The sequence below is a fragment of the Terriglobia bacterium genome (assembly GCA_020072815.1).
In the GTDB taxonomy this organism is placed as follows: domain Bacteria; phylum Acidobacteriota; class Terriglobia; order Terriglobales; family Acidobacteriaceae; genus Angelobacter.
Genome location: JAIQGE010000017.1, coordinates 57,672 through 115,342 on the forward strand (window position 1 = coordinate 57,672; position 57,671 = coordinate 115,342).

49 protein-coding genes (2 of these 49 cut by a window edge) are annotated in these 57,671 nt (G+C 60.1%); 28 read left to right on the plus strand and 21 right to left on the minus strand.

The genetic code is table 11. The features are described from left to right. Positions 1-1,103 carry the end of an ABC transporter permease gene (locus LAO20_18855; protein MBZ5533494.1) on the plus strand. Its footprint begins 1,327 nt before the window's first position, so 1,103 of the gene's 2,430 nt are visible here — the last part of the coding sequence; the start codon falls outside the window, past its left edge; it ends in the stop codon at positions 1,101-1,103. A 117-nt stretch (positions 1,104-1,220) separates the two neighbouring features. Here the strand turns inward: LAO20_18855 and menC are convergent, their stop codons facing one another. Genes menC through mazG form a run of 3 tightly spaced genes read right to left on the minus strand, consistent with a single transcriptional unit; the run spans position 1,221 to position 4,082 of the window. After that, the gene (gene menC, locus LAO20_18860; protein MBZ5533495.1) at positions 1,221-2,336 is read right to left on the minus strand and encodes an o-succinylbenzoate synthase; all 1,116 of its coding nucleotides are present in this window, start codon (positions 2,334-2,336) and stop codon (positions 1,221-1,223) included. A gap of 37 nt (positions 2,337-2,373) precedes the next feature. Next, a complete protein-coding gene (locus tag LAO20_18865; GenBank protein ID MBZ5533496.1) occupies positions 2,374-3,165 on the minus strand; it encodes a GNAT family N-acetyltransferase in 792 nt (263 codons plus the stop codon). After that, entirely contained in the window at positions 3,162-4,082 is a 921-nt protein-coding gene (gene mazG / locus LAO20_18870; protein ID MBZ5533497.1) for a nucleoside triphosphate pyrophosphohydrolase, read from the minus strand. Before mazG ends, LAO20_18865 begins: the two co-directional genes overlap by 4 nt. Here mazG and LAO20_18875 point away from each other — a divergent pair. The 5 genes from LAO20_18875 to LAO20_18895 all read left to right on the plus strand — a co-directional run bounded on the left by LAO20_18875 (position 4,081) and on the right by LAO20_18895 (position 10,241). After that, positions 4,081-5,898: a diguanylate cyclase gene (locus tag LAO20_18875; protein ID MBZ5533498.1), complete on the plus strand. Its 1,818-nt coding sequence runs from the start codon at positions 4,081-4,083 to the stop codon at positions 5,896-5,898. The genes mazG and LAO20_18875 overlap by 2 nt on opposite strands. A 130-nt stretch (positions 5,899-6,028) precedes the next feature. After that, a complete protein-coding gene (locus tag LAO20_18880) occupies positions 6,029-7,693 on the plus strand; it encodes a glycerol-3-phosphate dehydrogenase/oxidase (protein ID MBZ5533499.1) in 1,665 nt (554 codons plus the stop codon). Between the two features lie 119 nt (positions 7,694-7,812). Continuing rightward, positions 7,813-8,880, plus strand: a complete 1,068-nt coding sequence (locus LAO20_18885; protein MBZ5533500.1) for a hypothetical protein — start codon at positions 7,813-7,815, stop codon at positions 8,878-8,880. Positions 8,881-8,967: 87 nt separating this feature from the next. Continuing rightward, the gene (locus LAO20_18890; protein MBZ5533501.1) at positions 8,968-9,639 is read left to right on the plus strand and encodes a dienelactone hydrolase family protein; all 672 of its coding nucleotides are present in this window, start codon (positions 8,968-8,970) and stop codon (positions 9,637-9,639) included. Then, positions 9,639-10,241, plus strand: a complete 603-nt coding sequence (locus LAO20_18895; GenBank protein MBZ5533502.1) for a GNAT family N-acetyltransferase — start codon at positions 9,639-9,641, stop codon at positions 10,239-10,241. The genes LAO20_18890 and LAO20_18895 overlap by 1 nt, the downstream gene beginning before the upstream one ends. 99 nt (positions 10,242-10,340) lie before the next feature. On the opposite strand, the gene LAO20_18900 is transcribed toward LAO20_18895, so the two are convergent. Continuing rightward, positions 10,341-11,513, minus strand: a complete 1,173-nt coding sequence (locus tag LAO20_18900; GenBank protein ID MBZ5533503.1) for a thrombospondin type 3 repeat-containing protein — start codon at positions 11,511-11,513, stop codon at positions 10,341-10,343. 851 nt (positions 11,514-12,364) lie between these two features. On the opposite strand from LAO20_18900, the gene LAO20_18905 reads away from it, so the two are divergent. The 3 genes from LAO20_18905 to LAO20_18915 all read left to right on the plus strand — a co-directional run bounded on the left by LAO20_18905 (position 12,365) and on the right by LAO20_18915 (position 14,918). Next, on the plus strand, positions 12,365-13,018 hold the full coding sequence (locus LAO20_18905) for a hypothetical protein (protein MBZ5533504.1): 654 nt from the start codon (positions 12,365-12,367) through the stop codon (positions 13,016-13,018). A 347-nt stretch (positions 13,019-13,365) separates the two neighbouring features. Next, complete coding sequence (locus LAO20_18910; protein MBZ5533505.1) at positions 13,366-14,232, plus strand: VWA domain-containing protein; 867 nt, start codon at positions 13,366-13,368, stop codon at positions 14,230-14,232. Continuing rightward, positions 14,229-14,918 carry a class D sortase gene (locus LAO20_18915; GenBank protein ID MBZ5533506.1) on the plus strand — a complete coding sequence of 230 codons (690 nt, stop codon included), beginning with the start codon at positions 14,229-14,231 and terminating at the stop codon, positions 14,916-14,918. The genes LAO20_18910 and LAO20_18915 overlap by 4 nt, the downstream gene beginning before the upstream one ends. Positions 14,919-15,259: 341 nt before the next feature. Here LAO20_18915 and LAO20_18920 read toward each other — a convergent pair whose 3' ends face one another. Beyond that, positions 15,260-19,096: a 5'-nucleotidase C-terminal domain-containing protein gene (locus LAO20_18920; GenBank protein MBZ5533507.1), complete on the minus strand. Its 3,837-nt coding sequence runs from the start codon at positions 19,094-19,096 to the stop codon at positions 15,260-15,262. A 259-nt stretch (positions 19,097-19,355) separates the two neighbouring features. Continuing rightward, positions 19,356-20,615, minus strand: a complete 1,260-nt coding sequence (gene mnmA / locus LAO20_18925) for a tRNA 2-thiouridine(34) synthase MnmA (protein ID MBZ5533508.1) — start codon at positions 20,613-20,615, stop codon at positions 19,356-19,358. A gap of 286 nt (positions 20,616-20,901) precedes the next feature. Between mnmA and LAO20_18930 the strand changes: the two genes are divergently transcribed. Then, the gene (locus LAO20_18930) at positions 20,902-23,763 is read left to right on the plus strand and encodes a PAS domain-containing protein (GenBank protein MBZ5533509.1); all 2,862 of its coding nucleotides are present in this window, start codon (positions 20,902-20,904) and stop codon (positions 23,761-23,763) included. A 62-nt stretch (positions 23,764-23,825) separates the two neighbouring features. On the opposite strand, the gene LAO20_18935 is transcribed toward LAO20_18930, so the two are convergent. The 8 genes from LAO20_18935 to LAO20_18970 all read right to left on the minus strand — a co-directional run bounded on the left by LAO20_18935 (position 23,826) and on the right by LAO20_18970 (position 32,904). Next, entirely contained in the window at positions 23,826-24,446 is a 621-nt protein-coding gene (locus LAO20_18935; GenBank protein MBZ5533510.1) for an NADH-quinone oxidoreductase subunit B family protein, read from the minus strand. A 167-nt stretch (positions 24,447-24,613) separates the two neighbouring features. Further along, a complete protein-coding gene (locus tag LAO20_18940) occupies positions 24,614-26,083 on the minus strand; it encodes an NADH-quinone oxidoreductase subunit C (protein MBZ5533511.1) in 1,470 nt (489 codons plus the stop codon). Further along, the gene (locus LAO20_18945) at positions 26,080-27,534 is read right to left on the minus strand and encodes a hydrogenase 4 subunit F (GenBank protein ID MBZ5533512.1); all 1,455 of its coding nucleotides are present in this window, start codon (positions 27,532-27,534) and stop codon (positions 26,080-26,082) included. The genes LAO20_18940 and LAO20_18945 overlap by 4 nt, the downstream gene beginning before the upstream one ends. A gap of 3 nt (positions 27,535-27,537) precedes the next feature. Beyond that, on the minus strand, positions 27,538-28,200 hold the full coding sequence (locus LAO20_18950; GenBank protein ID MBZ5533513.1) for a hypothetical protein: 663 nt from the start codon (positions 28,198-28,200) through the stop codon (positions 27,538-27,540). After that, positions 28,197-29,138, minus strand: coding sequence for an NADH-quinone oxidoreductase subunit H (locus tag LAO20_18955; protein MBZ5533514.1), 942 nt, complete (start codon positions 29,136-29,138; stop codon positions 28,197-28,199). The genes LAO20_18950 and LAO20_18955 overlap by 4 nt, the downstream gene beginning before the upstream one ends. Further along, positions 29,139-31,127 (minus strand): hydrogenase 4 subunit B, encoded by a 1,989-nt coding sequence (locus LAO20_18960; protein MBZ5533515.1) that lies wholly within the window; start codon positions 31,125-31,127, stop codon positions 29,139-29,141. It abuts the gene before it with no gap. Between the two features lie 34 nt (positions 31,128-31,161). Next, entirely contained in the window at positions 31,162-31,530 is a 369-nt protein-coding gene (locus LAO20_18965) for a metalloregulator ArsR/SmtB family transcription factor (protein MBZ5533516.1), read from the minus strand. 210 nt (positions 31,531-31,740) lie between these two features. Then, on the minus strand, positions 31,741-32,904 hold the full coding sequence (locus LAO20_18970) for a cysteine desulfurase (protein ID MBZ5533517.1): 1,164 nt from the start codon (positions 32,902-32,904) through the stop codon (positions 31,741-31,743). A 380-nt stretch (positions 32,905-33,284) separates the two neighbouring features. On the opposite strand from LAO20_18970, the gene LAO20_18975 reads away from it, so the two are divergent. Genes LAO20_18975 through LAO20_18985 form a run of 3 tightly spaced genes read left to right on the plus strand, consistent with a single transcriptional unit; the run spans position 33,285 to position 35,663 of the window. After that, positions 33,285-34,004 (plus strand): sigma-70 family RNA polymerase sigma factor, encoded by a 720-nt coding sequence (locus LAO20_18975; GenBank protein ID MBZ5533518.1) that lies wholly within the window; start codon positions 33,285-33,287, stop codon positions 34,002-34,004. A gap of 1 nt (position 34,005) precedes the next feature. Beyond that, the gene (locus LAO20_18980; GenBank protein ID MBZ5533519.1) at positions 34,006-34,761 is read left to right on the plus strand and encodes a zf-HC2 domain-containing protein; all 756 of its coding nucleotides are present in this window, start codon (positions 34,006-34,008) and stop codon (positions 34,759-34,761) included. Between the two features lie 20 nt (positions 34,762-34,781). After that, a complete protein-coding gene (locus LAO20_18985; protein MBZ5533520.1) occupies positions 34,782-35,663 on the plus strand; it encodes a DUF4349 domain-containing protein in 882 nt (293 codons plus the stop codon). A 624-nt stretch (positions 35,664-36,287) separates the two neighbouring features. Here the strand turns inward: LAO20_18985 and LAO20_18990 are convergent. The 4 genes from LAO20_18990 to LAO20_19005 all read right to left on the minus strand — a co-directional run bounded on the left by LAO20_18990 (position 36,288) and on the right by LAO20_19005 (position 40,758). Beyond that, the gene (locus tag LAO20_18990) at positions 36,288-37,418 is read right to left on the minus strand and encodes a citrate synthase (GenBank protein MBZ5533521.1); all 1,131 of its coding nucleotides are present in this window, start codon (positions 37,416-37,418) and stop codon (positions 36,288-36,290) included. Between the two features lie 233 nt (positions 37,419-37,651). Further along, the gene (locus tag LAO20_18995) at positions 37,652-38,278 is read right to left on the minus strand and encodes a DUF1287 domain-containing protein (protein MBZ5533522.1); all 627 of its coding nucleotides are present in this window, start codon (positions 38,276-38,278) and stop codon (positions 37,652-37,654) included. Positions 38,279-38,724: 446 nt separating this feature from the next. After that, on the minus strand, positions 38,725-39,558 hold the full coding sequence (locus LAO20_19000) for an ABC transporter permease (GenBank protein ID MBZ5533523.1): 834 nt from the start codon (positions 39,556-39,558) through the stop codon (positions 38,725-38,727). 270 nt (positions 39,559-39,828) lie between these two features. Continuing rightward, the gene (locus tag LAO20_19005; GenBank protein ID MBZ5533524.1) at positions 39,829-40,758 is read right to left on the minus strand and encodes an ABC transporter ATP-binding protein; all 930 of its coding nucleotides are present in this window, start codon (positions 40,756-40,758) and stop codon (positions 39,829-39,831) included. Between the two features lie 298 nt (positions 40,759-41,056). Between LAO20_19005 and LAO20_19010 the strand changes: the two genes are divergently transcribed. The 13 genes from LAO20_19010 (at position 41,057) to LAO20_19070 (ending at position 53,952) form a co-directional block, all read left to right on the plus strand. After that, complete coding sequence (locus LAO20_19010) at positions 41,057-42,388, plus strand: amidohydrolase family protein (GenBank protein MBZ5533525.1); 1,332 nt, start codon at positions 41,057-41,059, stop codon at positions 42,386-42,388. Between the two features lie 431 nt (positions 42,389-42,819). Continuing rightward, on the plus strand, positions 42,820-43,131 hold the full coding sequence (locus LAO20_19015) for a zinc-ribbon domain containing protein (GenBank protein MBZ5533526.1): 312 nt from the start codon (positions 42,820-42,822) through the stop codon (positions 43,129-43,131). A 152-nt stretch (positions 43,132-43,283) separates the two neighbouring features. Then, complete coding sequence (mtaB, locus tag LAO20_19020; GenBank protein ID MBZ5533527.1) at positions 43,284-44,657, plus strand: tRNA (N(6)-L-threonylcarbamoyladenosine(37)-C(2))-methylthiotransferase MtaB; 1,374 nt, start codon at positions 43,284-43,286, stop codon at positions 44,655-44,657. Positions 44,658-44,747: 90 nt separating this feature from the next. Continuing rightward, positions 44,748-45,419, plus strand: coding sequence for an ankyrin repeat domain-containing protein (locus LAO20_19025; protein ID MBZ5533528.1), 672 nt, complete (start codon positions 44,748-44,750; stop codon positions 45,417-45,419). A gap of 282 nt (positions 45,420-45,701) precedes the next feature. Beyond that, positions 45,702-46,328 (plus strand): translation initiation factor IF-3, encoded by a 627-nt coding sequence (gene infC / locus LAO20_19030; GenBank protein ID MBZ5533529.1) that lies wholly within the window; start codon positions 45,702-45,704, stop codon positions 46,326-46,328. Positions 46,329-46,494: 166 nt separating this feature from the next. Then, the gene (gene rpmI, locus LAO20_19035) at positions 46,495-46,689 is read left to right on the plus strand and encodes a 50S ribosomal protein L35 (GenBank protein MBZ5533530.1); all 195 of its coding nucleotides are present in this window, start codon (positions 46,495-46,497) and stop codon (positions 46,687-46,689) included. 171 nt (positions 46,690-46,860) lie between these two features. Further along, positions 46,861-47,226: a 50S ribosomal protein L20 gene (gene rplT, locus LAO20_19040; protein MBZ5533531.1), complete on the plus strand. Its 366-nt coding sequence runs from the start codon at positions 46,861-46,863 to the stop codon at positions 47,224-47,226. Between the two features lie 167 nt (positions 47,227-47,393). Then, positions 47,394-48,503: a phenylalanine--tRNA ligase subunit alpha gene (gene pheS / locus LAO20_19045; GenBank protein ID MBZ5533532.1), complete on the plus strand. Its 1,110-nt coding sequence runs from the start codon at positions 47,394-47,396 to the stop codon at positions 48,501-48,503. A 172-nt stretch (positions 48,504-48,675) separates the two neighbouring features. Continuing rightward, entirely contained in the window at positions 48,676-50,838 is a 2,163-nt protein-coding gene (locus tag LAO20_19050; GenBank protein ID MBZ5533533.1) for a phenylalanine--tRNA ligase subunit beta, read from the plus strand. A 3-nt stretch (positions 50,839-50,841) separates the two neighbouring features. Beyond that, complete coding sequence (locus tag LAO20_19055) at positions 50,842-51,447, plus strand: GNAT family N-acetyltransferase (protein ID MBZ5533534.1); 606 nt, start codon at positions 50,842-50,844, stop codon at positions 51,445-51,447. Between the two features lie 33 nt (positions 51,448-51,480). Further along, positions 51,481-51,897 (plus strand): hypothetical protein, encoded by a 417-nt coding sequence (locus tag LAO20_19060; protein MBZ5533535.1) that lies wholly within the window; start codon positions 51,481-51,483, stop codon positions 51,895-51,897. 60 nt (positions 51,898-51,957) lie between these two features. Next, positions 51,958-52,611, plus strand: coding sequence for a metal-dependent hydrolase (locus tag LAO20_19065; protein MBZ5533536.1), 654 nt, complete (start codon positions 51,958-51,960; stop codon positions 52,609-52,611). Between the two features lie 258 nt (positions 52,612-52,869). Beyond that, positions 52,870-53,952: an aminotransferase class I/II-fold pyridoxal phosphate-dependent enzyme gene (locus LAO20_19070; protein MBZ5533537.1), complete on the plus strand. Its 1,083-nt coding sequence runs from the start codon at positions 52,870-52,872 to the stop codon at positions 53,950-53,952. A gap of 217 nt (positions 53,953-54,169) precedes the next feature. Here LAO20_19070 and LAO20_19075 read toward each other — a convergent pair whose 3' ends face one another. Next, positions 54,170-54,757 (minus strand): hypothetical protein, encoded by a 588-nt coding sequence (locus LAO20_19075; GenBank protein MBZ5533538.1) that lies wholly within the window; start codon positions 54,755-54,757, stop codon positions 54,170-54,172. Beyond that, a complete protein-coding gene (locus tag LAO20_19080) occupies positions 54,754-55,149 on the minus strand; it encodes a PadR family transcriptional regulator (GenBank protein MBZ5533539.1) in 396 nt (131 codons plus the stop codon). The genes LAO20_19075 and LAO20_19080 overlap by 4 nt, the downstream gene beginning before the upstream one ends. A gap of 219 nt (positions 55,150-55,368) precedes the next feature. Between LAO20_19080 and LAO20_19085 the strand changes: the two genes are divergently transcribed. Continuing rightward, complete coding sequence (locus LAO20_19085) at positions 55,369-55,665, plus strand: hypothetical protein (GenBank protein MBZ5533540.1); 297 nt, start codon at positions 55,369-55,371, stop codon at positions 55,663-55,665. 241 nt (positions 55,666-55,906) lie between these two features. Here LAO20_19085 and LAO20_19090 read toward each other — a convergent pair whose 3' ends face one another. Then, a complete protein-coding gene (locus tag LAO20_19090; GenBank protein MBZ5533541.1) occupies positions 55,907-56,398 on the minus strand; it encodes a cupin domain-containing protein in 492 nt (163 codons plus the stop codon). Positions 56,399-56,550: 152 nt separating this feature from the next. Here LAO20_19090 and LAO20_19095 point away from each other — a divergent pair, with 152 nt between their 5' ends. Continuing rightward, positions 56,551-57,671: the 5' portion of a winged helix-turn-helix domain-containing protein gene (locus LAO20_19095; GenBank protein MBZ5533542.1), read on the plus strand. It continues 691 nt past the right edge of the window; 1,121 of the gene's 1,812 nt are visible here — the first part of the coding sequence; it begins with the start codon at positions 56,551-56,553; the stop codon falls past the right edge of the window.

Below are 57,671 nucleotides of genomic sequence, written 5' to 3' on the forward strand. Positions count from 1 at the left end.
TGCTGGTGCGCAGCTTTTCCCGGCTGCTGCGCGTGGATCCGGGATTTGATCCGCAAAACGTGCTGACCATGAACGTTTCTCTTCCCACGGTGAAATACGCGGACACGCAAAAGCAGATCGCGTTCTTTGACGATTTGCTGCGCCGTGTGTCGGCGCTGCCCGGCGTGCGCTCCGCCGCAATCTCCGCCGCGCTCCCGCTCAACCCCATTCGCATCACGCCCATTCTTGCTGAAGGACAGCCGGAAGTGCCTCTGGGCGAGCGGCCCTTCACCATCATTGAAGCCGTCAGTCCATCGTGGTTCCGGACCATGAGCGTGCCGCTGCGCACCGGACGCCAGTTCACTGACGTTGACAACGCCGAGGCGCCCAAGGTCCTCGTCGTCAATGACGCGCTGGCGCGCCGCTACTGGCCGCATGAGAATCCAATCGGCAAACACATCGCCCTGGGCCGGCTGGCTCCCTCGGAAGTGGTGGGCGTGGTGGCTGACGTGAAGAACCGCGGCCTGGCGCAAGAAGCCCAGCCGCAGATTTACCTGCCGTTCCCGCAGCTCCCCTGGCGCAACATGAATCTGCTGGTGCGCTCCGCGGTTGCTCCCCGCAGCCTGGTCTCCGCAGTGCGCGGGCAAATTGCCGCCGTGGACGCCGATCAGCCGGTCGCCAACATTCTCACCGTGGACGACCTGATGGATGGCTCGCGCGCGCGGCCTCGCTCCATCATGCTGCTGCTGGGACTTTTTTCCGCAGTCGCGCTGGTGCTGGCGATCGTCGGCATCTATGGCGTGCTGGCGTACTCGGTGGCGCAACGCCGGCAGGAACTCGGCATTCGCCTGGCGCTGGGCGCGGAGAAGTCTGACATCTTCCGGCTGGTTGTGGGTCAAGGACTCTTGCTGACGCTCATCGGCATCAGCATTGGCCTGGTCACGGCGCTCATTCTTTCCTGGGCGATGTCCGGGTTGCTGTCGGAACATCTATATAACGTCAGCGCCCGCGACCTGGCAACGTTCTCGCTGGCGCCCCTGGCGTTCCTGGCGATCGCCGTTCTGGCCAGCTACCTCCCCGCACGCCGAGCGACCAAAGTGGATCCGACCGAGGCGCTGCGGTAAGAAAGCACCTAGCTACTAGCACCTAGCAATTAGCCAAACCACTGAAGACAAAAAGCGTGAAAATTACCAGACTGTCTGGCACTAAGCGTTGCGAAGCTAGCGGCTAGTTGCTAGCTGCTAGGTGCTAGCTGCTAGTTGCTTCTTCCTCACCGTCAGTTTCTCAATCAGATCTGTTCTGATCTTGAAACCGCGCCCTGCGCCTTGCGGCAGCGGGATATATCCCTGGGCGGAGATCTCAACCTCAGGTTCAATGATGTCTTCTTTCCAGTAGCGCTTGGACGCTGAGACGTCGCCCGGCAAGCTGAAATTCGCCAGCGTCGAAAGCGCGATGTTGTGCGAGCGTCCAATGCCCGACTCCAGCATGCCTCCGCACCAGACGGGAAGCCCCGCGGTTTGGGCCGCGTTGTGCACGGCGATGGCTTCGGTGAATCCGCCCACGCGGCCGACTTTCACGTTGATGATCCGGCACGCGCCCAGTTCAGCGGCGGCCTGCGCGTCGCGGCGGCCGTGGATGGCTTCGTCCAGACAGATGGCCGTCTGGAGCTGCTTCTGCAGCTTCGCGTGAAAATAGAAATCGTCATGCCACAGCGGCTGCTCAATCATCAGCAGGTTGAAGCGGTCAAAAGTCTTGAGATGCTCACTCTGGTCCAGCGTATACGCTGAGTTGGCGTCGCAGCTCAGCACGATGTCCGGCCAGCGCGCGCGAATTTTCTCGAAGACTTCCACGTCCCAGCCGGGTTTGCATTTAACTTTGATCCGGCGGTAGCCCGCGCTCAGTTCGGTGGCGATCTTTTCAAGAAGCTGCTCGTGTGAATTCTGTATGCCGATGGATACGCCGCATGCCAGCTCCGTGCGCGTACCGCCCAGCAACTTCCATAGGGGGACTTGCTTCTGCTGCGCTTCCGCGTCCCAAACGGCATTTTCCACCGCACACTTGGCCATGCGATGTCCGCGGATCTTGCCGGTCAGCGCGGGCACGTCAGCGCCGCGTTCAACGTTTTTGCCCAGCAACGCCGGCGCCAGGTAGCGTTCGGTGGCGTACCAGGCCGTGTCCACGGATTCTTCGCTGTAAAACGGGTCCTCGCCGGCCACGCATTCGCCCCAGCCTTCCGCGCCGTCGGTGTGCAGCGTGACCAAAAGGATGCGGCGCTCCGTGGTGCGGCCGAAACTGGTTTCAAAAAAGTGCACCAGCGGCATGTGGATCTCGCGCAGGGTAACGGCTTCAATCTTCATTCCATGCCCTCCTGGGGGCCTAGGCTAACGCATCTTCTTATTCGGATGAAGACGCGTAGGACCAGCGCTCATCCCAGCGTCCCAGCAAAAAAGCGCCGTTGCCTTCGGCATCGCGCTCATAGCCCAGCGCTGCCAGGCCTTCGCGGAAGGCGGCCAGAAATTGTTCACGATTGCGTTTCTGCACATCCGCGGCCTTGGGCCGGTTGTCCTCGGACGACTTCCACGCGTAAATCTGCGCCGGCACGTTGATCTTTTTCTCGACGGCGAATTTTGGCGGCTCGCCCTTCTCCAGAAGGTTCACCACGCGCTTGGACTTCAACCACCATTCGGCGACCAAGCGGTCCGTGGGCAACCCGCCCTGCAGCGGCGACGACGAGTATCCGTAATGGTTCACGCTGTAGCGCCGCGCGATGGCCCCCAGCCGCACCATGTTCAGGTGAGCGTTCTTGATTTCCAGCGGATCAAAGGTCCACTCCAGCAGCTCAAAGCCTTGCGCGATGGCGTCATCGCGCTGGACCAGCTTGAGCTTGCGCCCCAGGCCGTAATTGCGCCAGCTCTCGCGCACCGCCAGCATGTGGGAGTGCAGGTAAGCTTGGCCGGCGCGCGTGCCGGGGATGGAAAACGCAAAGCCCACCAGTTCGCCGCCGTCAAACGCGCCAATGATCTGGCCGCCAATCTTCTGGCTGACCACGAACATGCGCAGGGGAATCAGGTCAACGTCGTCAAAGTTCCAGACTTCTTTTTGCAGGGCAACGCAAGCCTTAAATTCGGCGATAGTGCTGCACTTGCGAATGGTGATGCGATCAGCGGCGGTCGCGGTGGTGGTCACGGGCGGTCCTCAAAAGTTTTGGCTCGTTGCCACAGGCTTTCCATCTCGTCCAGCGTGGCGCTTTCCAGCGTCTTGCCTTGACTGGTTAGTTGTTCCTCCAGCCAGCCGAAGCGCCGCCGGAATTTTCGGTTGGTCTTGCGCAAGGCCGATTCGGAGTCCACGGACAGCCGCCGCGCCAGGTTCACCAGCACAAAAAACAAGTCGCCTAGCTCGTCTTCCAGCCGCGCATGCAACTCGTCCGGGATTTTCTCTTTGCTCCCAGGCCGCAGCGCGCCGGCCGTGGCCTGGGTAATGTGCTCTTGCAACTCGCGCGTCTCTTCCTCCAGTTTATCGAACAGCCCGGCAAGTTCCGGCCAGTCAAAGCCCACGTGGGCCGCTTTGGAACTAATCTTATGCGCCTCCATCAGCGCCGGCATTTTGCGGGAGACGCCGTCCAGCAACGCTTCCCTCTCGTGCGGCTCTCCGTCGCCCTGCACACGCGCTTTTTTTTCTTCCGCTTTGATGGCTTCCCAATTCTTGAGGACCTGCTGCGAGTCTTCTGCCTTCACGTCACCAAAGACGTGCGGGTGTCTGGCGATCAACTTGTTGCTGAGCGCATCGAGAACGTGATCAATATTGAACCGTCCTTCTTCCTGCGCCATTTCCGAGTAGAAGAGCACTTGCAGGAGCAAGTCGCCCAACTCTTGCGGCAGCTCTTGCCAGTCGCGGTTGTCAATGGCTTCAATCACTTCATACGTTTCCTCTAAGGTGTAACGCTTAATGGTGTCGAAGGTCTGCTCGCGGTCCCAGGGACAACCGCCGGGCGCGCGCAAGCGGGCCATGATGGCAACCGCTCTCTCGAATTTTTCTCCGGTGGACACGAAATCAATGCTATCATTGCCCAACTTTCCGGACCCTCTGAAAGACACGACGCCCATGTTTCCTTTTGTGCCCGACAGCAAAGGAGAGGTCTGGCTTTGGCCTTTACTGCGCCAAATCCGTGACGTCCTCAAAGGCGCCTTGGAGGCCCGCAAGCTGCTACCCGCTGCATTCGTGCTGATGCTCGGGTTTCTCGCCCTGACCGCCTGGGATGGCTACTCCAGCACCCGTGAATTGCTCAGCGCGCAGGCCTACGTGCAGCGAACCCATGAAGTCCTGCATGAAATGGACGGCGTGGAAGACGGCCTGCAGGACGCCCGCGAAGCCTGGCTCCACTACGTGCTTACCCCGGAAAAGCAGGACAGGGTCAATTTTGAAAGCGCCGTGTTGCGCACCTGGACACAGTTGGACCGTGTTTCGGGAAAAGATCCTGAACATCAGGCCAGCATCAAGCAGTTGCGCGGCTTCATCACCGACGAACTGCAACAGTTGCGCGCCGACGTCTATTCCAACTACTCCAAACGCATTTATCACTCGCCGGAAGCAGATGCCAAGATGGACCGCGTCCGCGATGCCATCCAAAATTTCAAGGACGAGCAGGAACGCCTGCTGCGCGACCGCAACCAGGCAGCGCAGGTGCGCTCCCGCCAGATCACGCGCAGCGTATTTTCCCGCACCATGGTGTTCAGCGGGCTCATGGCCGTGCTCTTTCTGCTGGTCATGCGGGATTCCAAGAAGCTTCGCGTCGCGGAACAAAAGGCGTTGCTGGCCCAAACCGGCCTGGAGGGTTCGCTCCTGCAGCTCAAGAGCGAATCGGAAAACAGCCGGCTTTTGAATGAGCTCCAGGCAGACTTCCAGATCTGCGTAAGCGCCACGGAAGCCTACAAAGTAGCCGCCAGTTATCTGCAACGACTGATGCCGGAAAGCCTGGGTACGGTTTTTGCGATTGATAGTTCGCAAGATGCGATGGATGCGCAGGCCATCTGGCCGTCGCCGGAAGCCGCTCCTTTACATCAGGTGTTTTCCCGCGAAGACTGCTGCGCCGTCCGCGGCGGGCGCTTGCATGCGCACTTGAATTCGCCCAAGGGCATTGATTGCCGGCACTTCACCGCAGCCGTCCCCGCCACCTACATTTGCTTTCCTCTTTCCGCGCTGGGAGAAACCCTGGGCGTGCTGCATTTAAGCGCTCCCAATCCTGAAATGTTCACGGAAAACCGGCTGGCGCTGATCCAGCAGATTGGCGAATACGCCGCGCTGCGGCTGGCCAACCTAAAGCTGAAAGAGAAGCTGCAGCACCAGTCGCTGCGCGATCCGCTCACCGGGCTGTACAACCGGCGGTTTCTGGAAACCACCCTGGAACAGGAACTGGGCCGGACAGCGCGCGGCGGCGCCGGCATCGGCTTGATCATGGCGGACATTGACGGCTTCAAACTTTTCAACGACAAATTCGGGCACGACGCCGGCGACCTGGTGCTCAAAGAGATTGCCGCGTTGTTGCGCCGGTCGGTCCGCGCGGAAGATATTGTCTGCCGCTACGGCGGAGAGGAATTTCTCGCCGTGGTCCCGGAGAGCACGCTGGAGAGCGTGCAGGAGCGCGCGGAGCAGATGCGCGCGGCCGTCTCTAAACTGCAGCTCGACTATGCCGGCAACCGCCTGGGCAAGATTACCGCATCTTTTGGCGTGTCTTATTCGCAGGATGGCGCGGTGGCCTCCAGCCAGCTTTTGCGCTACGCCGACGACGCCCTGTATGAGGCCAAACGCAGCGGTTGCGATTGCGTCCGCCTCAGTGAAGCCGCCAGCGCCAAGCCGCCCGCTTCTGAGACCGACCAGGACAAAGCGCGCGCCCAGGTGCGTTCCATCACCGGCCGCAGCTGAAGCAAGGACTCTTACCCCTTTCTAATCCGTTTCTTTCTAAGCCACCTCTAACCTTCTAGTTCTAGCCTGGATAGTAGTGTTCCGAAGTAATGTTGTTTCTTCGCCCCAAAGCATCCAACAATAGAGGTAGATGATTCGCTCTTTACCACAGCAAGGCCAGGGCTTTGACGTCCTGGTGATCGGCGGCGGCATCAACGGCGTGGCCATTGCGCGAGAGTGTGCTCGCCATGGCAAACGCACCTTGCTGGTGGAGCAAAGCGACTTCGCCTCCGGAGTCACCAGCCGGTCTACGCGGATTATCCACGGCGGGCTGCGTTATCTGGAACAGGGCGAGATCGCCATGGTGCGCGAGTCCCTGCGTGAACGCGAACGCTTGCTTCGCCAGTCGCCGCACCTGGTCCGCGCGCAGCAATTTCTCCTGGTGTTGCCGGGACATGCGCGCTCGTTGCTCCGCAGTTCGCTGGCGGTACGCACCGGCCTGTGGCTGTACCATCGCTGGGCCGGCGAGCAAAAGTCTGCTCCGCCTGACCTGCGCCTCCTGGAACAGCAACTCGACTCCGGCCGGCAGTGGGCGATTTACTCCTACGAAGACGCGCAGTGCGAATTCCCGGAACGCCTGGTGGCCGAGTGGCTCGTTGAGGCCGTCGAAGCCGGCGCTTTGGTGCGCAACCACACCAAGGTACTGGCGATTATTCACAGTAACGGCCGCGCTACCGGCGTCCGCCTGCGCGACGAAATCTCCCGCCAGGAATACCAGGTCTCCGCCACCTGGATCGTGAACGCTACCGGCCCGTGGGCTGATCTGGTTGCCGGCTCTTCCGGCATCAAGGCCGCGCGCATGGTGGGCGGAGTGCGCGGCTCGCATTTGGTGCTGCCCAAATTCGCGGGCGCGCCAGAAAATCCCGTTTATACCGAAGCGCTCGACGGACGTCCTATCTTCGTGCTGCCCTGGAACCACCAAGTGCTGGTCGGTACCACAGAGGTGGCCGACTCGGCCGCGCCGGACAACGCCCAGCCCAGGGCTGATGAAATCAACTACCTGTTCAACAGCTTTACCAGTATCTTCCCGCACTCCGGGCTCACGCCGGCGGATGTGCGTTATGCGTTTGCCGGAATTCGTCCTCTGCCCTACGCCCCGGGCAAGTCCTACTCGGCGGTCACGCGCAAGCATGTCCTGTTTGACCACAAAGATGACGGCGCCGCCGGGATGATCTCCGTCATCGGCGGCAAGCTGACCACCGCGGCCAGCCTGGCCCGCGACGTTGCCCGCAAGATCGGCATCCCAGTCCCTGAGCCGGTGAACGTCTTTGCCGCGCCGGCACAAGAAGAAGGCGTGGACATGGTGGTGCGGCAATGGTCGCACACCGTGGCCAGCAAAGCCCGCATTCGTGAGGATTGCGCGCAAGGCATTGCCGAATGGCACGGTCGTCACGCTCTGGCCATTGCCCATGCCGCGTCGCTGGACGAGCATCTGCGCGAACCCATCTGCGCACACAGTTGCCACCTGGTGGCTGAAGCCGTGGACGCGGTGGCCCACGAGTCAGCGATTACGCTGGGCGATATTGTTCTGCGTCGCGTTCCCGTGGCCCTGGGCGCATGCTGGTCAGAAGCCTGCAGCCGAGAAGCCGCACGGAAAATCGGCGGCACCTTGGGCTGGGACCAGGCGCGCATTCACCAGGAACTGGATAGCCTGGAGCAAGAACGCGAGAAATTCCTGCACCCAAGACAAGTCCCCAACACGCCTGATGCCGCCACACCTGAAGCGCGGCCGCTGATGAAGACCGAGAGCACGTAAGCCGACTCGTCTCTTACGAACTTCGCCAAGACGCAACTAGACGATCGTGAGTGGCCCGCTTCGCGCTGTAGCGCAACGCTGTGCCTCACTAAGAGCGCAACTGTTAGAATGACTCCGCTATGCCTACCGTAAATGGGCTGTTCTGGAACCGAAAGCAAGCAAAATCGCCGCGCTTGTTGGTTCTGGCCCTGGTCTTGTCCGGCGGATGCCAGTCGTCATTTCTTTACAAATGTCACGACGCGGAGGGCATTGATCGAAAGAAACAGTTGGAGATTTTCGGGGCCAGCATGTTGTTCGTCCAGCTGGCCGTTGAAGGCTACATGGACGCTGCTTACGCCCATTTCAGCGACGCCGCAAAGGCCAACACTTCCAAAGATCAATTTGCTCAAGTTTTGCAGGTATTTAAGCCGGCGCGCCACTTCGAAGGCTATCGCCTCGAAAAGATCATGACCGTAACCGGATGGGGAGATACCTCAAAGACCAATGGCGTCGCCATTTGCTCGAATGATATTGCCCATCCTGAGCTCGGCGTGACTGTGGCAATACAAAAGGTCCCTGAACAAGCGTATACGCTGATCTCAGCCAGGAGCACAACCAGCCACGAAAGCTGGATCATTTCTGTTTGGCTGGTTCCGCACGCTGGGACGTGGGAGGTGAACGCCTTCCACGCAACGATACAAACTGCCGTAGGCAAGAAGGCAGAGGATTTTCTCGCGATGGCCCGGGCGGAAAAAAATCGCGGACACGCCCTTAACGCGGGCTTGTTGTACTCCGGCGCCGCCAGTCTCGCCGGGCGCGGTCCTTTCCTTCACACTGGAATGGAGGATCTCATTCACCAGGAAGCACAACAGGTCACTCCACCTCAGGAGTTCCGCGGTCGCGCTCCTTTCCCCTTCGCCGGGCCATCAGGTCCGTTCTCCATTCTCCGTGTCAATCTCACGCCTCTAGATGGGAAAATCTACTTGGTGATTGCGTACGAGACCGATCCATGGAAGGACTCTCGAGAGATCGAAAAGAAGAACCATGCGCTTATCAGGGCCTTCGCCACCCGATTTCCTGAATATTCCGAAGTCTTTGGAGGGATCATTGCCGAAGCGACTGAGCTTGGGGGAAATAATGGTTGGCGTACGGTCGAAGAGAAAACTGCGATCTTGTCCCACGCAGCGTCGCCAGGCAATCAAGAATGATTGGAGGCAAAAGAGTGGTTCGCGCTTCCGCGCAGGAATCCAGGGTTGTACCATTTGAGTGTTGCTATCGATCATCGGAGGATTCGCATGGGAAACATCATTCAATTCAAGCGTCCTGATGGAAAAACTTGTCCTGGCTACCTGGCCTCGGCCAAGGGAGATGCCGGCGCGCCCGGTTTCGTCGTCATTCAAGAATGGTGGGGGCTGAATCCTCAGATCAAGAAGACCGCTGACCGCCTTGCCGAAGGCGGCTACCACGCGCTGGTTCCGGATCTCTACCGTGGCAAAGTCGCCAGCGCCGCCGACGAAGCGGCCCACATGATGGCGGGCGTCAACTTTCCCGATGCGGCCGAGCAGGACATTCGCGGCGCCGTGCAGTACCTCAAGCAGACGTCGAAGAAAGTTGCCGTGGGCGGATTCTGCATGGGCGGCGCGCTAACGCTGCTGGCCGCCGGGCGCGTCCCGGAGATGGACGCCGGCGCCTGTTTCTACGGCATTCCGCCGGCCAACGTGCTTGATCCCAAGACCATCAAGGTCCCGCTCATCTGCCACTTCGCCAACCAGGACGACTGGTGCACGCCCGCCAAGGTGGACGAACTGGAGGCCGCGCTCAAACAGTCGAAGTCAAAATTCGAGCTGTATCGCTACAACGCGCATCATGCCTTCATGAATGAAGCGCGTCCTGAAGTTTACGACGCGCAGAGCGCCAAGGCCGCGTGGGAGCGGACCATGAAGTTCCTGGAGAAGGCGCTGGCGTAATGGCATGGCCTGAACCCATCACTTTGCGCGGGAGGCATGCCGTCCTCGAACCGCTCACCCACGCCCATCACGACGATCTGGTCGAAGCGGTGCAAGACGGCGAGTTGTGGAAGCTGTGGTACACCGTAATTCCGCCGCCGGACAAGATGAGCGTGGAGATTGACCGCCGGCTCGACCTGCAAGCCAAAGGAACCATGCTTCCCTTTGCCGTTCGCGACATCCGCACGGCCAAAGTCGCCGGCATGACCACTTACATGAATATTGACGCGCCCAACCGGCGCGTGGAGATTGGCTCCACCTGGTACCGCAAGAGCGTGCAGCGCACGGCGTTGAACACAGAATGCAAACTGCTTTTGCTCACGCATGCGTTTGAATCCCTTGAATGCATCTGCGTGGAGCTGCGCACACATTTCTTCAACCATCAAAGCCGCCGGGCCATTGAGCGCTTGGGCGCGAAGCTGGACGGCGTCTTGCGCAACAACCAGATTCTGCCCGGAGGGACCGTCCGCGACTCCTGCGTCTACAGCATCATTGCCGGCGAATGGCCCACGGTGAAGGCGCACCTCACGTGGAAGCTGAACCGGGCAGCAGCTGGGGCGTAGAAGCGCCGAGACAGTTTGCGAAGTGCGCCGCAAGGACGCGAAACGGAATCGCACTTCTTGCCGGTACCGCTAGTTCGCGACTGCCGGCCGTCTTCCCGCTCAAGCGACGCCACCCGGAACAACCTGGACGACAAACCATTCGGCGCCATAGCGCTTGAGGTGGAGTGTCACTCCGCCTGCTTGCAGCTTGCCTTCCCAATCGTGCAGTTCCACGGTGGCTTCGTCGGTAGACTTGCGGGTGATGGTCCAGTTCAAAAAGATTCCGCCCAGCGGGTGGTCCTTCTTCCATGCGGCTTCTCTTTCTTTGGAGAGATACAGTACGCGTCCGCGGTAGCCTGCCACCTGGATGGGCTTGGACTTGGGGCCAACCAGAATGAGATAGCGCGACTGGCTCAGTCCATATTCGGCGAAGAAGGCTTTCTGCAGAATCCTCGCGTCTTCGTCCTCGGGCGCACCCTTGGCCGAATACAGGGGACAGGGGTCGGCGCCATCGGGAATTCCATCACCGTCAGTATCGGGATTGTGGGGATCGGTGCCTAGTCTTTGCTCTTCGATGTCGGTCAGGCCGTCACCGTCGGAATCGCGCTCAACGTCGGCGACGGAGATGTGCCAGGTCTGCTCACCCAGAGCCGGGGCGGATTGCAGAGGCGGGAGGTGGCCTTCCATGATCCCGCGCGGCCCGGGCTCATCCTGTGTGAAGCGAAAGACCAGGTGGCCCGGGACCTGTTCCTGCAACCGAGGCTCGCTGATGCTGCGGTAAATCTTTTGCGGCAGCAGATAGGGTCCGTGCCAGGAGCTTTTGTCCTCAGGGTTGGTACTGGTGATGAGATACAGATCGTTGGCGTCCCCCAAAAAGTACTCATGGATCACCGCGTAGGTTACGCCGTCCGCTCCCTTCACCGAGGCCAGTGGTTTCTGTACTTCATTGTCAGAAAAATGCCACATGGGATGGGTGATGATTCCCAGCTTAAGCGTCTTGGGCACGGGCATGCTGTCCCTGGCCAATTGCTCGATGCGGCGCGCCGCAGCCAGACTCTCCGGCGTGCCCAGTTCGCCCAGGCGGGCGTAGGCGCGTACTCGTAGCTCCTTGGTGCTACGCCCGAGCAGGGCCCGGCCAGGATTTTCCTCCGGGTCAGTCTGCGCAATCTTCTCCAGGGCGACGACGTTCGTCAAAGTTGCGATGTCTGGAGGCTCTGCCCGTCGGCTGTCGCTCGCCAGCGAAAGGCCGAGAAAGAAAGTCGTGAGCAAGGTCAGCGAGGAACACCAGTTCATGAATGCCCCCTGGCGAATCGAGACTGTGCTTACCGTAAAGAACCGGCCCGTCAAAAAGCGCCAGCTAATTAGACGGGCCTGCAAAAGAACGGGCAGCGGCTCGATTCTTACGCCGGTGTGACTAAGGACGATTCATCCCGGCGCTGAGCGGGCGGCGTCACAATCTGTTCTTGCCTGCTTTTTTGGCCTTGGCCCAGCGTGCTTTCGCAGCCAGCGACAGCCTCTTCTTTGCTGCTGCACTCATTTTGCGCCGCTTACTTGGTGCGGAGAATGACGCGTGGCCGGTGCGGCTTCCCCGCAGGGCCTCGATGGCCGCAACCACGCGGTCCCGCTGTTCTGTCAGTCTTTCAACGAAGCTAGTGGTATTCATAGATTTGAATTATAAGCGGTGATGGCCGGTTGCCGATCGTCCCCAGTTAGACCTTGCTCTTTTTCTTTTCGCGATCAATCGCCCACAGCAGTAGAATCGCACCCACCACCGTCATCAGAGGAAACAGCATGTTAAGACCGATGATCGATGCTGGCACAATTTTTGTTCTACCTAACTCGCATCCTGGTGGTGTCCTAATTAGGACACTACTCGCATCCCCGCGTCCTTGCTTTCTCACACTCCGCGGTGACCTGTGTCACAGCCCGCACGCGACGCAATTGTTACGTTAGGGTGTGGCTTGGTGTGGGTCTGATCTACAGGATGGAAGCTTGAAAAACCGACATCGTCGCCCATGCCACTCCGCTCACGCGCGTACCGCTTGCCACATGGGTGCGCCTGAAGGGACCGCGTATCTGCGTCGTATATGACGCTCACGAACCTCCGCAGCGGCAAGGCCGCGAAGATTCAGAAGGAGGAAGCAATGAAATTCACAAAGGCTTTGTTTATCGCATTCAGTATTCTTGCGCTCTGTCTGTTCGTACTGCCCCAGGCAAACGCGGATGAGTGGAACAAGAAGACCATCGTTACCTTCAGCCAGCCGGTCGAGGTACCGGGTGTGGGCGCCCAGATCCTGCCGGCGGGTACATACGTTTTCAAGCTGTTGGACTCGCAATCCAACCGCAACATCGTGCAAATCTTCAACGAAGACGAAACCCAGGTGTTGACGACAATTCTGGCGATCCCCAATTACCGCCTGCACCCGACTGACGAGACCGTCCTTACGTTCCGCGAGAGGGCGACCGGCACGCCGCAAGCAATCCGCGCCTGGTTCTATCCAGGACGGACATGGGGACAGGAATTTGTGTACCCCAAGGCCAGGGCCATTGAACTGGCGAAGAGCACACAGGAACCCGTTCTCGAGACACCTACTGAGCTAGCCAACGCGCCTCTGGAGGCCTTCGAGACGGCCCCGGTTGAGACCGTTCAACCCAGCGGAGAAATCATGGAACCCACCGTTGAGCAGCCTGCGGCCCTGCCGCACACTGCCAGCCCTCTGCCTTTCTTTGGACTGGTTGGGCTGCTGACTCTAAGCGCGGGCTTTGCGGTTTCAATGTTCCGCAAGCGCATTGCTTAAGTAAAGTCACTTCGTTATGCTCGCAAGATTGCGAGAGAGCTGGGTGGTACGCGAGTACCACCTCGCTTTTTCCAACAACCGCGACCGTAACAGCAGACTTCTTCGGCCAACACACAGAAATTCAGAAAAGGCTTCAACGTATGAAAAGGCCTTCTCCATTCAGACCACAACTGCCAGGTGAGACCAGCCTGAGCGTTTTCGATTGCGAAACACGCACCGCCGCTGTACATCACTTCGCTCTGCGATTTCTAGCGGTAGTTTTTCTGCTTACGGCTCTGCCGGGTATCGCCCGGCCTCAGGCATCCTCCACTTCACAAAACCGCCCGGGCCAACAGCCTACGTTCCGATTGGAAACCGATCTGGTGGTCTTGCACGCGACGGTGCAGAACCAGAGAGGCGTTTTGGTCTCCGGGCTGGAGAAAAGCGATTTCCAGGTCTATGAGGACGGCGCTCTGCAGCAGATCAAACATTTCAGCCATGAAGATATCCCGGTCACCGTGGGCTTGGTGATTGACAACAGCGGGAGCATGCGGCCCAAGCGCTCGCACGTGATCGCCGCTGCTCTGGCGTTTGCCCGTTCCAGCAACTCACAGGACCAGATGTTTGTGGTCAACTTCAACGAACGGGTTTCCTTTGGCCTGCCGGCGGCCATTCCGTTTACTGACCAGGTGCCCCAGTTAGAGCTTGCTCTGGCCAAGTTTGCCGCCGATGGCGAGACGGCGCTGTATGACGCCGTGGCAGTCGCGCTGGACCACCTCAACAAGGGCAATCGCGACAAGAAAGTGCTGGTAGTCATCAGCGACGGAGGCGACAACGCCAGCAGGAACAACCTGGCCAAGGTGATCGCCATGGCGCGGCAGCCGGGGACCATCATCTACACCATCGGCCTTTTTGATGAAACCGATGAAGACCGCAATCCCAAAGTGCTCAAGCAACTCGCCCACGAGACTGGCGGCGAGACGTTCTTGCCGACGGCCATCAAGGAAGTGGTACCCATCTGCGAGCGAATCGCCCGTGATATTCGCAACCAATACACCATCACCTACGTCCCGACCAACAAGAACCAGGACGGGGCCTATCGCGCCATTGAGGTCAAGGCCGCTGCGCATGGCCAGGGGGCTTTGCAGGTCCGCACCCGCGCCGGTTATTACGCACGCACTGGGGTGCAGTCGATGCCGCAGCCGGCGCCGCCGGAGAAAGGCGGCCGGCCATGAAACCCGGCGGCAACCCGCGGATGTTGCGCCAGAAAGATCGGCCCCGAAGAACACCAGCGCAGAGATGGCTCGATTGGCTTCAATACTTCTTCTTTGCCGTTGCGCTCCTCACGCTCTGTTACGTCGGGTTCACACTGCTCGACGCGAAACTCTATCAGGCCGACCAGAACCGGCAATTTGAACAAGCGAAGAATTCAGCGCCCGCGATACCTGACAGTGATCTTCTCTCCGAATCTCCTGCTCCCGTTGAGCCGCTGTCCGCGAGTCCTGCCACCACGGCAACCGCCCTCCGCGGACCCCATGCGGTGGGACGCATCGAGATCCAGAGAATCGGCCTGGCCGCCATGATCATGGAAGGCACTGACGAGCGGACTTTGCGGCGGGCCGTCGGGCATTTTCCCGGCACGGCGCTCCCCGGACAGCGCGGGAACGTGGCCATCGCCGGACATCGCGACACTTTCTTCCGCGCCCTGCGCAACATCCGCAAGAACGACGAAATCACCCTGGAGACGGCCACCGGGTCGTACCGCTATCAAGCTGACTCTACTGAAGTGGTCGAACCCCAGAACACTGAAGTGCTGGACAGCTCTGATGACTCGCGGCTGACGCTGGTGACTTGCTATCCGTTCTCGTATGTTGGCCCGGCGCCCAAGAGATTTGTTGTGCATGCGCACCGAGTGAGATGAAGCATCGCCAGACCAAAATGCAAGCCTAATAGCCTTGAGGTTTTGACGATACTCGTGGAGCACAGCCGCCCTCGGCTGTGCATTGTCTCTGCGACCTCTGCGTCCTCTGCGGTGAAATTCCAGGGCTTGGCTTTCAATTATAGGTACTACTCGATCCAAACGAGCCACGCCCGTCACATTATTCAGAAAACGTCCCGTCTGTCCCCGGTTTTCCTGTCCCCGGCTTTCCTGTCCCCGGCTTTCCCCCGGTTTTCCTTTCGCTGAAGCTGAAAAACCAACGGCCAGCTTCCCGCGAAAGGATGGGGCGCCGGCTTACAAACACAATTCCCGCACCTCTCCTCTTACTTCGTCGCCGGCGGCGCATAGAACCATTGTTTCGTCCAGTCTCGTCCGTTGAACCAGTCGAAGCTCCACTGGGCTTTGATGAGGAGCTGGCTCTGGAACAGGAAATGGCCGTTCCTTCCGGGGACGGCTTTGTTGCGGTAAAGCAGCACGTCGTATTCCGGGCCGATGGAAAGACTGGGGAAGATATCGATCTTCAACTGGTGCTGCGAGTAATCCTTCAGCAGGGTGGTGGCTGCGTTCTCGGTGCCATACCTCACCCAGAAGTAGTCCCCGCCATCGGTGAGCACATAGCTCAGGCGCTTGTGGAACGGAACAGTCATGTTGATCTTCCAGTATGCGCCGGTGTGGGCCTGGTTGCGGCGGTCGGTGAAGACCACCGACCGGGTGTTCAGCGCGGTGGCGTCGTTGCTGAGGGCGTTGGAGGCGCACGTGGAAAGCGACTGCGCGACATCGGAGGGGCACCGCAGCGGCACCGGATGGCCGTCGGTCAGGAAGTTAATGCCGGTCAGGGCCTTCAATTCGTAGCTCCATTCCGGGCCGAACTCAACCGAACTTACGCGCCGCTTCCAGCGATAGCCGGGACGAAACGCGACCGTATAGCTGCGGTCGAGGTGGATACGCAGCTGGTCCTTGATGTCACTGCCGTCTTCGCCCTTATGCGTAGTCTTGAGTTTAATGCTGGTAACGCTTTCCATCAGCGGTGTTTCGAAGTGCGTAGTCATCAGAAATTCATGGCGCTCGGGCTGACGCGGATTGAGCGTGTACGCGTAGCCGGTATCGAGAAAGCCGAGATTGGCCGCCTGCGTGACCTGGTCCAGATCGTCAGCCTGGCCTTTGTGTTGAAAGTTGAAGGTATAGCCGGGCGAGACAAAGAGCTGGTTTCTGCGCCAGTTGCGGCTCCAGGTGGCAGCCAGGTCGCTCGTCCACGCGGTGGAAGACACGGTGCTGGGTTGTGAATTCGCGAGACCGCCGAAAAGAGACGTCACATCGAAATTGTTGCCGGTATGGGTCACACGTGTGAGACCGAGAGTCCACTTGGCCAGGTTGAAATCCCACAAGGGGCGGTTCCTGATCAACTGGCTCGCCGCGGTCTGAATGCTGACTTTCGGCGCGGTTCCCTGCGGCACATGGCCGCGACGGTGAAACACATTCCAGAGCTGTAACTGTCGGCCTGAGGTCCTGCCGACGCGCGGGTCATCCGGCAGCGCGGAGCTTGAATCGAAGTATTCTGCGGAGTTGAGTTCCCCCCCGCACTGGGCCCGGTTCGCGATCTTCTGGCAGACAATGCTGCTGATCGTCTCCAGCGATTCGCCCGCTTCCGCAGGCGTTTGTGGCGGACTCATTTGCGATGCCGCAAAATCGGGATACCCGGTATCACCCATGGCAATGAATTCACTGGTCGCGATGGAATAGAGCTTGTTCGGGTCAAGGGCCAGACCGTTGACCTTATACTCTTTGCGGTCAGAGTCGTAGTCGATGCCCAGCGTAATCAACTGGCGGTTGCGCTCGTCGGCCAGCGTCAGGGGCGAATCGTTTTCTGCCTGAAAGGCCTTCGACTGGTCCATGACTTTCTTGATGGCGCTCCCGGGCATGTAGATCAGCTGCAGAAAATCGCCCTTCCACACGATGCGATCGAGAATCGACTGCGTGGATCTGTGAATCAGGGGCAGGCGGTCGACATAGTTAGGCAGATCGACGAAAATATCGCGTTTCTGCAGCATGGCGATGTCGGCCTCGGTCACGCCCTGAATGGCGCATAGCGTAATGGTTTCGAGATAGTCCTGGCGTCGCTGCCGGTCGTCGACCCCAGACGGAGGCGTGACGTCCCTCGGCACGCACAAAGCATTGCTCCGGGGGTACAGTATCGTTGTGAACCATGACGCCTGCTGCAGCGGATCAATTCCGATCTCGGTATCGTAGCGCTGGTGAGCTGAGACCGTCTGCCATACCGTGGCGCCCACCGGGCCGGTGCGCGTAATCTGCAGTTCTCCTACATCGGTGACCCAGGAAGGCGACGACCCGTCTTTGCCGGCCACATAATGAGGATAGGGCACGGCCAGAAACTGGGGCGTGGATTTATCGAGTGGCGATGGCGGTGGCGGGTCGATTCTTCTTGATGTCCCCATCGGCGTGGACCAGTTGGTCTCGGCCCTGGCCAGCGTCGCAATCTCGGAATCGGCGGCGCTCACTACGACAGTCACGTTGGAGGAGCGCCGCGCCAGAACCTGGGCCTGCTGCGGGCTCATCTGCGCCAGCAGCACTCGGACGCCTTTGAAGGCCTGCCCATGCTCTTCGCTGTAGCGCCGGTCAAAATACGCCGACAACTGCTGCAGAGCTTCCGCAGGGTCCTTGAAAGCCACCTGCGTCTTGTAGTCCGAACTGTCGTTGCGCCATGCAAGATTCAGCAGGCCCACGGTATCGCTCAGATGCGGATCAACCACGCCAAACACCACCACATCATTGCTGTCGGGAACCGGGGGATTGCCCGCGATCAGCGCATACGGCTCAGGGTCGTGCTGCGGATGACCGCAGACGGCCGCGCCCCGGCACAGCGCCATGGGATTTCGTTCCAGGCAGCCGGGGTTGGCCGCCGGGCATTGCGCTCCGAGCGAAGACTGAAACAGCGGCAGATAAGTCGAGAAGCGTACGCAGAAAGGCGGGTTCCCCGCTCCGCTGTGCGAAAAACAGAGACGGTAGCGTTCCCCCGCCAGGAGAGTCGCCGAATGAGTCGCGTTCTGCCACGGGAACATCAGATTGAAGCTCAGAGCGTCACCGGCCACCGCATCAACGTTAAGAACCGTACATGCGGTGGTCTGAAACAGGGCGGGATCTTCGTCGTTATTGGCCGGGTTGTCGAAATCAGATTTGCTGTTGGCCCGCGGCACCTTGCAGATTCGCGGATTCAGTCCCTGCAGCGCCAGCTGCAACGCGGCCGCGAACGTGGCGGCATTCGTGCCCTTGACCTTCACCTTCACGCCCGTAAACCACGGATACACGCTGCCGCCATCCTTCACTCCTGAAAACTCAACGGTAACGCCGGCCGCCGAGGCGGCCGCTACAAGATCAGCCGCCACAGGGTACCCGGGGATAAACACTGGCGGTCGTTCCGTGTCAGACAGGGGATCGTGGTTTTTAGTCCACGAAGATTCAATCACCAGGTTCGCGCCCAGCATCTGCACCGTGGCCGTATGACGTGGGGCGGTCACCGCCGCCGGGATCGGGCTGGAAGCCAGCAGGCGTGCCATCTGGCGCAGCCGTTCCGGCCCGAAATAGAAATCGTGTCGCCCTGGAACAAGCGCGCTGTATCCTTTGGCAATAAAGAAGTTGGCGACATTGTCTTCGGGAATGCGACCCTGTCCGCGCCTTAACAGGACATCCAGGGCGCTGCCGGCCGTGACAGCCGCGTTCGGCACCCAATCACCCGGCCCTCCGTTGACCGACGGATTCCAGACATAAAGGTCTTTGCCGAGGTCCTGCGGATATGCCGCAAGCCTGGGCGGCAGACAGAATTCCCGCGCCGCCAGCTCCGGCGCGAAGTTGTCGCCGGTCCCGACGAGGATGGAAGGTAACGGGCTCGTGAGCGCAGGAAAAACCTGGGCCGAGATGCTCTGCGCCGAATGCTCACCCAGCGGATACAGCGCTTCATCCTGCGAGGTCGGGCACTCCCGGTCGTCAGGCGACTGCCAGTTCGTCATGCGGAAGTACCCCAACAGCCTGCCGGTGTAGAACACCTTCATGTTGACCGGATCCTGCGCCTGCGCTCTGGCGGCAACGCAGAAAAGGACAGCAAAGAAAACCGAAATTGTGACGCGTAGGAAGTTGAAACGCTGCATCTGTGCCTCCACAGAATCGGACACGCCCTGGGATAGGTGTGGCTCGGACATTGACTACTACAACGCTAAAGCCGGATAAAAGCCTTTCGCTGTATGGACTGCGAGCCGGAGAAAAACTCGCAAAAATTCCAATTGAATGATAGGAGGAAGAGCCTCGATCCTGGGATGCGGCCTGGTTGCCCTGAATACTTGCGGGGAATCCTACACCAGATAGCGGTGGATGAGACGGGAAAAAGGGATCTGGTTGTAAATGGCCGGTCTAGTCCCTCACTGTCTCCGCGATCCACCCGCCGCCCACCACCAGATCATCTTGGTAGAACACCACCGCCTGTCCCGGAGTGATGGCCCTTTGCGGCTGATCGAAGGTGACCAGCACTTCGCCGTTGGGTGCCGGCTCGATAGTCGCCGGGGCAGGCTCATGGCGATGGCGAATCTTCGCAGTCACGCGCAGTGGCGCGTGGGCTTGCACGCGCAATGGCGCGTCGGCCGAGACACCAACTCCCGCGCTGCCCTGCCGCCGAATCTCCTCACCCAGATCATCAAACGCAATCCAGTTCAAGTCGCGGGCGATCAGCCGGGTGTGCAGCAGATCGTCATTGCCACCCACGGTGACTTTGCCTTCGGCGCCGTTGATGTTGATCACGTACAACGGCGATCCCGTGGCCACACCCAGTCCCTTGCGCTGGCCCACGGTGAAGTTGTGGACGCCGTCATGGCGGCCCAGCACCTTGCCGTCCGTGGTGACCAGGTCGCCGGAAGTGTCTGGCAGGCTCTCGCCCTGCTCGCCCAGGTAGGCGTCAATGAATCGCTTGTAATCCCCGCCGGGAACGAAGCAAATTTCCTGCGAATCCGGCTTCTCCGCCAGAGCAAGGCCGTGCTGGCGTGCCAGCTCGCGCACCTGCGGCTTGGTCATGTGGCCCAGGGGAAAGCGCGTGCGGCTGAGCTGCTCTTGCGTCAGGCCAAAGAGAAAATATGTCTGGTCCTTGGCCGGGTCAGCGGCCCGGCGCAGCAGCCAACGGTTGCGCGCGGAATCGAATTCGCAGCGCGCATAATGTCCTGTCGCCAGCAGGTCAGCGCCGATCTGCCGCGCGGTAAGCAGCAACTGATCGAACTTCAGATGGTTATTGCACAGGCTGCACGGGATGGGCGTACGTCCGGAGAGATACTCCTGGACGAATGGACGCACCACGTCGCGTTCAAAGCGCTCCTCATGGTTGACCACGTAATACGGAATGTCCAGGTCCTGAGCGACGCGACGCGCGTCGTAAACGTCCTCAATCGAGCAACAGCGTCCCTGCACCTGCTCGGGCATGCCTTCGCGCCCGGCCAGGCGGCGCTGGTTCCAGAGCTGCATGGTCAGGCCGACCACGTTGTAGCCTTCGGCGCGCAGCATGGCCGCGACGGTGGACGAATCCACACCGCCGGACATTGCCACGGCAACCGTCTCGGTTGCGGCCACTGCGACCGTGCCGGTCGCGGCTACGGCAACCGTCTCGGCAGCCGTGCTGGCCACGGGCATGGCCTCATCGGACATGGGAAATCGGGACATTGCAATTGGATGCTCTCATCCGCAGAGAGTCTTCATCCATTATAGAGAACCACCCCCCTGTCTGGCTTTGCCGGCAAAAAGGCCTGGTTGTCTGATCCAGGCGGCTTCGGCAAGATTTAGCATTTTCTTATGATTTGGCTTCAATACTGGTACTTTCGGGCTGTTGCCAGAGCTTTCAAATGGCATACAATCTTGCCCACTAGAAGGAGCTGTCCCAGGCACATTGCGAGAGAGCAAAGCAGTACGAGGGGAACCAATGCACGAATCCGGCACGAAAGCTGGGACGCCGCCCTCTGCCCCCGGGCCGCCAGCAACCTTGGAAACTGAAGTCGCCGAGCTTCGCCGCCAACTGGCGATGGTCTCCTCCCTTGCGCCGAATCTGCCTGCCGCCGCGCCTCCGCGGGAAGATCTGGCGCTCAACGAAGCACGCTACCGGGCCCTGCTGGAGTTGTCTCCGCAAATCGTCTGCCTCACTGATGCGGAAGGCAATGCCACCTACAAAAACCAGTTCTGGTATGACTATTCCGGAATGACCATGGCGGCGTCCTTGGGGAGAGGATGGCAAGCGGCCATCCATCCCGAAGATGCCGAGCGGACCGCGCAAACCTGGCAGGCTGCGGTGGCTTCCGGCTCAGCTTACGAAAATGAACTGCGATTCCGCCGCGCTGACGGCCAGTATCGCTGGCATCTGGCGCGCGCCCTGCCGCTGAAGGACAGCACGGGCAAAATCGTAATGTGGCTGGCCATTTCCGTGGACATCCATGACCGCAAAATGGCCGCCGCTGCCGTGGCGGAAGCCGAAGAGCGGCTGCGCATGGTCATGGACTCGGCGGGCTTGGGCGCGTGCGACTACTTGCCCAAGACCGACCAGATGGAATTTACCCCGCACACCTACAAGATGCTCCGCCTGCCTCCCGGCACTGAGGCATCGCTGGCGACCATGCTGGCCTGCGCCCATCCCGATGACCGCGCATACATCCAGGCCGTCCTCGGAGGTCTTCTGGGAGGCGGCATTGGCGGCGATTACGAAATTGAACACCGGATCGTCTGGCCGGACGGGACCATTCGCTGGGTGCTCTGCCGCGGCCGGTGCGTCTTTCCCGCCGGCGGCCCGCCCCGGCTCAGCGGCGCGGTGATAGACATCACGGAACGCAAGCAGGCCGAACTGGACCGCGCCAAGCTCACCGCCGCCGTGGCTGAAGCGGAAGAGCGTCTCCGCTTTGTGGTGGAAGCCGCCGGTGTGGGCGGCTGCGACTACTATCCCCAGAGCGGCAAGACGGTGTGGTCCGGGCGCAGCCATGAGATTCTCCGTCTGGCTCCCGGCGTGGAGCCCAGCATGGAAGCTTTTGTGGAGCGCATCCATCCTGAGGACCGTCCGCACATTGAGCACGAGATCCACCGTCTGCTGGAGAACGGCGCAAACAGCGAATACGACGTTGACTATCGCATTGTTGATCCCGATGGCAGCATTCGCTGGCTTCTCTCCAAGGGCAAGTGTTTCGTCTCCAGTGCTGAGGGTGACGGCGATCATACCCGGCTCTCCGGCGTGATGCTGGACATCACCGAGCGCAAACACGGCGAGCAAGAGCGCGCCATGCTGACCACCGCCGTGCAAAACAGCCCGGACTTTGTCGGCGTGGCGGACTGCGAAGGTCATGTCTTGTTCGTGAACCACGCTGGGCAAAAAATGACCGGCCTGCGCGACGATGCCGAAACGCGCAGCAAGACCGTTCATGACTTTCTCTTCCCGGAAGAGCGCGCGGTCTTCGAACAGCAGATTCTCCCGGCCATCAACGCCGGGCGCGTGTGGGAAGGCGAGTTCCGGCTGCGCCATCTCCTTACGGGAGAACCCGTCCTGGTGGAAAACCGTGCTTTTGGTATTTTTGACTCTTCCGGCCAGCTCACTCAAATCGCCACCATCAGCCGCGATATCGCAGAGAAAAAGAAACTGGAAGCCCAGCTTCAGATGGCGCAAAAAATGGAAGCTGTGGGGCAATTGGCCGGCGGCATCGCCCACGACTTCAACAACCTGATGACCATTATCCGCGGCGCTGCTGAGGTCCTGGAAGAGCGCCTGGAAAAGGAGAACGGCTCGCGCACACGGCCCGTGGTCAAAGAGATCCATGACGCTGCGGCCCGCGCTTCCGCTCTCACCGAGCAATTGCTGGCGTTTGGCCGGCGCCAGATGGTCCAGCCGCGCGTGCTGAACCTGAACCGTGTGGTCCTGGGCGCGCAAGACATGCTGCGGCGGCTGGTGGGCGAAGACATTGCCGTGAATGTCCACTTGGAAGACGGCTTGTGGAACACAAAGATGGACCCCGTTCAGATAGACCAGATTCTGCTGAATCTGGCTTCCAATGCGCGCGATGCCATGCCTCGCGGCGGCGCCATCACCATCCATTCCAGCAACCACGTCGTGACAGAACCGCCCGCCGGCAATCCCCGCATGCAGCCCGGGCAGTACGTCTCCTTGTCATTCGCCGATACCGGCGCGGGCATGGATGCCTCCACTCTGAGCCGCGTGTTTGAACCTTTCTTCACCACCAAAGAGCGCGGCAAAGGCACCGGCATGGGGCTGGCCACGGTTTACGGAATTGTCCAGCAATGCGGTGGACACATCACCGTTCACAGCACGCCAGGCGAAGGCACGGCGTTTACTCTTACCCTTCCCCGCGCCACAGAGGACGCCGTCACGCAAACCGATGGCCAGCAACAGCAACCAATGCACGGCGATGAAACCATATTGCTGGTGGAAGACGAGCCCAGCTTACGCGACCTGGTGGCCGAATACGTCCGCGAGCGCGGGTACACCGTTCACACAGCCGCCAACGCCGGCGAAGCCATGCAGGTGGCCAAAACCCATCCCATTGACTTGCTGATAACCGACCTGGTAATGCCCGGCGAGAGCGGCGAAAAGCTGGCCGCTGCCCTGCTTGCGCAGCAACCTGACCTGGCAGTGATTTTTATTTCTGGATACGCCGAGCACGCCGCCCTGGACGAAGCCCTGCGGCAACCTCACGTGCTCTTTCTGCAAAAACCCTTCCGTTTCCATGCCCTGGTAAGCAAAGTCCGCCAAGCCATCAGCAGCCGCAAAACGCAGCGCAAATTCACTGCCTGAACTTCACGCCGGCGACGAACGGCGCATCAATCCGCAACGAAATACGCCCAGCATCAACCACGTCAGCGTTTCGCGGTCCGGCGCAGCACTTCCAGGATTCCCGTCAGCAGCATGGCCGGAGTGGGCGGACAGCCGGGAATGTATGCGTCCACGCGCAGCAGTTTGTCGAGCGGACCGGAGACCGCATGGCTGGTGGCGAAGATTCCTCCGCTGCATCCGCATGCGCCTACCGCCACCACCAATTTGGGCGCGGGCGTGGCTTCATATGTCTTTTTCACCGCCACCGCCATGTTGCGCGTGACCGGCCCGGTGACCAGCAGCATGTCCGCGTGTTTGGGCGACGCGACAAAATGAATGCCAAACCGCTCCAGGTCGTAGTAGGGGTTGGTCAGCGCCGCGATCTCCGCCTCGCATCCGTTGCACGAACCCGCATCCAGCTCGCGGACATTCAGCGCGCGGCCCAGCATCTGGAAAATCTCCTGCCGAACTTCCGGCGCGCTGGGACGAACTTCCACCTCAGCGCCGCGCTCGCAATCGAAATAGCGGAGCAATTCCTGTCGCGATACGCCGCAACCAGCAACGCGCTCCGCCTGCGAAAACGCCGCATGCTCAAAGCAGCGTCCGCAGCCAATGCATTTTCCGTAATCCAAACAGAGCAGTTCTTTGTCTTGCGGCTTGGCCATGGCCAGCGCCGCCGTCGGACAAACCTCGCCCACCTGCTTGGCCATCTCCGGGGTGAGCTTGGCGGCATTGACCTGAGGCATGCGGCCGCCTTCCGCGCGGCCCAGCAGCTCTTCCACCGTCACCAGACGGTTGGGAGCTTTCAAACTGCGGTGGATCACATCGAAGATCATCGGTCACATCCGGAGTAAGAAAGATTGAAGCTCTTGTTGATCAAGGGAAAGTCCGCGATCACGTTGCCGATTACCGCGTGCGGCAGCGCCGGCCAGTTCTGGAACGATGGCGACTTGATATAGCACCGTTGCAGCTTGCCGCCCTCGCCCTTCACCCAGTACAGCAGTTCGCCGCGCGGCGACTCCACCGCCGACCAGCCTTCGAAAGCAACCGCCGGGGGAAGCTCCGCGCGAATTGGTCCGGACGAAAGCCGGCCCAGCGCGTCCGCCAGCAGCCGCGCCGAAACCACGACCTCTTCGATGCGAACCCGCGCGCGGGCCAGCACGTCACCGTAGCTAAGGCAAGGAACGTGGATCGGCAAGTCGCGGTAAGCTCCATACGGATGGTCGCGACGTACATCTCGATTGGCGCCGCTTGCTCGCGCCACCGGTCCGACGACCGCCAGGTCCTCCACCACGGCACTCGCCAAAACCCCGGCGCCTTCAAACCGGGCCTGGACTGACGGCCGGTCGAGAATAGTGTTCGCTATCTTGGCGAACTCGCTCGCCGCCTGGGCCACTGCTTTGCGCAGGGCCTCCGCCGCAGAGGGAGAAATGTCTCTCGCCACTCCGCCGGGCACGGCAATTCCCTTCCAGAAACGCGTGCCCACGGCGCGCGAGCTGGCCTGCATCAGGTCTTCTTTGATGCGGCTGCAATAGGCCGCGGGCAGCACAAACGCTACGTCGTTGGAAAGCGCGCCCACGTCGGCGATGTGGGAGATCATTCTCTCCAGTTCCAGACCGATCAGCCGCACCAACTGCGCCTGCTTCGGCGCGACGATCGCATGCGCCGCTTCGATCGCCTGGCAATTGGCCACCGCGTGAGCAAAGCAGTTGTCCCCGGAGACCGACTCGGCGATCATCGGCCCGTACGCCACGGGCGTTCCCTGGAACAATTTCTCCGTGCCTTTATGCGTGTAGAAGTGGCGCAGTTCCAGGTACAGCACGTTGTCGCCGACCACGCTGAAGCGGAAGTGCCCAGGCTCGATGATGCCCGCGTGCACCGGCCCGACTGCCACTTCGCACACTCCCTCGCCTTCCACCTTCAGGAAATCATAACGCTCGTCAGCCCAGGGGGCGGATTGAGCGTCAGCGACCATCGGGTGCAATCCCCGAGGCCAATTCTCATGCAGCAGCAGAGGCCGAAGATCAGGATGGCCTGTCAGTTCAACACCGTACTGGTCCTGGATCTCCCGCTCATACCACGCCGCCGCCGGGGTGACGGGCGTGATGGACTGCAGCGCACCGTTTACCGTTTCCTCCAGCACGCGATAGCCTTCTCTCGGAACGTCCAGAATGTAATGCACTTTGATTGCGCCGGCGTCTGCAGAAGCAAACTCGCACACCAGTCGCGCGCCCGCCTGAAGCAGCCGCGTCGCCTCGGCCACCGCCCATCCAATGCGCTGTTGTTGTGGCGTGGTACTCATGAGCGCAATACCGCCATTGCTTGATGGATGATTTGAATCAGAGCGCTGGGCAAGTGCAGGCCCAGGGCCACCACGATCACCGCGCACAATGCCATGGCCGTGATCTCCGTCCTGCTCGTCTTGGTTTTCTCCGGGATGGTCGGCGCGCCGCTCAGCATTCTTTGCAACTGGAAAATCAGCGCGCCAAATCCGATCACCAGCGCCAGCAGCACCGCCGTGACCACAGCGTGTTGCTCCTGGGAAAATGCCGCGCTCAAAATCGCAAATTCGCTCACGAACAGGGAGAACGGAGGCAGCCCGACAATCGCCAGCACTCCAATGATGAGAAATACGCTGGTCCAGCGCATACTGCGCGCCATCCCCGTGATGCGCTCCAGCTTCAGCGTGCCAAAATTTTCGCGCACGTTGCCGGCGGCGAAAAACAACAGTGACTTGGCCGCGGAATGGTTGAAGGTGTGCAGCAGCGCGCCGTAGAGTCCCAGCGGCACGCCAATGCCAATCCCCGTGGCGACGATGCCCATGTGTTCCACGCTGCTGTACGCCAGCAGGCGCTTCAAGTCGCGCTGCACGATCATCAGCAAAGAAGCGCCAATCAGGGACAGCGCCCCAAAGATCAGCAGCATGGTATGGCTGAAGTCCGGTCCCAGGGCGCGGACGCTGATGGCGTCATAGCGCAGCAGCGCGTACATGGCGCAGTTCAGCAACGCGGCGGAAAGCATGGCGCTGATGGGTGAAGGCGCTTCGGCGTGAGCGTCCGGCAGCCAGCTGTGCATGGGCACGAACCCGACCTTGGTGCCGTATCCCACGGCCACAAACAGAAACGCAAGTTTCACCAGGTTGGAGACGCGTCCCATCTCCGGCGCGGCCTTCATCAGGGCCGTCCAGTCCAGCGCGGAAGGCGCCGGAACTCCGGAGCGCGCCGCCGCCAGATAAAGTGCGATCGTCCCGAACAACGCGAACGCGATTCCCACCGTGCAGACCACCAGGTACTTCCATCCGGCTTCCACCGCGCCTTCGGTGTTGTAAAAGCCGACCAGCAAAGCCGACGCGAGCGTGGTGGCCTCCATCATGATCCACAGCAGACCCAGGTTCTCCGCCAGATACGCCGCCAGCATGGCGAAGATGAACAGGAACGTGAGGCAGTAAAACCATCGTGGCGAGGAGAACCTGCCCGCCGGCACATGGCGCAGGTAGTTGACCGAATAAAGCAGCGTCACCAGAAAAACGAAGGCCAGTCCCAGCAGGAAGAGAGACGTCAGCCCATCGGCGCGGAAGTAATGTCCCCATGCGACTTGGGTCTGCCTGTGGACCTGAAGCACCACGTTCAGAAGCAGCCCAACTTCCACACATCCGCCGGTTACGGCCACCGTGGTCGCGCGGCGTCCGTCGCTGAAAGCCAGCACCAGCGCGGCCATCACCACGGGAAGAATCAGTGGAAGCAGGAGGGTCATCGCTTATCCCCGCAACTTTCGCAGCTTGGAGACGTCCAGATGGTCAAACGTTTCGCGAATGCGGAAGGTGAAAATGCCCATCAGGAAAACTCCCATCACCAGATCAAACACAATGCCGATCTCGATCACCAGCGGCATGCCGAAGGTGGTGGTCAGTGCGGCCATAAAGATTCCGTTTTCCAGGACCAGCAGTCCCAGGATCTGCATCAGGGCTTTGTTGCGGCTGGTCATGAGGAAACAGCCGGTCAAGATGATGGCCACCGCGGCGGCCAGCGGGTCGCGGGCAACGTTCAAGTCCTTGGCATAGGACTGGACGGCGGAAAAAGCAATAAAGATGAGCACCACGGTGATGAACACCGAGCTGGCCGGCGAAATGGACGCGTTCACGTCGCGCGACGTATGCAGCCGCTTGATCAGCCGGAACAGCGCCCACGGAATGGCGATGGCCTTGATCAGCGCCACCATCGCGCCGATCACGAACGCTTCCGCCGACCAGTGTAGATAGGCGATGGCCAGCACCTGCGCCGCAATCACCGCCGACTGCATGGCGAAGAGCGAGACACAAGCGGATATCCGTCGCGCGCCGGCCAGCAGCAGCAAGGTAAGAAAAATCAGCACGGCCGAAGAGCTGATGGCCTGGCTGGCGGCAAAGTTGATGATCTTCATGGTTGCCTTCTCATAATCACGGTGAACACAATTGCCAGGATGGAAAGCGCCGTAGCAATGCCGAAAAATTCCGGCACCGCATACATGCGCAGCTTGGCTACCGAACTTTCAAGCACGGCGATCGCCAGCATGGCGACCGCCAGTTTCGCGAGATACAGCACCAGGGATAATGCGACTGTTGCGGACGTCAGGCTGGTTGCCGTCCCCCACGGCGCAAACAGGGCCACCAGCAGCGCGATCAACAAATTGAGTTTGATGGCTTGCGCCCATTCCACGAACGCCAGGCTTGGCCCCGAGTATTCCAGCACCATGGCTTCATGAAGCATGGTGAGTTCCAGGTGCGTCGTAGGATTGTCCACCGGCATGCGCCCGGTCTCAGCGATGGCCACAAACAGCAGCGCCGTCAGGGCCAGCACGTGGACCACGGAGATGTTGAAGAAGTTCTGCGCGCCGGTCCAGGCGACAATCGCTCCCAGGCTGCCAGCCTTGGCCGTCAGGGCCAGCGCCATCAAGGAAAGCACCAGCGGCGCTTCCGCCAGCACAGAAACCATCGCCTCGCGGCTGCCGCCCATGCCGCCAAAGCTGCTGCCGGAATCAAAAGCGCCCAGCACCATCACGAAACGCCCAAAGGCCAGCAGGTAGACCAGCAGGAAATAATCGCCGCTGAACGTAAGCACGCCGGCGGAAGCCACCACCGGCACGAATGCCGCTGCCGCCAGCATGAGCGCGAAACCCATGCGGGGCGCGGCGCGGAACAGCCATGAAGCCGATGGCGGCGTCAGGTCTTCCTTGCGAAACAACTTTCCCAAGTCGGCATACGGACGCCAGATGCTGGCGCCTTGCCGACGCTGTAGCCTGGCCTTCAGCCGGGCAATAATCCCCCGCACCAGCGGCGCGCTCAAAATCAGAAAAGCGAATTGTGCCAGCCTGAGTCCCATTTACCGGAACCTCATCAGCAACAGCATGAAAACCAGGGCCAGAAAGATGTAGAGCAGGTACCACTGAATATTTCCCGTCTGCAGGCGCCGCAACTGCTGCGCGGTCGCCATGATGGCGTCCACCACCGGACGATATAGCAGCCGTTCATACGACAACGTTCGCGTGGAACGGTAGGAAATCGCTTTGGGGAAATACGGGCTGTCCGCGGGCGAAGTGTCCAGCTTGCGGTCGGCCCGGTAGACCGGAGAAAAGACGATGCGAATCGGCTTGGAAAACGATGTTGCCGTGTACTGCATGCGCGCCGTCAACTGCGCCAGGCCGCATCCCCATGTGGGAGCCAGGCGGACCACCGCGCGGACCAACCACACTGCCGCGGCGCCGGCCAGCACCACGACCGCGACTTTTTGAATTCCCGTGGCGATCGCGGCAATGGCGGCGAAGTCGCCGCCCGGCGCCAGCATCACCGTCACTTCCCACAGAGGACGAAGCACCAGCATCGGCATCACGCCAATCAGCAAGCACGCGCCCGCCAGCACGCCAAGAGGCAGCAGCATGGAAAACGGCGGATTCTCCGGTGAATCCACTTCTGCTTGCCGCGGTCTTCCCAGAAACGCGGTCCCAAAAGTATTGGCAAAGCACGCTGCGGCCAGCGCTCCGGTCAACGCCAGCACGCCGGCCATCAGCGGAAGCAGAAGCTGCGGCAAAGTCTGGGCCACCTGTCCGCCTGCCAGAAATCCCTGGAAGGCCAGCCACTCGCCGATGAATCCGTTGAACATCGGCAGCCCGGCGATGGAGACACATCCCACCAGCACAAAAAGCCCGGTCGCCGGCATGGTCTTCAAAAGGCCGCCGAGTTGGTTCAATTTCAGCGAATGCGTCCGGTAGGCGATGGCGCCCGCTCCCAAGAAGAGCAAATTCTTAAAGATGGCGTGGTTGAGCGCGTGGACCAAAGCAGCCATCAGCGCCAGCGCGGCAAACGCGGGCGCTCCGTTGGCACGGCAGAGCATGCCTGCGCCAATCGCCAGATAGATGATGCCGATGTTCTCCACGCTGGAGTACGCCAGAAGCCGCTTGAGGTCAGTCTCCGACATGGCGTAGAGAATTCCCAGGACCGCCGACGTCGCACCCGCGGCCAGCACCAGGTATCCGCCCCAGTCCGGCCCGCCGGAAAGAAAATCAAACACAAAGCGGAGAAAAACGTAGACCGCCGTCTTCAGCATGATGCCGGACATCAGGGCTGAAACCGGCGTGGGCGCGATGGGATGCGCCCTCGGCAACCACACATGCAGCGGAATGATTCCGGCTTTGGTCCCGAAGCCGAAAAAAGCCAGCAGGAAGATCGCCGCTTTCTCCGCGCCCGGCATGGTCTGGGCCGCCGCCCGGATCGCGGCAAAGGTAAGTGAAGGCGCTTGCGGCGCAAACAGCAGAAATGCCGACAGCACCAGCGCCGCCCCGGCATGCATGGTGAGCAAATAGAGGAAAATGTCGCGCCGTCGCTCTTCCGCGTCGCCTTCCAGAAAAATCAAGCCGGCGGAAAGCACGGTCATGAGTTCCCATCCGGCAAAAAAGGCAAACACCGTGGCGCTGCTCACCACCATGACCATGGAGAGCAGGAACAGAGGCAAAAGCACCCAATACCACGCGGCGCGTGCGCGATCGTAGTGGTGCTCAATGTACCGGAAAGAATAGACAACCGCCGGTATGGAGACGGCGCACACGATGAACAGGAATAACCCGCCCAGCCGGTCCAGCGAAAACATAAATTGAAGAGGCGGGAAAGGGCTAAGGAAAGAGAGACTGAAGTTGACGGGAACTCCGTACACCCACGCAGCGATTGCCAGGACGGTTCCGCTGGCCAGCGCCAGAACCGCGCTGTATGCTGCTCCAACTCGCAGCGCCTTGCCTGCCGGGCCGGCGACATGCGACCAGCCTGCCAGGAAGGAGGCTGCGACGAGCAAACTGAATAGGCCGCTGAACGCAATCAACATGAGCCGGCGTCCCTCCAGTCAACGGCTTCGCCGCTCATCGCGGGCTCCCCGATGAAACGTCCAGCTGAGTCAGCATGTCCTGCACGCTGACCAGTTGGTTGTTGAAAATTTCTCTGGCCACGTCCAGCAGCCGGAAGATCGACCGGTCGCGGATGGAATAGAAGACTCCCTGACCTTCTTTCCTTCCCACCACGATGTTGCGTCCCCGCAACTGGGCCAGTTGTTGCGACAACGTGCTCTGCTCCACGCCCAGTCGCGCGCATAAATCGTTGACCCCGATTTCGCCATCGCGGAGCGCGTCAATAATGCGGATGCGCAGCGGATGGGCCAGGGCCTTGAAAAATTCCGCCTTGAACCTGGCCAGGTCAGAAGCGTCAAAGCCGGTTTTTTTTGCGCGAGGCATGGTGTCCGCTCGTAAGGTTACATTATTATATATGAATATTACAATATATAGTTACGAAAGGGCCAAGACTTTTCCCAGAGAGACTACGAGCTTACGTTGCGGTCGCCGCGAAAGGTGAGGCTGAGTTGAAAAATGGCAGCCTGCTCGGCCGCGCTCGCGACCCGCACCGAATTGATTCGGCCAGATTCGGACAGAGATGATGTCGCCCGCCTATCGGGCGTGCTGCTTTTGGAATACCGGAGAGATCTCGCGCAGCCGTCCCACCACCTCAGGAATCACCTTGATGGCGAAGTCTATGTCCTCGTGCGTGGTCTGCTTGCCCAGGCTAACGCGGATGCTTGCCCGCGCACGCTGGTGCGGCAGCCCCATAGCCAGCAGCACGTGCGAAGGTTCAATCGCGCCCGATGAGCACGCTGCGCCGCTGGAAACCGCCAGCCCTTTCAAGTCCAGGGCAATCACCAGGGCTTCGCCTTCGCAATGGTCGAACCAGAGATTCGTCGTGTTAGGGACACGCGGCGCTCCCAGTCCGTTCACGCCTGCGTCTTCCACCACGCGCAAGACTGAATCCTGCAGGCGGTCGCGCTCTGCGGCCATTTCCGCCGGTCCGTCACTATGCAACCAATGCAGCGCGATCTCCACAGCCTTGCCCAGGCCCACGATTCCCGGCAGGTTTTCCGTGCCGGCGCGGCGCTGGCGCTCATGACTGCCGCCATAAATCAGCGGCTGGATCAGTGTTCCCTTCTTGACGAACAGCGCCCCTGTCCCTTGCGGCCCGTGGATCTTATGTCCGGAGATGCTCAGCGCGTCGCAACCGATCTTGGCGACGTCAACCGGAACTTTGCCCGCGGCCTGGACTGCGTCAGTATGGAAGAAGACGTCGGCTTCGCGCGCGATGCGGCCAATCTCTTCCACCGGCTGCAACACGCCGGTTTCATTGTTGGCCATCATGATGCTGATCAGCCGGGTGTTGGACCGCAGCGCCTTGCGGACTTCCTGGGGATCAACTTCTCCGCGGCCGTTGACCGCGACGTACGTCACTTCGCACCCGGTTTCTTCCAGCCGCTTGCAGGTCTTGAGCACCGCGCTGTGCTCGATGGTGGAAGTAATCACGTGGTCGCCGCGCGCAACCAGTCCGAAGATGGCGGCGTTGTCAGCTTCCGTGCCGCCACTGGTAAAAACGATCTCCGCCGGACGCGCATTCAGCAGCGCGGCTACGTGCCCGCGCGCCCGCTCCACCGCCGCCCGCGCATTCTGCCCGTAATGGTGAATGGACGAAGCATTGCCAAACCCTTCCAGATAGAAAGGCTTCATGGCCTCAAACACTTCCGGCAGGATGGGAGTGGTGGCGTTGTTGTCCAGGTACACGCGATGCATGGAGTTATTCTACGCTTCGCGAGAAACGCGCGGCACTCAGCACTCAGCGGCCAGAGGCATTTTTGTGAAGAAGAAACCCCGACACCTTCGAAACACGGAGGAACTGAGGAAACGCAGGTTGTGGATATGTGTGTATCCCTTTGTTTCCTCCTTTCCTTTGTGTTTCAGAGGTTTTTGGGCTTGGCTTTTTGGCTTCTTTTTGCGGCGAACTGACTTTCTGCAAGCAATTGAGGAAACGGTGGGTTGCTACGCCATTCCAAACCTCCGCTACCTCCTTTCCTCTGTGTTTCAAAGGTTTAGGGTTTTGCTGAGTGCTGACTGCTGAGTGCTTTTTCTTTGCAATCCCTGGAACTTTCCCCGTACTTTCGACATTACACATAGTGAGAATCGCAATCTGCCGTGTACAGGCAGAGGAAGCCGGACGCGAACTAATTGACATTGACCGTGGCGGCGACAAAATGACCAGCGATGAAACCTTAATGCTGGAGTTCCAGCGGGGATCGCGAGAGGCCCTGGAGGAGCTCTTCGCCCGCTATCGCCAGCCCCTGTTCGGCTTCTTCCGCCGCCGTCTGGCCAACAAGGAACGCGCCGAAGACCTGGCCCAGGAAACGTTTGTCGCGGTGATTCGCGCGGCCGCGCGCTACGAGCCGCGCTCGATGGTGTGCACGTATCTGTACGGCATCGCCCTGCGATTGCTGGCGAATGAGCGGCGGAAGCAGAGTAAGAACCCGCGGTCGCCAGACATGGTGGATCAAGATGGGCGGAAGCAAGATGGCGCGGCGACGTTGGATGCGATCCCCGATCCAAAAGCCGCTGGCGCAGCCGACACCGTCTTGTGGGTGCGGCAGGCGCTGGAAAAGCTGGAGCCGGTGGAGCGCGAAGTGCTTATGCTGCGCGAGTACGAGCAGCTCAGTTATGAGGACATCGCCCAGCTCTTGCGGATACCCATCAACACCGTGCGCTCCCGGTTGTTTCGCGCGCGCATGGCGTTGAAAGAACGCCTGCAGCCCGATGCGGCGGCGGACAAGGGCGAGAAGGACGAGAAGGCTGCGGATTTGGCCGGCCAAGTCAATCCAAATCCGGCGGAGAGCGAGGCCTGATGTGAAGGACGATGTGAAGAGCGACGGCGCGAAGAACAAAGGCGTGAAGAGTAACGACATGAGCAAAAAGGAAATCGGCGTCAGCCAGCATCCGTTTGACCAGGAAGAGCTCATGGCCTTCCTTGACGGCGAACTCGCCGCCGAGCGCGCCGCCAGTGCAGCCGCGCACTTGAAGAATTGCCTGGAATGCCAGAAGCTGGCCGCCGCCTTCCAACAGGTCTCGCAGGCCATGGTGAGTTGGGAAGTGGAGCAGGTGGGCAGCGAGATTCCCGCAAACATCGCGGCAGCCTTGAATGAACGGAAGAAAGACCCTGCTCGCAAGCTAAACAGTCAGCGCTGGGAATGGCGGAAGCTCTTGCGCGTGCAGCAACTCACGTGGGCTGCCGGGCTGGCGGCAGCCACGTTGCTGGTGATCGCAGTTTCTATGGCCATCCTGCTTAGGAGCAACAAAGGCGCTATCGAGTCAGCAAGAGTGACAAAGACTTTGTTTCGAAATATGCCGGCGCCACTAAGAAATTCGGCACCGAGTACGGCCGAAATGCCGGTTCCGCCACCAAGGTTGTCCCCAAGAACGGCGACGGGTCTCGTGCGCGGAAGTCTCCAGGGAAAGCGGCTGACGCCAACGGCAATACCGGATCGCCAGGCCAGTCCACTGTTGGAGCGTCCACCGTCTACACCTACCTCCTTTCGCCGCAGGCTGCACCTCCACCTCCCAAACCCGCGGCCACGCCTGCGCCGGGAAACTTACACGGCCTAGTCGCATCCGCAGCAGCGCCAGTGGCCAAGGTCAACCGAGATTTCCGGAGCGCTTCTCCCGTTGAAGCCAGCAAGCAGCCAACCGCGAGCGGGGGAGCCGCAGCCGAAGCCAGGAAAGATTCTCGCGTAGCAGACGAAACAGTTAACGTCACCGCCAGCGCCAGCACGGTTGAGGTGGAAGCGGACGCGACGCAGGTCACGCCCCCTATGATCGTCCGCACCGCCAACCTCACGGTGACGACGAAAGAATTCGAGAAAGCCCGTCCGGCGGTGGAAGAAATTCTGAAGCGCCATCACGGCTACGTAGGCGAGATGAACGTAGACACGCCCACCGGCTCCGCCCGCTCGCTCACCGCAACCTTGCGCGTACCGGCCGCGCAACTGGAAGCCACGCTGGCGGACCTGAAAGGCCTGGGCCGCGTGGAAAAAGAATCGCAGAACGGAGAGGAAGTCACCCAGCAGTATGTTGACCTGGAGGCGCGGCTCAAGAATTCGCGCAACACCGAGCAGCGCCTGGTCCAGTTGCAGCGCGAACGCACCGGGAAACTCTCTGACGTGCTCTCTGTTGAAAACCAGATCAGCCGCGTGCGCGGCGAGATCGAGCAGATGGAAGCCCAGCGAAAAGAAATGCGCAAACAGGTGGACTACGCCACCCTGAACCTGACCGTGAGCGAAGACTACAAGGCCGAGCTGAAAGTGGTTCCCACGTCCACCGGCACGCTGATTCGCAACGCAGCAGTGGATGGTTATCGTTCCATGGTGGACGGCCTGCTTGCGTTGCTGTTGTGGCTGCTCTCTGCGATGCCCAGCCTGCTGCTGTGGCTGGCGATTTTGTTTTTTCCCGCGCGCTTCACCTGGCGTCGGCTGCGGCACCGTTTTTTGCAGCGCGAGTTGGCCACATGAACGAGCTGGCCGCTTGAGTTGTTGTAAAGCAATCAGCCCCTGGACTCCTTCGCAAATATTTGCTTGCGTATCCCAAGGGAGTTCCGGGGCTGAATGCTGAGTACGATTGACGGTTCATGGTTAAAGAGCTTGCAACACTCTTTTAGGATTGTCATCCTGAGCGAAGTCCGAGCGACCAAAGGGAGTGAGGACGGAGTCGAAGGACCCCGAGAATCCTACCCTGACCATGCCGCTTCAATGCGTTTTCACGATGCACGGTGACCACAACCAAAGGCAAAGGAAGCTTTTTCGTGAGAACGCCTTGATGCCGCATGGTGGGAATTGACATTCTCGGGGTCCTTCGACTTCGCGACGCCACGCTGCGCAGCGTCGCTACGCTCAGGATGACAAGTCTTAGAGGTCTTTCGTGTCACAACGGCCCGTGAGGGTTCGTGCGGCGCTCAGCATGACAGACTAAGGCGGCAAGGTGCTCTCAAACACAGCCACGTTGCATTAAGAATCTCAATGCCACCTTCAACCTGATCAATGCTCACCCCTGAAGCGTGCATTCCCGCAAACGCCATTCAGCCCCTGAAACTCATCAGAGCGTCAGGGGCTGAGCGGGGAGGGGTGCTTCGTCGCGCGTTATCTTTTCTCCATTGGAACGTACCGGCTGGGATATTTCGGTCCCTGATAATCCGCGCGGGGGCGGATCAGCCGGTTGTCGTTGAGTTGCTCGATCACGTGGGCGGTCCAGCCGCTGATGCGTGACACGGCAAACACCGGCGTGAACAGGTCCACATCAAGGCCCAGGGTGGTGTAGGTGGAAGCGGAGTAGAAGTCCACGTTGGCGTTGAGATGTTTTTCCGCCTTGATGTACTTCTCGATCTTCTCCGACATCTCTGACCACTTGGGATTGGCCGATTTTCCCAGGTCATGCGACATCTGGCGCAGGTGCGTGGCCCGCGGATCTTCCGTGTGGTACACGCGGTGGCCGAATCCCGAAATCTTCTTGTGGCTGGCCAGGATGTTCTTGACGTATTCGACCGGGTCTTCACCCTTCTTGTCAATTTCAAACAGCATGCGCATCACGGCTTCATTGGCGCCGCCGTGCAGCGGGCCTTTGAGCGCGCCGATGCCGCCGGTAATCGCCGAATGCATGTCCGCCAGCGTGGCGGCTATCACGCGCGCCGCGAAGGTCGAGGCGTTCAACTCATGGTCGGCATGCAGGATCAGGGCCACGTCGAGCGCCTTCTCTGCCGTGGGTGAAGGTTTTTCGCCGGTGAGCTGTAACAGGAAATTGCCGGCATGGGAAAGCGACGGGTCGGCTGCGACCACGTTCTTGCCTTTGCGGATGCGGTCGTAATTGGCCACAATCATGGCCAGCTGCGAGGTTAAACGGATGGCCTTGCGCACGTTGGCGTCATGGTCCACCAGCTCGGCGTCTTTGTCATACATGGAAAGCGCGCTGACCGCGGTCCGCAGGACCTCCATGGGAATGGCGGACTTGGGAAAGCTGCGGAGTAAATCTATGATGGCCGGGTCTAATTTGCGTTCAGCTCCCAGGCGCTGCTGCAAGTCGTTCAATTCGGCGCGCGTGGGCAATTTGCCGAACCACAGCAGATAGCAGACCTCTTCAAAGGTGGACTGCTCCGCCAGTTCGTGTATGTCAATGCCCCGGTAGGCGAGCACCCCGGCGTCGCCGTCAATGTAGCAAATGGAGGAGGTAGCCGCGACTACGCCTTCCAATCCCTTGGTTACTGTGCTGGTTGCCATGGTTTTCCTGCCGTTTTCCGTCTTTTCCAGTGTGGGAAGAACTTCAGTGTATGACATTTCTTTATACTCCAAATGCGCCAGACTTTCCAACCGGCGATGACGTTCGTAATCGGGCGTTCAGGCCAGGGAAATTGGGCCATCCGGCTCCAAATTTCTCACTTCGCCCGAGATTAGCCCGGCGGGTCAAAAGGGTCTGTGACTACCGTCACTCCTATTTAGGACTAAGGCAGGAGTTAGCGAGTGCGCTGGTGTGCTGGCATTCCGGCCGCCTCCGGGTGAGGGCCGAAATAGCGGTAATGGCCGGTGATGGTCCAATCAAAGAGCACATCTTCCATTTTGGGACCCTGGCCAATGTTGTGGACGACCATGTAGCGCCCGCCCAGCAGCGCCTTGCGGTCCACGACGATGCCGATGTGGGTGAGACCATGGCCCAGGTCCCAGGTGACCAGGTCGCCGGGGTGGTAATCGGCGGCGGTGGCGGTGATCGGCAGAACTTGGCCTTTCCTGCGGAAGAAAACCATCAAATTGGGTACGCGACGGTGGTCAATGTTGGCGTCCGGGTGGTCCAGTCGCCATTTGGCCTTGCCTGGATAGGCGGAAAAGTTCGCCAGCATGTCCTCATGGACTTCTTTTTGCAGGTCAATCCCCAACGCGCGGTAGGAACGGATGACCTCGTCGGTGCAGACGCCGGATTCCGGTGGGACGTCGCCGCCAGGGTAAGAGATGGCCACGTAACCGGGGTCATAGCGGACGATATGTTGCGTGCGTTCGATCGCGGCGTCGGAAAGCTTGTGCAGAAATTCCCGTTGCGAAGCCGCATCCCGGGGTTGCGCCTGCGCAACCGCAACCAGCGCCAGCATGGCGACCACGTTCAATCCTAGAGCCTTGAGCAGCCGCCGCACGTTGGAAAGGCGGCGATGGCGGCGTCCCGGCGCGGCCGGCGTCTGCGTCTCTTCCATCACACGCAACGCGACGCTCAACTTCCTCTTGTCCGCAGCCTGCCGCAGCCAGCTTCGCGTGCTGCGGGCAATGGAGTCCGCGCAGCCTTCATTGCCGCTCTTCAGCACCAGCGCGAACAGGTCGGCGACTACTTCAAAGGGAACATCACGGGGAATCTCCGCGAACAAGCGGTTGGCAAGGTCATGTTCGCCGTACTCGGTCAGCAGTTGCTGCACCAGCACGGGTGCTTCGCGGAAACGGCCGTCGCGTTCCGTGCAGATGGCGGCAATCACTTGAGCTAATACAGGATGCATCACAAAATGCCTTCTGATCTAAAGCTTACTCGTGTCACAGGGTCCCGTGGAAATTACTTGTGCCAGATCTGCCACAATCCTATGACGACAAACGGCAGCATCACCGCCAGCACCCACAGCTTGGCTGTGCCGCGGATCTTCTCTTCTTTTTCCCAGCGAAAGAGCTTGGTCCCTACGGTGAGCCCAACCACCAGGGTGACCAACAGCGCCCCGGCCGCCTCCCACAACTCCCTGGAGGCGAGCCAGCTAAACCCCGCGCCTTTGAGCATGATGTCCTGCATCCCCTGGACCAGGTACCTGGCGGGAATGAACTGGGAAATCACGCTGAAGATCGGGCCGCGGATAGGAAACGTGGCGCCGCTCAGGAACAGCATGGGGAAGTAGAGCAGTTGGACCAGGATTGTCCCTTCCTGCATGGTGTTGGCGACGGACGCGACCACCAAGCCAATTGAACGGAACGTAATCAAGCCCAGGGATATGAACCCTACCAGTGATGCCATGTGGTGGGGCCACGGCATCAGATACCAGTAGTGAGAGAAGGTGAGCAGTACCAGGATGTACGGGAGAAAAATGATCCACCCGGTGACCATGGACGCCACCAGCAACGGCGTGGGCGAAATCGGCGTGACCTTGTAGCGGCGCAGGATATTCAATTCCCGCTCCTGCAAGGCGCGTATTCCGGCGCCAAACAACCCGTTGCCCAGGATGCCCAGCGTCACTGACATGGTGACCACGGTCGTTGCCCTTGCCACATTGCCCTTGGCCTCCATAAAAGTGCCGATGGTAAAAAAGAAAATCAGGGGAAACAGGTAGTTGAAGAAAATCACCGCGCGCAAGCGCAGAGCCAGCTTCAGGTCAATCTTGATAAGCTCAATATAAGGTTTCATTGTTCTTGTCGCTTCGCTCCAAACCGCTTACGTGCCTTGCTCCGCCTCTACCTTTATTCAGCGCCTCATACAGGCGGCTCGGCGCGCGAGCCGGCCTCGCCGCATTGTTTCTCTCGCCGGTTCTTGTCGCTTCGCTCCAAACCGCTTACGTGCCTTGCTCCAACTCTACCGCCGTTCTGCATCTCGCACAGGCGGCTCGGCGCGCGAGCCGGCCTCGCCGCTTTGTCAAGAACCAAGCTAGTTGCCAATTGCGAGCTGCTAGCTGCTTCCTCAGTCCCTCAACTTTTTCCCCGTCAGCTCCACGAACACATCTTCCAGGGTCGGACGCTTCAGGTGCACGTCTTCCAGCGTGATGCTCTGCTGGTCCAGCCATTTCATGATCTCAAACAGCGTCCGCGCCGGACGGCTGGAGTACACGTTGAGCGCGCGCTTGTCTTCTTCCTGGTCCATCTCCACCACGTCCGGCCATGCGGGAAGCGCGGCCAGGTCCAGGGGCTGGGCGGTGATGATCTGTATCCGCGACTGCGACCGGCTCTTCTGCTGCAGTTCGCGCGGCGTACCCAGGGCCACGATCTTGCCTTCGTCCATGATGGCCACGCGGTCACACAGCCTCTCGGCTTCTTCAATATAGTGCGTGGTCAGCACCACGGTGCGATGCTCCGCCTTCATCTCTTCGATGAGCCCGTGGATTTCCAGGCGAATCTGCGGATCAAGCCCGGTGGTGGGTTCGTCCAGGAAGAGCACCTGGGGATCGTTCACCAGGGCCAGCGCCAGGGCCAGCCGCTGCTTCTGTCCTCCGGAAAGCGTTTCGTAATACGCTGCGCGCTTCTCCCACAGTTGCAGGCGTTTGAGCAGCTGCTCTGAGCTGACGCTGCGCGTGTAGAACGAAGCAAACAGGTCAAGCGCTTCCTGGGTACGGATCTTGGCGGGAAGGTTGGTGGCCTGCAGGCAGACGCCGATGCGGTCCTTGAGCTGCTGCTTCTGCCGCTCGGGGTCGAAACCCAGAACAGTGGCGTCGCCCCCGGTGCGGGGACGCAGCCCTTCCAGGATCTCCACCGTGCTGGTCTTGCCGGCGCCGTTCGGCCCCAGGATGCCGAAGACTTCACCGGGGGCGACTTCAAAGTCAATGCCTTTCACGGCTTCTAGCTTGGCGTAATTCTTCGTCAATGAATGAACAGCGATGACCGGCGGTGTGCTCATATGTGTTTCTGCGTGTGTATTACTCGCAGCTTCTCTGTAAGTTACAGGGCCCGTTGCAAGTCAAAACATTCAAAGCTGCCCTGCGACCGGAGGCTGGTGAAATGTGATTCTTTCATTCCCCGGCCCTTTTCGTCGAATGCGAATTCTCGCGTCCGCGCGAATCCCGAGAGATGTTTGCGGGCAAGGCCTTCGAACGCGCGCCTGCTTTGCGCAAATGGCGGCGCCAATTTACCCTTCTTCGCGATAAGATTTGCCCTTCTTTGCAAGCAGTCTGAGGCAAGACTTAAGGGTGGTCCGAATGCTGAAGCAATTCCTCCTCGCACTCATTCCCGCGCTGGCCTCTCAACCGGCTGCCGCCCAGGCGCCCGATCCGCAGTTGCTGGCGGAGATCCAGAAGATCAAAGCCATTGACAACCATTCCCATCCGCCGAAAGTGGTGGCCGCGGGAGAGAAAGACGACGAGTTTGACGCCCTGCCTTGCGATCCCCTGGAACCCAGCATACCCACCACCGTATCGCGCCCGGAGAACCCCCAGTATCTTGCCGCATGGAAGTCGCTCTACGGCTATCCCTACAATGACGCGGCCCCGGAGCACGTAAAAGAACTGCTGGAAGCCCGCCAGAAGATCATGCAGGAACAAGGAGACAACTTTCCCAACTGGGTGCTGGACCAACTGGGCATTGAAACCGAGCTGGCCAATCGGGTGGCCATGGGCCGCGGGTTGCAGCCGCCGCGTTTCCGCTGGGTGCCCTTTGACGACGCGCTGATGCTGCCGCTGAAAAACTCGGAGATCGGCAACGAGACGCCTGACCGCAAGTTTTTTTACCATCAGGAAACTGTGCTGCTCAGGAGGTATCTGGAGTCGCTTGGCTTGGAGACCCTGCCCGCAACCTTGCAGGGCTACACCGCCAAGGTGATCACGCCCATGCTGGAGAAACAAAAGCGCGAAGGCGCGGTGGCCATCAAGTTTGAAGCCGCGTATTTGCGGTCGCTCGACTTTGGCCGCCCTGAGCCGGCCGAGCTGGTGCAAAGAATCTATCTCCACTTTGTCAAAGAAGGCGTGCCGCTGACGGCCGACTACCTTCGCCTGCAGAACTATCTTTTTCGCTACATCGCGCGCGAAGCCGGACGGCTGGGACTGCCCGTCCATCTTCACACCGGCGGCGGTTGCGGCAGCTACTTCATGCTGTCCGGCTCCAACCCTGCCCTGCTGGAATCGGTGCTCAACGATGCCTCGCTGCGCAAGACCAACTTTGTCCTGGTCCACGGCGGCGCCGGGGCTTTTACCAAGAACACGTCCTACCTGCTGATGAAGCCTAACGTGTACGCTGATTTCTCCGAGCAAACCTGGCTGATTCCCACCCGCGCGCTGAGCAAGGTGATCCGCGAATGGCTGGAGTGGTACCCGGAGAAAGTCATGTTCGGCACCGACCTCTACCCCAATACGCCGGAAATCGACTGGGACGTGATCGGCTGGCAGACTACCCAGTCCGGACGCGAAGCCTTGGCCATGGCCCTCACGGCCATGATGCAGGATGGCGAAATCACCCGCGAGCGGGCGCTGGGAATCGCCCACATGGTGCTTCACGACAACGCCGCCAAACTGTATGGCTGGCGACCAGGTATGTAGAACGCATGTCTTGGTCAGATAAGACATGGCGAACACGGTTGGTCCCGGCTCAGACTACCCACCTTTACGCATTGGGCGAGCCACAAATGCACGATCTACCTCGATCGTCTCAATATAAGACGCCTCTTATGCGGGTTTTATGCATTTTTGCACAACTTCTTCCTTGACTTGATTAGAAGAGACTGCAAAACTCACACCTAGCTGGATCAACGTCAAAGTTTGGCTGACCGACCCTCGGCGGCTGGCTTGCAAGAGGACGAAATTCCGGGATTCATAAGAGCTGTTCCGCAGTTTTAAAAGTAAGAGCGCGGTCCACTGAACCGCGCCGGGGCCGAACCCGTGGTAGGTATCGCCCTGAAGGTTCCCAACGGATGAGGTATGCCCCTCTGGCCGGACCCTTTAGGGTGGTTAGGAAAGGGGGACATGTCTCGATGGAGTTCCAGGATAAGGTTCTCAAGTGTGTGGACTGCGGCGCTGACTTCATTTTCACATCCGGTGAGCAGCTTTTCTTCCACGATAAACAATTCAAGAACGAACCCAAACGCTGCAAAAACTGCAAGGGCAAACGCGCCCAGGCGCTAGGTTTGCCGCAGACCGGGCCCACCTTCCAGCGGGTGGAGACCAAGGCCGTTTGCTCCGGTTGCCAGCGTGAGACCACGGTTCCGTTCAAACCCACGCAGGGCCGCCCGGTGTTCTGCCGGGAATGCTTCCAGCAGCGACGAACTGCCGCGGCATCCGCCTAGGAAGTTCATTCCGGTTGCTTACGCGACAAACCGCCCCAGGAATTGGCACCCGCGTCGAGTAGTGTGCCCGAACGCGGCTGTGTCTTCAGCCATCGCTGGCCTGTTGCCTTGTCGCATGAGTGTCTTCGCGCGCGGCCCTCTATAATATTTCCGTGCCTGCATACTTCCTGGAAAACTTTGGCTGCCGCGCAACACAAGCCGACGGCGCCGCCCTGGAACGGCAACTTGCCGGCCATGGGCTCGTCCGCGCCGGCGACGCTGCCGCCGCCGACGTTGTGGTGCTGAACACATGCACCGTGACCGCCGCCGCCGACCAGGACGCGCGCGCGGCCATCCGCCGGGCACATCGTGAAAATCCTTCCGCAAAAATTCTGGTCACCGGATGCTACGCCCAGCGTGCGCCGGAAGAGATCGCAGCCCTGCCCGGAGTCACCTGGGTGGTGGGCAATTCTCATAAGCACGTGGCAGCGGAGATTGCGGCTTCGCCTTTCTTCGCTGGCGATTTCTCTAGCAACGAATTTGCGCCGGGACCGCGGGACTTTGTTTCACTGGAGCAGGTTTCCCTTTCCGCTCCGGCATTTACCCTGATCGGCGACATCTTCGCTCATACTGAGCTCATCGCCACGCCGGTGTTTGTGGCCGATGAGATCGGCGCCAAGACCCGCCCGAACCTGAAAGTCCAGGACGGCTGCGACAATCGCTGCTCATTCTGCATCATTCCCAGCGTGCGCGGGCAAAGCCGTTCGATGAAGCTGGAGCGGGTTGTCGCCGAAGCTAACGCCCTCGTGGCAGCCGGCTATCGCGAGATTGTGCTCAGCGGCATCAATCTGGGGCGCTGGGGCCGTGACTTCTCGCCGCAACTTCGCTTCGAACAACTTCTGCGCGCGCTGCTGGAACACACCGGCATCGCCAAGGTCCGCATCAGCTCGGTCGAGCCCATGGACTGGAGTGACGAACTGATCGAGCTGGTGACCGGTTCGCCGCGCATCGCCAAGCACGCGCACGTGCCGCTGCAATCCGGCAGCGATGCGATTCTGCGGCGGATGCATCGCAAGTACCGCCCGTGGCATTACGCGGAAAAGATCCGCAAAATTCGCGAAGCCATGCCCGATGCGGCCATCGGCGCCGACGTCATGACCGGCTTCCCCGGCGAGACCGACGAACTGTTCGAGGAAAACCGCAGCTTCATCGAGCGTCTGCCGTTTACGTACCTGCACGTATTCACATACTCGTCGCGTCCGGGGACGCCGTCGGCGGCCATGCCGGACCCGGTGCCGGTGCACATCGCGCGCGAGCGCAACCGCGTGCTGCGCGAACTCATCCGCGAGAAGAACCGCGCGTTCCGCCAGAGCTTTGTCGGCCGGACGCTGGAAGTGATCACCTTGCAGGCGGGCGGCGAGAGCTGGACCGAAGCGCTAAGCGACAACTATTTAAAAGTCCGCGTCGCGGGGCGGCACGAGGCAAATCGGATTCTTCAGGCAACGGTAGTGGACGCAGGAACTGACGATCTGATTTGTCACCCATGAAACCCAGCGTGCTGCTCTCCGCATTCCAGTATCGCCCTAAGCTCAGATCAAGCCTTGCCGGCCCCTTTCGCTCCAACTTCAGGAGGACTTATGCTCGAGAGAATCGCCAACGGACGTACCGATCTGGTGTTCGACTATCTGGCGCAAGGCCATGCTGCCAGCTCGACGGACAAGGCGGGGGTGTCCCTGATCAAGTGGTGCGCGTACTACGGCGACGTGAGCGCCATCCGGTTCCTGTTGGCCAACGGCGAGTCTCTACGATCGCTGGGAGAAGACTTGGGACTCAACGGGGCTGCGTTCCACGGGCATTGGCGGCTGTGCGAGTTCCTGATTGAGAACGGGGCGGACGTGAATCATGCCTCGCCGGACAGCGGAGAAACGCCGCTGCATTCGGCCTTATGCAGTGACAAGCGGCCCGGGTGCGGCCTGGTGGTCAAAGTCCTGCTCGCCCACGGCGCCAATCCAAATTGCCGGACCAAGCCATCGGCAGAAACCGGCGGGTTCATGCGGGACGTGAGAACCAGGGCAGAGACTCCTCTGCATCGCGCCGCCGCGTTCGGCCACGAGGAGACCATCCAGCTTCTGCTCGATGCCGGCGCTGTCATTGACGCCAAAGACATGAACGGAGATTCTCCGCTCACCTGGGCGAGTTGGCATCTGCGGCCGACCTCTATTCTTAGGAAGCTTTGTTACGGTGACTTTCGCATTAACCCGGAACGAACCAGCATGGAAAAGTACTTACTTGGGCAGCCAAGCGTTTAATTGAGTGAAGCGACCAAGACTTTAGCCCGCGTCGAGGGCCGCGAAGCCGATTTGCGCGCTGAGCGGCCTGCAACAGGCGCTGAACCAACCGCACCGGAGAAGGCTCGCAAGCGGTGTGGAGCGCAGCGACAGGAATAAGGACCATGCTATACTTTTCACTGTCTTTGCCGCGTGCCGGCTCCGTGGCATTCCCCCACAGAGTAGCGCGGCCAGAGACGCGGATTTGCCCCCATTCGTAGCAATGGGGCCCGGGAGGATGGAATCGACAAAAAGTTTATTCGCATGAATGAGCGCATCCGCGCGCGGGAAATCCGCGTGATCGGCGCGGAAGGCGACCAGCTGGGCATCATGACCCCGTTTGATGCGATCAAGAAGGCCCGCGAACTGAACCTGGACCTGGTGGAGATTTCACCCAACGCGGTTCCTCCCGTGTGCCGCATCATGGACTACGGCAAGTTCCTCTACGAGCAGGAAAAAAAGGAACGCGCGGCCAAAAAGAACCAGAAGCAGATCGTCCTGAAGGAAGTAAAGTTCAGCGTGAACGTGGACGAGCATGATTACGTCACCAAGCGCAATCACGTGCTGCGCTTCCTGGACGACGGCGACAGGGTCAAAGCCAGCCTGCGTTTTCGGGGACGCGAAATGGCCCACCAGAACCTGGGTCGCAACGTGCTGGAGCGATTGATCAAGGAAGTGGGCGAAAAAGGAATTGTGGAGTTCCGTCCGCGCATGGAAGGCAATACCATGCACGCGATCCTGGCGCCGCCCAAGCAAGTACCCGGCAGCAAGAAGCCGGCCGATGCCCACGGACAGGCGTCCGGCGGGAAGAAGCCGCAAGCCAAGCCGCAACCGGCGCCGGAGCAGAAAGTTCAAGCAGCGCCGGCTGAAGGAAGCAAAGCAAGCTCGTAAGAAAAGCAATTAGCAAATAGCAATTGGCAACTGGCAAAAAGCAAGCAGTCAAAGATCAAGGACTCGGAACTCGCGGAGCTCGTCTGCGGCATACTTCAGAAAGAGCAGTTGCCTTGGCCAATCGCTAATTGCCATTTGCTAATTGCTGATTACGGAATAAATCTTTATGCCTAAAATGAAAACGCACAGCGGCGCAGCCAAGCGGTTCAAAAAGACCGCGACCGGCAAGATCAAGCGGGGCAAGGCTTACAAGCGCCATATTCTGACCTCCAAAGGCACCAAGCGGAAGCGCCAGCTCGACACCGACACACTGGTGAGCGATGCCGACGCCCACAAGGTGCGGAGAATGATCCCGTACTAGCCACTAGCTGCTATCAGCTAGCAACTAGCTTTCGGGACAGAACCCGGCCCGCCTGTGATGAACGGTGCAGAGGCCGAGTCTGAAACCAGCGAGTGATCAGGGATTCCAGCATCCTTCCCTGTAGCCGCTACAACCCGCCGGGAAAACCGGCCATGGAAAAAAGGAGCAACTATGCCTCGCGTAAAACGCGGCACAAAACGCCGCCAGCGCCGCAAGAAGATACTGGAGCGCGCCAGTGGTTATTTCCTCACAAAATCAAAACTCTACCGTTCCGCCAAAGAGTCGGTTGAGCGCGGACTGAAGTTCGCCTACACCGGACGCAAGCAGAAGAAGCGCCAGTACCGGGCCATCTGGATCGTGCGCATTGGCGCCGCCGCCAAGGCCAACGGCATCAGCTACAACATGTTCATCAGCGGCCTGAAGAAAGCCGGCGTGGAACTGGACCGCAAAGTCCTGGCGGACATCGCGGTGAATGATCCGGGATCGTTTAGCGTTCTGGTGGAGACGGCCAAGAAAGCCAACACGAAAGCAGCGTAGCCGGGCACTCAGCAATCAGCACTCAGCAATCAGGAAAAGCAAGAACCACAAAGGGCACGAAGTCTCACGAAGGAGTTGTTCGGCATGCAGCCTTTGTGTTCCTTCGTGTCCTTTGTGGTTAGAAGAAGTTGGGCACAGGCAAGAGTGCCTGTGCCACACGATCCAACATGGCGACTTACAGCGTTCCAAAACTCGAGGATTATTCAGCGGCGTCACTGGACAGCGCCGTCCGCGACCTGCTGGCCGCCCTTCGCCAGGAAGCGGAATCCATCGCCAGCGAGAACGACTACAAGAATTTTCGCGACCGCTGGATGGCCCGCAAGAACGGCGTCCTTACCCAGATCAACGATCTTTGGCTGAAAGCCGCTCCGGGTCCGGCGAAACGCGACGTCGGCGCGCGGGTCAATCAGCTCAAGACTGAAGTCGAGCAGACGGTGGACGCGGCGCAGACGCGCATCTCCGGCTCGGCCTCCGCGACGCGTTTGGACGCCGAACGCGTTGACGTCACTCTCCCCGGCATTCGTCGCCCGCTGGGCGCTGAGCACCCCATGCTGGCGACGATGAACGAAGTCGTGAACGTCTTCCGCGCCATGGGCTACTCCGTAGCGGACGGTCCGGAGATCGAGACCGATTACTTCAATTTTGAAGCGCTGAATTTTCCCCCGAACCATCCGGCGCGCGATACGCAGGACACATTGTTCGTCGCCGGGCAGGAGAAGAAGGCGCAGCGCGACCGCCTGCTGCTGCGCACGCACACCTCGCCGGTGCAAATTCGCTCCATGATGGCCACGCCGCCGCCGATCCGCGTGGTGATTCCCGGCAAGGTCCACCGCGCGGACACCGCGGACGCCACCCACTCGCCCATTTTTCACCAGGTGGAGGGCCTGGCCGTGGACACCAACATCACCTTCTGCGACCTGAAGGGCACGCTGGACCACGCCATGAAATCGCTGTTCGGGTCGAACGTAAAGACGCGGTTCTTCCCCTCGTTCTTCCCTTTCACCGAGCCGAGCGCCGACGTGTCCATCACCTGCTTCAAATGCGGCGGCAAAGGCTGCCGCCTGTGCAAGATGAGCGGCTGGATTGAGCTGCTGGGCTGCGGCATGGTGGACCCCAACGTCTTCAAGTTCGTGGAGAGCAACGGTTACGACGCGCAGAAGATCTCGGGCTTCGCCTTCGGCATGGGCGTGGAGCGCATCACCATGCTCAAGTACGGGATTGATGATATTCAGCTGTTCTATCAGGGTGATGTGAGGTTCCTGGAGCAGTTTGCGTGAAGTAGCATTCAGCAGTCAGCACTCAGCATTCAGCCCCGAAGCAGCAATTTGCAATGGCAAGTAAGAGAACACCTTGGAAACACAGAGGAACGGAGGAAGCGGAGGAATTGTTAAGCCTGCGTAAACCAACAATGATTTTCTCCGTGTCTCCGTGCCTCCGTGGTGAGAACTAATGCGTATCGATCCCAAATGGCTGCGCGAATTCGTCGACCTTAAAGTCACCGAAACCCAACTCGCCGACGATCTCACCCTAGCCGGCGTGGCGGTGGAGTCCGTCAAGCAGATCGACGGGAAAATGTTCTTCGAGATGGAGATCGGCACCAATCGTCCCGACGCCATGTGCCACTACGGCGTGGCGCGCGAGTGCTCGGCCATCTATGACCTTGACCTGAAGCCCATCGCGCCCAAGCTCCCAAAAGCCAAGCCCGCGGCCAAGCCGTTCCCGATTGAAATCCAGGACGCCGAAGGCTGCAAGCGCTACACCGCGCGCGTGATTCGCAACGTGAAGATCGCTCCTTCGCCGGAGAAGATCCTCGATCGCCTGAAGATTGACGACCACGGCGGCATCAGCAATGCCGTGGACGCCAGCAACTACACGCTGATGGAGATCGGCCATCCCACGCACGCCTTTGACCTGGACAAGCTGGAAGGCGGCAAGATCATCGTGCGCCGCGCGCGCCACGGCGAATCGCTGAAGACATTGGACGGCGTGGACCGCAAGCTCGAGCCGGAAGACCTGGTCATCGCCGACGCGGTGCGGCCGGTCGCGCTGGCCGGCGTGATGGGCGGACTGGATTCGGCGATATCGGCCACCACGAAAAATATTCTGATCGAATCCGCGTGGTTTGATCCGGCCACCGTCCGCAAAACAGCGCGGCGGCTGGGCATGCACACGGACGCGTCGCACATTTTCGAACGCGGCGCGGACTGGAGTGCCACGTTGCTGGCATGCGATCGCGTAGCCGAGTTGATTCTGGCAACCGCCGGCGGCGAACTCGAAGGCGACGCGGTGGACGCCGTTGCCGGACACATTGTCCGCCATTCACTGTGGCTACGCCACAGCGAAGTACTGCGCCACCTGGGCAAGGACATTCCGACCGATGACATTCGCCGCATGTTCAAGCGGCTGGGATTCGCTCCCTTGAAGAGTCTTGCCGAAGGCGTTTTCAAAGGCGCGGCGTTCCAAACCAAGACCGCCGAGCAAGTGGAGAAGATGCGCGAAGAAGCCAAGGCCGTGGCCGCCAAACTCGGGGTGAAGCTGCCGGAATGGAATTTGAATTTCGAGAAAGACCTGGGTGTTGAATTGCCCACCTGGCGTCTGGATATTGAGCGTGAGATTGATCTGATCGAAGAGATCGCGCGCATTCACGGATACAACAAGTTCGCCAACACGTTGCCTTCGTTCTCCGGCGGCGTGGTGGAGTTACCGCATGCGGCCAAAGAAGCGCGCCTGCGTTCCGAGTTGCTGGCTCTGGGCTACAACGAAGCCGTCTCGCCCACGTTCATTTCGCCGGAGGAAGCGCATGCGTTCGCCCAAGCGACCCCGGTGATGCTGGCCAATCCGCTGAGCGAAGAGCAATCCGCCATGCGGACGTCGCTGGTCCCCGGGATGCTGGCGATGCTGGCATGGAACCTGAATCGCGGGGCGGAGGACGTTCGCCTGTTTGAAACAGGCAATGTGTTCGAACTCAAGGGTGAACGCGCCAACGAAAAAAAGATGATCTGCCTGGGCGCTACCGGCCATGCGCTGGAATCCAGCGTGCACGGCGCGGGCCGGCCGTACTCGTTCTTTGACCTCAAGGGCGACGTGGAAGCCCTGCTGCATTCGTTTGAGATTAGCGCGCTGGCGTTCACGCCGGGCGCGGGAGCTTACTACCATCCGGGGCGTTGCGCCACGGTAACTGCCGACGGCCAGAAAGTAGCCACGCTGGGACAGCTTCACCAGGATGTGGCCGCGGCGCGCAAGCTGAAGCAGGAAATCTACATCGCGGAAATCCATCTGGACGCGCTGTTTGCGCTGGGGCTGCGCGTGGCCCGTTACCAGCCACTCTCAAAATTCCCCGCCGTGGACCGCGATTTCTCTTTCGTCTTTGCCGACGCGATGAGCTTTGAGCAGATTCAGTCCGCCGCGCACGCGCTCAATATCGCGGAGATGCAGAGTTTCATGCCGGCGGAAATTTTTCGCGGAGGCGCCGTGCCGCACGGGAAATACTCCGTCCTGCTGCGGGCGCAGTTCCAGTCGGCGGAGCGCACGCTCAAGGACGACGAAGTGGCGCAATGGTCGGCGCAGATTATCAGGGCGCTGGAAGCCATCGGGGGAAGCCTGCGGAGTTAACGTATGCGTTGGTTGTCTGCGGTTCGCAAGTCGGGCAAGAACCAGGAGACTGTGAGTCCGCGCGTGCAGCCCGTCCTGCAGACGGAGCGGCTGGTGATACGGCCGTTTGTCGCCGCCGATGCGGCGCGCCTCGCTGAACTCGCCGGCACACGCCGCGTGGCTGACACCACGGTGTCCATTCCGCATCCTTACAGCCCGGAACAGGCGCTGGATGACATTCACAAATACAACGAGGAGTTTCAGCTCGGCTCCGGCGCATACTTTGCTATCGCGCTGCGGGAAGCTCCGCAGGACCTGATTGGCGGCGCGCTCATCAAGTCCATTGAGCGTCCGCACGAGCAGGGAGAACTGGGATACTGGATTGACGAAGCCCACAGCGGACTGGGCTACGTGACCGAAGCCGGCCATGCCATGCTGGACTACGCGTTCAACCTGGAAGGCCTGCACCGCGTGTGCGCCTACCACATGGTGCGCAATGCTGCATCCGGCAACGTGCTGGCCCGCCTGGGCATGAGGCAGGAAGGCCGCTTGCGCCACATGGTAAAGAAGTGGGGCGAATATGAAGACGTGCTGCTGTGGGCGATTTTGCGGGAAGAGTTCAAAGGCTAAGGATGTGCGAGAGCCGAAAGAGGTGACGTGCAAATGGAATACCTGATCGGCTTGATACTGGGGTTCGCGACTGTGGCCTTCGCCGCCTCGGTTGGCCTTGATCGGGACCGCGCTTTCTATCCAACCGTGGCCATCGTAGTCGCCTCATATTATGCATTGTTTGCTGTGATGGGAGCTTCCGGGCGGACACTCATCCTTGAAGTCCTTGCGGCCAGCGTGTTCCTTCTCCTTGCGGTTCTAGGCTTCAAAACGAATCCCTGGTTCGTGGCCGCTGCCATTGCCGGACACGGCGTTTTTGACTTCGTGCATCACTTGCTCATCGAAAATCCTGGAGTGCCGCGCTGGTGGCCCGGTTTCTGTTTGACGATTGATGTGACCATCGGCGGATGGGTGGCCCTGCGCCTGATGAGGCGGCCTGGCGTTCTGCCGACGCCGGACGCGCGCAAATAAGGCGACGTTTGGTTCCAACTTCGCTTGAAATTCTTCTGGTTCCCTCTTACCCTACTGCGCATGTTTCTTGGACACTTTGGACTCGCGCTCGCCGCGAAAACGGTTGCTCCGAAGACTTCTTTCGGCACGGCGCTGCTGGCCACCGAATTCGCCGACGTCCTCTGGCCCGCGTTTCTGCTCCTGGGATGGGAGCGGGTGGCCATCGCCCCAGGCATCACCAAGATGACGCCGCTCGACTTTATCTCTTACCCCTGGTCGCACAGCTTGCTCATGGATTTGATATGGGCCGCCGGGTTAGCCGCGGCGTACTTCATCGCCCGGCGCTACCAGGCAGGAACGTGGGTGGTGTTCGCCGGCGTGCTGAGCCACTGGGCGCTGGACTGGGCATCGCACCGTCCGGACATGCCGCTGACGCCGTGGTCGCCACAAAAGTACGGCCTGGGATTGTGGAATTCGGTGGCCGGGACAGTCGTGGTGGAGTTGGCGATGTTCTTCGGCGGGTTGGCGATTTATCTGGGTTGCACCAAATCCAAAGATCGCACCGGACAATTTGCCTTGTGGAGTTTTGTTGCGCTGCTGCTGGTAATCTGGGTGGGCGCAACGTTCGGTCCGCCGCCACCGAACCTGAACGCCATCAAGTTCAGCGGCGTGGCCCTGTGGCTGACGATTCCCTGGGCGTACTGGATTGATAGGAAGAGAGAAAGCAAACCTTGAAACACAGAGAGGAATTTGTTAAATGAGTAACTTGGTAATTTGGTAATTTTCATTTCGGCCGCAGCTTTCTGCTAACTTCTCGATTACGAAATTCCCGATTCGTTTCCCTCCGCTTCCTCCGCTCCTCCGCGTTTCAAAGGTCTTCGTTCGCAGCCGCGTGCTGCCGCCATCCTAGCTAGAGTCCGTTGGAAAAGCCCGTCGCCTTTGGTTACAATCCCTGCCATGCTCTCGCGTCGCTCTTTTTTCAAAGCGGCAGGTGTGTCTGCCGCGGTCGCTGCCACCACCAACTTTCCCGCCGGCATGCTCACCTGGGCGGAACCGGCGCGCGAGCCGCAGCCGGGCGGTCCCATCCTGCTGAACAGCAATGAGAACGCCTACGGGCCGCTGCCGGACGTGCTGACTTTGCCGAATCCGTTTCGCGACGCCAACCGCTATCCGGACTCGAGCGCCGATGCGCTGGTGGCCAAGCTGGCCAAGATGCACAAAGTCAAGCCGGAGCAGATCGTGCTGGGTTGCGGCTCCACGGAGATCCTCAAGCTGGCGGCGGCCGCCTTCACCGGCCCGGGCAGAAAGCTGATCACCGCCAACCCCACGTTTGAAGCGCTGTGGTCGTATGCCCAGGTAACGAAGGCGGAAGTCGCCAAGGTGGACCTGACCACTACGTTCGCGCACCATCTTGCGGCCATGGCCGAGGAAGCGGCGAAGAATGGCGGCCTGGTCTACATATGCAATCCCAACAATCCCACGGCCAGCCTCACGCCGCGGCGCGGCCTGGAAAACTTTATTCGCGAGCTGCCCAAGAACGTTTACGTGCTTATGGATGAGGCTTATCACGATTTTGTCACGGTGTCCGGGGACTACATTTCTTTCATCGACACGCCCATGGACGACGACCGCGTGATTGTGGCCCGCACTTTCTCCAAGATATACGGCATGGCGGGGTTGCGCATGGGTTACGCCGTGGCCACGCCCAAGACAGCCAAGCTGCTGGCAGAGCAAAAACAGCAGGACAGCGTCAACATTTTTGCTCTGCGCTGCGCGCTGAAGTCGCTGGAGAGTGAAGACGATCATCAGATGGCGGTGATGCGCAACGCCAATGACCGCCAGGAATTCATGCTCCAGGCGGCCAAACGCAAGCTGCACGTGATCCCCTCATGGTGCAACTTTGTGATGATGAACACCCAGCGGCCGGTGAAGACGGTGATTGATCACTTTGTGAAGAACAACATCCGCATTGGACGCCCCTTCCCACCGATGGATACGTTCGCCCGCATCTCGCTGGGGACGCCGGAGCAGATGAAGGCCTTCTGGGCGGCCTGGGACAGGTTGCCGAAGGCCTAATTTTCTGTCGCTGCGCTCCAAACCGCTGGCGAGTCTGGCTGCGTGGCTGCTTCCTTCTGCACCTGTTGCAGGCAGCTCGGCGCGCGAGCCGGCCTCGCTGCCAAGTCCTAAAATTAGTCGCTGCGCTTCAAACCGCCGGCGGGTCTGGCTGCGTGGCTGCTTCCTTCTGCACCTGATGCAGGCAGCTCGGCGCGCGAGCCGGCCTCGCTGCTAAGCTTCAGATCCGTTTTCTCAGTTGCGACAAGTGCCGGATGAGGAAGCGGATCAGCAGAGTGGTGCCGAAGGTCGTCAGGTAACCTAACAAAATTGTGATCGGGATGAAGTAGGGTGCGAAGACTTCATGGCCATGCTGCACTGGGAATTGCGCCAGGTTGAAGCCAAAGTCGCCAACGTAGAAACCGACGTTCTGGGGAAAGAACGGCTTAAGCAAAGCGCAGATGTAGAAGCTTGCAGAAAGCAAATATCCGATCACCGCGACGACGAACACCAGATAGCCCTGAACGCCGGCCACCGTCCAGCGCAGCGTGGTGCGCAAAACCTTAAACGGAGAAAGACTCCAGGAGGAACTGCGCAGGATCATCTCCATGCGGTAATGGCGGGCGATCTCGTCGGGCGTGCCCAGCGCCTGGAGCACGTTGCGGCAATCGTCCTGCGTGGGAGTGGCCACCTGCTCCAGCCGATCCAGCACATGGGCGCGCAACTCGCGCAGAAAATCCTGGCGGCGGGCGTCAGGCAGGTCAGAAAGCTTGGCGTTGAGCTGGGCGAAATAAGTGTCCATCATGGGAATGCAGGTCGTCAGGTTCATGAGCGTCCTCCCTTGTCATCCTTTCCGTCGAGCACCGGTTGCAGGAGCTGGTTGAGGCTGGCGGCAAAGCCGTTCCAGAAGTGGGCCATGGAAACGATCTTTTGGCGTCCGGCGGCGGTCAGCCAGTAGTATTTGCGGGGATGGCCGGCATCGGCCTCAACCCACTCAGATTGAAGGAGACCGTCTTCTTTCAGGCGGCTCAGGATCGGGTAGACCGTCCCTTCAGCCACCACCAGTCGCGAGTTCTGCTCCAGCACCCGAAGGATTTCAAGTCCATAAAGTCTTTGGTTCCATAAGCTTGCCAGGATTGCTAAGTCCAGGCAGCCTTTGCGAAGCTGGGCTTCCCACTTTTCCGTGGGCTCGGATTTCGACGTTTTGCTAAGCAAAGACATATACTATGTATTGCTATGTATAGTGCAAGACATAGATTCGTGTCAAGAGGTTTTTGGGGAAATACTCTTTGGTGTGAATAAGCCGCGCAACCATCCGACCGACCGAACGTCGACCGGGCAACCAGCGAGGCAGCAACGGCGAAGGCTCATTTCCACAAGACAGTGCGTTATACTGCGCAGGCGCCGCTCGACACACATCTCAAGATTGACAGAGGGTTTATGTCGGCAAAACCGGCCCACAGCCTGGAACCATTGACGGGAAAGCCAGCCACCGATGACTTCCCCGCGCTGGAAGAAAAAATCTATAAAGCCATTGAACTGCTGAAGGCGGCGCGCGCCAGCCAGGCCGCGGCGGAACGCGACGCCAGCCGCCTGCGCGAGCAACTGGAGCAGCGCGAAGAAGACCTGGAGACGCTGCGCTCAGAAGTGGTGTCACTGCGCAAGGACCGCGAAGAAGTCCGCGGGCGCGTGGAGAAGATGCTCAAACAGATTGACGCGCTGGTGGCGCAAAGCTGAAGCCCCACCTCATCGCGCACGCGATGACGGCAACGCAGAATCTCACACTGGAAGCCCACCGCGTAGGCGAATCGCCGGAATCGCGTTGCTCGGACACGAGCCGCAAATCGAAGAGACGCATCTCTAAAAAATCCGCTAAATCCGCTACTTGCAGCAGCCATTGCAGGCATGAAGAGCGTCCCCAGAAGTTCGCGGCTCGCGCCGATGAATGAAAGTCAGTGTGCAACTACCCCCACCTCCGCTATTTCTTCCGGCTGGGATCGTCCTGAGGGTTTACGTAATTGAACTGGACAGGGGACATGCCGTGGATCTGGACCACGACCTCACCGCTGGCCTTGGCGAAGTGGTGCATGTCCGGATCGAGAAAAGCAAAGCTGCCGGCGGGGAAGGTCATCATGCTGCCTTCGTCAAAACTGTCTCCCATGCCAACTTTGAAGGTCCCGGAGATCACGGTCACGTTCTCGCGCTTGGGATGCCAGTGCGGGGCGATCTTGTATCCGTCTGGCATTTTCAGGCGGACGGTGTAATCACCCGTGGAAGCCATGGGGTCGCCTTCCAGCACGGTGAGTTGCGCGCCCGGAGGCACGAAGGCCGGCGCCGGGCCATATTGCATCGCGTCAGGACTGTAGGCGTGCTTGCTCTCGGAAGCTGCTTTTGCGGTCATCGTCATCTGCCGGCCCAGGAGACAGATCAATCCCAGAAGAGCCAGGGTCAGGTAAAAACTGCGTTTCATGTTTGTTCCTCCTTGATTTCGCGTGCGATCAGTGAGGCCATCATCAGGCGCGGAGTGCGATGATTCAATGAAGCCCAAATAACTTTTATGTATTTTCCATATATCGTTCCAAGTTACTGATAATTATGGCATTATGATCAATCGGGGGCACAATGCCGCATTCCAAAACCGCAATTGGCGAGGTTGAACTCGACCTGGGCCGCTACGAACTTCGCCGCCTGGGCCGCCGGGTGAAACTCGAAAAGAAGCCCATGGAGCTGCTGATCTTTCTGGTGGGCCGGCGCGAGCGGCTGGTTTCACGCCAGGACATTGTCGCCAAGCTATGGCAGTCCGACCTGTTTGTTGACACCGAGCGCAACATCAACAACATCGTGCGGAAGATCCGCAGGGCGCTGGGCGACGATCCGGCCAAGCCGCGCTTCCTGGAAACGGTTGTAGGCAAAGGCTACCGGTTCATCGGGCCTATACGTGTGATTGACGCCCATTACCCGCAGACTGATCTGCCCGGTGGCAAGCGCGGTGCCGCGTCGGCGGCGGAGCATACCGTCTGGGCGGCAGACCGCCTGTCCCTGGCCGTGCTGCCGCTGCGTCTTGCCGGCAACAGCACGGACGACAGCGGGCTTAGCCTGGGTTTTACAGACGCGTTGGTTACGCGGCTGGGAAATCTGCCGGGCGTTGATGTTCTCCCCATCTCCGCGGTCCTGAATGTCCCGGCCACGGCGGCGCCCGCGGAGGTTGCGGCGCGGTTCGGGGTCCGCTTTGTGGTCCACGGCGCGCTGCAAATCGCCAAGACGCAATCCCGTCTTTGGGTGGAAATGTACGACGCGCATTTGCAAAGCACATGCCTCACGCGGCGCTGCGAACTTGACGTCAATTCCCTGTTCGAACTCAAGGACGACATCGCGGCACGAATCGCCGGCGCATTGAACCGTCCGCTGGGCGAGTCCGCGGTGCAGATTCGCGCCCGTTACAGCAAAGACCCGCTGGCTTATACCCAGTTCATGCAGGGCTACCGGCACAGCTCTTCGGGCGATCCCCGGCTTCTGGAAGAGGCCACCGAGCATTTGATGAACGCGGTGGCTCGCGATCCGGGCTTTGCCCTGGCCCACGCGGTCCTGTCTTTGGTATGCGCGGCGCGCCATTTCGAGTTTGATCCCAGCCGGACCTGGCTGGAGAAGGCTGAATTTCACTGCGAACGCTCCCTGGAACTCGATTCCAATCTGCCCGAAGGACACGTGGCCAAGGCTTTTCTGCTCTGGGGGCCATCGAAAAA

Coding starts and splice junctions, on each gene's coding strand:
- mnmA (MBZ5533508.1), bottom strand. CDS start 20,615: ATGCCCGTGGCCAGCACGGCTGCCGAGACGGTTGCCGTAGCCGCGACC.
- LAO20_18945 (MBZ5533512.1), bottom strand. CDS start 27,534: ATGACCCTCCTGCTTCCACTGATTCTTCCCGTGGTGATGGCCGCGCTG.
- LAO20_18895 (MBZ5533502.1), top strand. CDS start 9,639: ATGGCATGGCCTGAACCCATCACTTTGCGCGGGAGGCATGCCGTCCTC.
- LAO20_18950 (MBZ5533513.1), bottom strand. CDS start 28,200: ATGAAGATCATCAACTTTGCCGCCAGCCAGGCCATCAGCTCTTCGGCC.
- LAO20_18875 (MBZ5533498.1), top strand. CDS start 4,081: ATGTTTCCTTTTGTGCCCGACAGCAAAGGAGAGGTCTGGCTTTGGCCT.
- LAO20_18935 (MBZ5533510.1), bottom strand. CDS start 24,446: ATGGCCAAGCCGCAAGACAAAGAACTGCTCTGTTTGGATTACGGAAAA.
- LAO20_18900 (MBZ5533503.1), bottom strand. CDS start 11,513: ATGAACTGGTGTTCCTCGCTGACCTTGCTCACGACTTTCTTTCTCGGC.
- LAO20_18960 (MBZ5533515.1), bottom strand. CDS start 31,127: ATGTTGATTGCGTTCAGCGGCCTATTCAGTTTGCTCGTCGCAGCCTCC.
- LAO20_19010 (MBZ5533525.1), top strand. CDS start 41,057: ATGCTGAAGCAATTCCTCCTCGCACTCATTCCCGCGCTGGCCTCTCAA.
- LAO20_18885 (MBZ5533500.1), top strand. CDS start 7,813: ATGCCTACCGTAAATGGGCTGTTCTGGAACCGAAAGCAAGCAAAATCG.
- LAO20_19005 (MBZ5533524.1), bottom strand. CDS start 40,758: ATGAGCACACCGCCGGTCATCGCTGTTCATTCATTGACGAAGAATTAC.
- rpmI (MBZ5533530.1), top strand. CDS start 46,495: ATGCCTAAAATGAAAACGCACAGCGGCGCAGCCAAGCGGTTCAAAAAG.
- LAO20_18995 (MBZ5533522.1), bottom strand. CDS start 38,278: ATGCTGGCGCTGGTTGCGGTTGCGCAGGCGCAACCCCGGGATGCGGCT.
- LAO20_19015 (MBZ5533526.1), top strand. CDS start 42,820: ATGGAGTTCCAGGATAAGGTTCTCAAGTGTGTGGACTGCGGCGCTGAC.
- LAO20_19050 (MBZ5533533.1), top strand. CDS start 48,676: ATGCGTATCGATCCCAAATGGCTGCGCGAATTCGTCGACCTTAAAGTC.
- LAO20_18915 (MBZ5533506.1), top strand. CDS start 14,229: ATGAAACCCGGCGGCAACCCGCGGATGTTGCGCCAGAAAGATCGGCCC.
- LAO20_18990 (MBZ5533521.1), bottom strand. CDS start 37,418: ATGGCAACCAGCACAGTAACCAAGGGATTGGAAGGCGTAGTCGCGGCT.
- LAO20_18965 (MBZ5533516.1), bottom strand. CDS start 31,530: ATGCCTCGCGCAAAAAAAACCGGCTTTGACGCTTCTGACCTGGCCAGG.
- LAO20_18890 (MBZ5533501.1), top strand. CDS start 8,968: ATGGGAAACATCATTCAATTCAAGCGTCCTGATGGAAAAACTTGTCCT.
- LAO20_18920 (MBZ5533507.1), bottom strand. CDS start 19,096: ATGCAGCGTTTCAACTTCCTACGCGTCACAATTTCGGTTTTCTTTGCT.
- mazG (MBZ5533497.1), bottom strand. CDS start 4,082: ATGGGCGTCGTGTCTTTCAGAGGGTCCGGAAAGTTGGGCAATGATAGC.
- menC (MBZ5533495.1), bottom strand. CDS start 2,336: ATGAAGATTGAAGCCGTTACCCTGCGCGAGATCCACATGCCGCTGGTG.
- LAO20_19060 (MBZ5533535.1), top strand. CDS start 51,481: ATGGAATACCTGATCGGCTTGATACTGGGGTTCGCGACTGTGGCCTTC.
- LAO20_19090 (MBZ5533541.1), bottom strand. CDS start 56,398: ATGAAACGCAGTTTTTACCTGACCCTGGCTCTTCTGGGATTGATCTGT.
- pheS (MBZ5533532.1), top strand. CDS start 47,394: ATGGCGACTTACAGCGTTCCAAAACTCGAGGATTATTCAGCGGCGTCA.
- LAO20_19025 (MBZ5533528.1), top strand. CDS start 44,748: ATGCTCGAGAGAATCGCCAACGGACGTACCGATCTGGTGTTCGACTAT.
- rplT (MBZ5533531.1), top strand. CDS start 46,861: ATGCCTCGCGTAAAACGCGGCACAAAACGCCGCCAGCGCCGCAAGAAG.
- LAO20_19065 (MBZ5533536.1), top strand. CDS start 51,958: ATGTTTCTTGGACACTTTGGACTCGCGCTCGCCGCGAAAACGGTTGCT.
- LAO20_18905 (MBZ5533504.1), top strand. CDS start 12,365: ATGAAATTCACAAAGGCTTTGTTTATCGCATTCAGTATTCTTGCGCTC.
- LAO20_18955 (MBZ5533514.1), bottom strand. CDS start 29,138: ATGGGACTCAGGCTGGCACAATTCGCTTTTCTGATTTTGAGCGCGCCG.
- LAO20_19085 (MBZ5533540.1), top strand. CDS start 55,369: ATGTCGGCAAAACCGGCCCACAGCCTGGAACCATTGACGGGAAAGCCA.
- LAO20_19000 (MBZ5533523.1), bottom strand. CDS start 39,558: ATGAAACCTTATATTGAGCTTATCAAGATTGACCTGAAGCTGGCTCTG.
- LAO20_18970 (MBZ5533517.1), bottom strand. CDS start 32,904: ATGCATCGCGTGTACCTGGACAACAACGCCACCACTCCCATCCTGCCG.
- LAO20_18880 (MBZ5533499.1), top strand. CDS start 6,029: ATGATTCGCTCTTTACCACAGCAAGGCCAGGGCTTTGACGTCCTGGTG.
- LAO20_19080 (MBZ5533539.1), bottom strand. CDS start 55,149: ATGTCTTTGCTTAGCAAAACGTCGAAATCCGAGCCCACGGAAAAGTGG.
- LAO20_18940 (MBZ5533511.1), bottom strand. CDS start 26,083: ATGAGTACCACGCCACAACAACAGCGCATTGGATGGGCGGTGGCCGAG.
- LAO20_19075 (MBZ5533538.1), bottom strand. CDS start 54,757: ATGAACCTGACGACCTGCATTCCCATGATGGACACTTATTTCGCCCAG.
- LAO20_18930 (MBZ5533509.1), top strand. CDS start 20,902: ATGCACGAATCCGGCACGAAAGCTGGGACGCCGCCCTCTGCCCCCGGG.
- infC (MBZ5533529.1), top strand. CDS start 45,702: ATGAATGAGCGCATCCGCGCGCGGGAAATCCGCGTGATCGGCGCGGAA.
- LAO20_19055 (MBZ5533534.1), top strand. CDS start 50,842: ATGCGTTGGTTGTCTGCGGTTCGCAAGTCGGGCAAGAACCAGGAGACT.